Annotated in this window: 57 protein-coding genes and 1 riboswitch (1 of these 58 running past the window's edge); of the genes, 16 read left to right on the top strand and 41 right to left on the bottom strand. The window is 31.9% G+C overall.

What is annotated here, in order from left to right; genetic code table 11:
• Positions 1-418: 418 nt before the first annotated feature.
• From B7R65_RS06260 to B7R65_RS06290, 7 genes are all read right to left on the bottom strand, one after another.
• Positions 419-928, bottom strand: a complete 510-nt coding sequence (locus tag B7R65_RS06260; protein ID WP_088041917.1) for a 2'-5' RNA ligase family protein — start codon at positions 926-928, stop codon at positions 419-421.
• Between the two features lie 157 nt (positions 929-1,085).
• Positions 1,086-1,625, bottom strand: coding sequence for a 2'-5' RNA ligase family protein (locus B7R65_RS06265; protein ID WP_088041918.1), 540 nt, complete (start codon positions 1,623-1,625; stop codon positions 1,086-1,088).
• 145 nt (positions 1,626-1,770) lie between these two features.
• Positions 1,771-2,241 carry an NUDIX hydrolase gene (locus B7R65_RS06270; RefSeq protein ID WP_088041919.1) on the bottom strand — a complete coding sequence of 157 codons (471 nt, stop codon included), beginning with the start codon at positions 2,239-2,241 and terminating at the stop codon, positions 1,771-1,773.
• 193 nt (positions 2,242-2,434) lie between these two features.
• Positions 2,435-2,764: a hypothetical protein gene (locus tag B7R65_RS06275; RefSeq protein WP_088041920.1), complete on the bottom strand. Its 330-nt coding sequence runs from the start codon at positions 2,762-2,764 to the stop codon at positions 2,435-2,437.
• Positions 2,765-2,902: 138 nt separating this feature from the next.
• Positions 2,903-3,376 (bottom strand): hypothetical protein, encoded by a 474-nt coding sequence (locus B7R65_RS06280; protein WP_088041921.1) that lies wholly within the window; start codon positions 3,374-3,376, stop codon positions 2,903-2,905.
• Between the two features lie 247 nt (positions 3,377-3,623).
• Complete coding sequence (locus B7R65_RS06285) at positions 3,624-4,088, bottom strand: hypothetical protein (RefSeq protein WP_088041922.1); 465 nt, start codon at positions 4,086-4,088, stop codon at positions 3,624-3,626.
• A gap of 135 nt (positions 4,089-4,223) precedes the next feature.
• Positions 4,224-4,937 carry a hypothetical protein gene (locus B7R65_RS06290; protein ID WP_088041923.1) on the bottom strand — a complete coding sequence of 238 codons (714 nt, stop codon included), beginning with the start codon at positions 4,935-4,937 and terminating at the stop codon, positions 4,224-4,226.
• A 191-nt stretch (positions 4,938-5,128) separates the two neighbouring features.
• Between B7R65_RS06290 and B7R65_RS06295 the strand changes: the two genes are divergently transcribed.
• Positions 5,129-6,604 carry a spore germination protein gene (locus tag B7R65_RS06295; protein ID WP_088041924.1) on the top strand — a complete coding sequence of 492 codons (1,476 nt, stop codon included), beginning with the start codon at positions 5,129-5,131 and terminating at the stop codon, positions 6,602-6,604.
• A gap of 484 nt (positions 6,605-7,088) precedes the next feature.
• Here B7R65_RS06295 and B7R65_RS06300 read toward each other — a convergent pair whose 3' ends face one another.
• The 3 genes from B7R65_RS06300 to B7R65_RS06310 form a co-directional block, all read right to left on the bottom strand.
• A complete protein-coding gene (locus B7R65_RS06300) occupies positions 7,089-8,486 on the bottom strand; it encodes a DUF1254 domain-containing protein (protein ID WP_179194791.1) in 1,398 nt (465 codons plus the stop codon).
• Between the two features lie 190 nt (positions 8,487-8,676).
• Positions 8,677-9,573 carry a 3-hydroxyacyl-CoA dehydrogenase gene (locus B7R65_RS06305; protein WP_088041926.1) on the bottom strand — a complete coding sequence of 299 codons (897 nt, stop codon included), beginning with the start codon at positions 9,571-9,573 and terminating at the stop codon, positions 8,677-8,679.
• Between the two features lie 133 nt (positions 9,574-9,706).
• Positions 9,707-10,540, bottom strand: coding sequence for an SDR family NAD(P)-dependent oxidoreductase (locus tag B7R65_RS06310; RefSeq protein WP_088041927.1), 834 nt, complete (start codon positions 10,538-10,540; stop codon positions 9,707-9,709).
• Positions 10,541-10,812: 272 nt separating this feature from the next.
• On the opposite strand from B7R65_RS06310, the gene B7R65_RS06315 reads away from it, so the two are divergent.
• Positions 10,813-11,505: a helix-turn-helix domain-containing protein gene (locus B7R65_RS06315; protein ID WP_088041928.1), complete on the top strand. Its 693-nt coding sequence runs from the start codon at positions 10,813-10,815 to the stop codon at positions 11,503-11,505.
• Positions 11,506-11,614: 109 nt separating this feature from the next.
• A complete protein-coding gene (locus tag B7R65_RS06320) occupies positions 11,615-12,535 on the top strand; it encodes an alpha/beta hydrolase (protein WP_088041929.1) in 921 nt (306 codons plus the stop codon).
• A 250-nt stretch (positions 12,536-12,785) separates the two neighbouring features.
• On the opposite strand, the gene B7R65_RS06325 is transcribed toward B7R65_RS06320, so the two are convergent.
• A complete protein-coding gene (locus tag B7R65_RS06325) occupies positions 12,786-14,369 on the bottom strand; it encodes a fatty acid--CoA ligase (protein WP_088041930.1) in 1,584 nt (527 codons plus the stop codon).
• Between the two features lie 334 nt (positions 14,370-14,703).
• On the opposite strand from B7R65_RS06325, the gene B7R65_RS06330 reads away from it, so the two are divergent.
• Positions 14,704-15,543 (top strand): tyrosine-type recombinase/integrase, encoded by an 840-nt coding sequence (locus B7R65_RS06330; RefSeq protein WP_088041931.1) that lies wholly within the window; start codon positions 14,704-14,706, stop codon positions 15,541-15,543.
• 182 nt (positions 15,544-15,725) lie between these two features.
• Here the strand turns inward: B7R65_RS06330 and B7R65_RS06335 are convergent, their stop codons facing one another.
• Positions 15,726-16,025, bottom strand: coding sequence for a hypothetical protein (locus B7R65_RS06335; protein ID WP_218780402.1), 300 nt, complete (start codon positions 16,023-16,025; stop codon positions 15,726-15,728).
• A gap of 480 nt (positions 16,026-16,505) precedes the next feature.
• The gene (locus B7R65_RS06345; RefSeq protein ID WP_088041933.1) at positions 16,506-17,330 is read right to left on the bottom strand and encodes a MerR family transcriptional regulator; all 825 of its coding nucleotides are present in this window, start codon (positions 17,328-17,330) and stop codon (positions 16,506-16,508) included.
• 228 nt (positions 17,331-17,558) lie between these two features.
• Here B7R65_RS06345 and B7R65_RS21890 point away from each other — a divergent pair, with 228 nt between their 5' ends.
• Positions 17,559-17,678, top strand: a complete 120-nt coding sequence (locus tag B7R65_RS21890) for a hypothetical protein (protein WP_306298452.1) — start codon at positions 17,559-17,561, stop codon at positions 17,676-17,678.
• Positions 17,679-18,234: 556 nt separating this feature from the next.
• Here the strand turns inward: B7R65_RS21890 and B7R65_RS06355 are convergent.
• From B7R65_RS06355 to B7R65_RS06380, 6 genes are all read right to left on the bottom strand, one after another.
• On the bottom strand, positions 18,235-18,549 hold the full coding sequence (locus B7R65_RS06355; protein ID WP_088041934.1) for an iron-sulfur cluster biosynthesis family protein: 315 nt from the start codon (positions 18,547-18,549) through the stop codon (positions 18,235-18,237).
• Positions 18,550-18,723: 174 nt separating this feature from the next.
• Complete coding sequence (locus B7R65_RS06360; protein ID WP_088041935.1) at positions 18,724-19,152, bottom strand: universal stress protein; 429 nt, start codon at positions 19,150-19,152, stop codon at positions 18,724-18,726.
• Positions 19,153-19,511: 359 nt separating this feature from the next.
• On the bottom strand, positions 19,512-20,714 hold the full coding sequence (locus tag B7R65_RS06365; protein WP_088041936.1) for an MFS transporter: 1,203 nt from the start codon (positions 20,712-20,714) through the stop codon (positions 19,512-19,514).
• Positions 20,715-21,218: 504 nt separating this feature from the next.
• The gene (locus B7R65_RS06370) at positions 21,219-21,794 is read right to left on the bottom strand and encodes a TetR/AcrR family transcriptional regulator (protein ID WP_088041937.1); all 576 of its coding nucleotides are present in this window, start codon (positions 21,792-21,794) and stop codon (positions 21,219-21,221) included.
• A gap of 571 nt (positions 21,795-22,365) precedes the next feature.
• On the bottom strand, positions 22,366-25,446 hold the full coding sequence (locus B7R65_RS06375) for an AAA family ATPase (protein ID WP_088041938.1): 3,081 nt from the start codon (positions 25,444-25,446) through the stop codon (positions 22,366-22,368).
• Position 25,447: 1 nt separating this feature from the next.
• Positions 25,448-26,602, bottom strand: a complete 1,155-nt coding sequence (locus B7R65_RS06380; protein ID WP_088041939.1) for an exonuclease SbcCD subunit D — start codon at positions 26,600-26,602, stop codon at positions 25,448-25,450.
• Between the two features lie 171 nt (positions 26,603-26,773).
• Here B7R65_RS06380 and B7R65_RS06385 point away from each other — a divergent pair, with 171 nt between their 5' ends.
• Positions 26,774-27,091 (top strand): thioredoxin family protein, encoded by a 318-nt coding sequence (locus B7R65_RS06385; RefSeq protein ID WP_088041940.1) that lies wholly within the window; start codon positions 26,774-26,776, stop codon positions 27,089-27,091.
• A gap of 35 nt (positions 27,092-27,126) precedes the next feature.
• Here the strand turns inward: B7R65_RS06385 and B7R65_RS06390 are convergent, their stop codons facing one another.
• The gene (locus B7R65_RS06390) at positions 27,127-27,750 is read right to left on the bottom strand and encodes a phosphatase PAP2 family protein (protein WP_088041941.1); all 624 of its coding nucleotides are present in this window, start codon (positions 27,748-27,750) and stop codon (positions 27,127-27,129) included.
• A gap of 96 nt (positions 27,751-27,846) precedes the next feature.
• On the bottom strand, positions 27,847-28,023 hold the full coding sequence (locus B7R65_RS06395; RefSeq protein WP_088041942.1) for a YozD family protein: 177 nt from the start codon (positions 28,021-28,023) through the stop codon (positions 27,847-27,849).
• Between the two features lie 162 nt (positions 28,024-28,185).
• Between B7R65_RS06395 and B7R65_RS21255 the strand changes: the two genes are divergently transcribed.
• Complete coding sequence (locus B7R65_RS21255; RefSeq protein WP_218780403.1) at positions 28,186-28,344, top strand: hypothetical protein; 159 nt, start codon at positions 28,186-28,188, stop codon at positions 28,342-28,344.
• Positions 28,345-28,359: 15 nt separating this feature from the next.
• On the opposite strand, the gene B7R65_RS06400 is transcribed toward B7R65_RS21255, so the two are convergent.
• The 4 genes from B7R65_RS06400 to B7R65_RS06415 form a co-directional block, all read right to left on the bottom strand.
• On the bottom strand, positions 28,360-29,028 hold the full coding sequence (locus B7R65_RS06400) for a hypothetical protein (RefSeq protein WP_088041943.1): 669 nt from the start codon (positions 29,026-29,028) through the stop codon (positions 28,360-28,362).
• Between the two features lie 446 nt (positions 29,029-29,474).
• Positions 29,475-29,669, bottom strand: a complete 195-nt coding sequence (locus B7R65_RS06405; protein WP_088041944.1) for a hypothetical protein — start codon at positions 29,667-29,669, stop codon at positions 29,475-29,477.
• A gap of 239 nt (positions 29,670-29,908) precedes the next feature.
• Positions 29,909-31,954, bottom strand: a complete 2,046-nt coding sequence (locus tag B7R65_RS06410) for a hypothetical protein (protein ID WP_088041945.1) — start codon at positions 31,952-31,954, stop codon at positions 29,909-29,911.
• Between the two features lie 229 nt (positions 31,955-32,183).
• Positions 32,184-33,479: an MFS transporter gene (locus B7R65_RS06415; RefSeq protein ID WP_088041946.1), complete on the bottom strand. Its 1,296-nt coding sequence runs from the start codon at positions 33,477-33,479 to the stop codon at positions 32,184-32,186.
• A 311-nt stretch (positions 33,480-33,790) separates the two neighbouring features.
• Here B7R65_RS06415 and B7R65_RS06420 point away from each other — a divergent pair, with 311 nt between their 5' ends.
• From B7R65_RS06420 to B7R65_RS06430, 3 genes are all read left to right on the top strand, one after another.
• Entirely contained in the window at positions 33,791-34,024 is a 234-nt protein-coding gene (locus tag B7R65_RS06420; RefSeq protein WP_088041947.1) for a hypothetical protein, read from the top strand.
• A 411-nt stretch (positions 34,025-34,435) separates the two neighbouring features.
• A complete protein-coding gene (locus B7R65_RS06425) occupies positions 34,436-36,178 on the top strand; it encodes an ABC transporter ATP-binding protein (RefSeq protein ID WP_088041948.1) in 1,743 nt (580 codons plus the stop codon).
• 185 nt (positions 36,179-36,363) lie between these two features.
• Entirely contained in the window at positions 36,364-36,663 is a 300-nt protein-coding gene (locus tag B7R65_RS06430; protein WP_088041949.1) for a hypothetical protein, read from the top strand.
• Positions 36,664-36,822: 159 nt separating this feature from the next.
• Here B7R65_RS06430 and B7R65_RS06435 read toward each other — a convergent pair whose 3' ends face one another.
• The 6 genes from B7R65_RS06435 to ade all read right to left on the bottom strand — a co-directional run bounded on the left by B7R65_RS06435 (position 36,823) and on the right by ade (position 42,204).
• Complete coding sequence (locus B7R65_RS06435; protein WP_088041950.1) at positions 36,823-37,455, bottom strand: Type 1 glutamine amidotransferase-like domain-containing protein; 633 nt, start codon at positions 37,453-37,455, stop codon at positions 36,823-36,825.
• 255 nt (positions 37,456-37,710) lie between these two features.
• Positions 37,711-37,929, bottom strand: a complete 219-nt coding sequence (locus B7R65_RS06440; RefSeq protein WP_088041951.1) for a YozE family protein — start codon at positions 37,927-37,929, stop codon at positions 37,711-37,713.
• A gap of 55 nt (positions 37,930-37,984) precedes the next feature.
• A complete protein-coding gene (locus B7R65_RS06445; RefSeq protein ID WP_088041952.1) occupies positions 37,985-38,284 on the bottom strand; it encodes a YokU family protein in 300 nt (99 codons plus the stop codon).
• Positions 38,274-39,683, bottom strand: coding sequence for a lysine 2,3-aminomutase (gene kamA / locus B7R65_RS06450; protein ID WP_088041953.1), 1,410 nt, complete (start codon positions 39,681-39,683; stop codon positions 38,274-38,276). Before kamA ends, B7R65_RS06445 begins: the two co-directional genes overlap by 11 nt.
• A gap of 197 nt (positions 39,684-39,880) precedes the next feature.
• Positions 39,881-40,015, bottom strand: a complete 135-nt coding sequence (locus B7R65_RS06455) for a YjcZ family sporulation protein (protein ID WP_088041954.1) — start codon at positions 40,013-40,015, stop codon at positions 39,881-39,883.
• A gap of 461 nt (positions 40,016-40,476) precedes the next feature.
• A complete protein-coding gene (gene ade / locus B7R65_RS06460) occupies positions 40,477-42,204 on the bottom strand; it encodes an adenine deaminase (RefSeq protein WP_088041955.1) in 1,728 nt (575 codons plus the stop codon).
• A 29-nt stretch (positions 42,205-42,233) separates the two neighbouring features.
• Positions 42,234-42,334, bottom strand: a riboswitch (purine riboswitch).
• Positions 42,335-42,522: 188 nt separating this feature from the next.
• Between ade and B7R65_RS06465 the strand changes: the two genes are divergently transcribed.
• On the top strand, positions 42,523-43,296 hold the full coding sequence (locus B7R65_RS06465; RefSeq protein ID WP_179194793.1) for a DUF4397 domain-containing protein: 774 nt from the start codon (positions 42,523-42,525) through the stop codon (positions 43,294-43,296).
• A 28-nt stretch (positions 43,297-43,324) separates the two neighbouring features.
• On the opposite strand, the gene B7R65_RS06470 is transcribed toward B7R65_RS06465, so the two are convergent.
• Positions 43,325-44,428: a sensor histidine kinase gene (locus B7R65_RS06470; RefSeq protein WP_088041957.1), complete on the bottom strand. Its 1,104-nt coding sequence runs from the start codon at positions 44,426-44,428 to the stop codon at positions 43,325-43,327.
• A 254-nt stretch (positions 44,429-44,682) separates the two neighbouring features.
• Here B7R65_RS06470 and B7R65_RS06475 point away from each other — a divergent pair, with 254 nt between their 5' ends.
• A complete protein-coding gene (locus tag B7R65_RS06475) occupies positions 44,683-45,072 on the top strand; it encodes a YueI family protein (RefSeq protein ID WP_088041958.1) in 390 nt (129 codons plus the stop codon).
• 55 nt (positions 45,073-45,127) lie between these two features.
• Here B7R65_RS06475 and B7R65_RS06480 read toward each other — a convergent pair whose 3' ends face one another.
• Positions 45,128-46,489 carry a hemolysin family protein gene (locus tag B7R65_RS06480; protein WP_088041959.1) on the bottom strand — a complete coding sequence of 454 codons (1,362 nt, stop codon included), beginning with the start codon at positions 46,487-46,489 and terminating at the stop codon, positions 45,128-45,130.
• 245 nt (positions 46,490-46,734) lie between these two features.
• On the opposite strand from B7R65_RS06480, the gene B7R65_RS06485 reads away from it, so the two are divergent.
• Together B7R65_RS06485 and B7R65_RS06490 are read left to right on the top strand one after the other, a co-directional pair.
• On the top strand, positions 46,735-47,202 hold the full coding sequence (locus B7R65_RS06485; RefSeq protein WP_088041960.1) for a MerR family transcriptional regulator: 468 nt from the start codon (positions 46,735-46,737) through the stop codon (positions 47,200-47,202).
• A gap of 119 nt (positions 47,203-47,321) precedes the next feature.
• Positions 47,322-47,513 (top strand): hypothetical protein, encoded by a 192-nt coding sequence (locus B7R65_RS06490; protein WP_088041961.1) that lies wholly within the window; start codon positions 47,322-47,324, stop codon positions 47,511-47,513.
• A 42-nt stretch (positions 47,514-47,555) separates the two neighbouring features.
• Here B7R65_RS06490 and B7R65_RS06495 read toward each other — a convergent pair whose 3' ends face one another.
• From B7R65_RS06495 to B7R65_RS06510, 4 genes are all read right to left on the bottom strand, one after another.
• On the bottom strand, positions 47,556-48,116 hold the full coding sequence (locus B7R65_RS06495; protein ID WP_088041962.1) for a hypothetical protein: 561 nt from the start codon (positions 48,114-48,116) through the stop codon (positions 47,556-47,558).
• A 118-nt stretch (positions 48,117-48,234) separates the two neighbouring features.
• Positions 48,235-50,112 carry a hypothetical protein gene (locus tag B7R65_RS06500; RefSeq protein ID WP_088041963.1) on the bottom strand — a complete coding sequence of 626 codons (1,878 nt, stop codon included), beginning with the start codon at positions 50,110-50,112 and terminating at the stop codon, positions 48,235-48,237.
• 336 nt (positions 50,113-50,448) lie between these two features.
• The gene (locus B7R65_RS06505) at positions 50,449-52,362 is read right to left on the bottom strand and encodes a hypothetical protein (RefSeq protein ID WP_088041964.1); all 1,914 of its coding nucleotides are present in this window, start codon (positions 52,360-52,362) and stop codon (positions 50,449-50,451) included.
• 152 nt (positions 52,363-52,514) lie between these two features.
• A complete protein-coding gene (locus B7R65_RS06510; protein WP_179194794.1) occupies positions 52,515-53,000 on the bottom strand; it encodes a GNAT family N-acetyltransferase in 486 nt (161 codons plus the stop codon).
• 150 nt (positions 53,001-53,150) lie between these two features.
• Here B7R65_RS06510 and B7R65_RS06515 point away from each other — a divergent pair, with 150 nt between their 5' ends.
• The gene (locus B7R65_RS06515) at positions 53,151-53,633 is read left to right on the top strand and encodes an Hsp20/alpha crystallin family protein (RefSeq protein WP_179194795.1); all 483 of its coding nucleotides are present in this window, start codon (positions 53,151-53,153) and stop codon (positions 53,631-53,633) included.
• Positions 53,634-53,748: 115 nt separating this feature from the next.
• On the opposite strand, the gene B7R65_RS06520 is transcribed toward B7R65_RS06515, so the two are convergent.
• Positions 53,749-54,330, bottom strand: a complete 582-nt coding sequence (locus tag B7R65_RS06520) for an SCO family protein (protein ID WP_088041967.1) — start codon at positions 54,328-54,330, stop codon at positions 53,749-53,751.
• 176 nt (positions 54,331-54,506) lie between these two features.
• Here B7R65_RS06520 and B7R65_RS06525 point away from each other — a divergent pair, with 176 nt between their 5' ends.
• Entirely contained in the window at positions 54,507-55,457 is a 951-nt protein-coding gene (locus B7R65_RS06525) for an MBL fold metallo-hydrolase (RefSeq protein ID WP_088041968.1), read from the top strand.
• 177 nt (positions 55,458-55,634) lie between these two features.
• On the opposite strand, the gene B7R65_RS06530 is transcribed toward B7R65_RS06525, so the two are convergent.
• The 3 genes from B7R65_RS06530 to iadA all read right to left on the bottom strand — a co-directional run.
• The gene (locus tag B7R65_RS06530; protein WP_088041969.1) at positions 55,635-56,477 is read right to left on the bottom strand and encodes a DegV family protein; all 843 of its coding nucleotides are present in this window, start codon (positions 56,475-56,477) and stop codon (positions 55,635-55,637) included.
• 177 nt (positions 56,478-56,654) lie between these two features.
• Positions 56,655-56,837 (bottom strand): twin-arginine translocase TatA/TatE family subunit, encoded by a 183-nt coding sequence (gene tatA / locus B7R65_RS06535; protein ID WP_088042142.1) that lies wholly within the window; start codon positions 56,835-56,837, stop codon positions 56,655-56,657.
• A gap of 496 nt (positions 56,838-57,333) precedes the next feature.
• On the bottom strand, positions 57,334-57,671 hold the 3' end of the coding sequence (gene iadA / locus B7R65_RS06540; protein ID WP_088041970.1) for a beta-aspartyl-peptidase. Its footprint extends 832 nt past the window's final position; only the last 338 of its 1,170 coding nucleotides appear in the window; its start codon lies beyond the right edge, outside the window; it ends in the stop codon at positions 57,334-57,336.

The following is a 57,671-nucleotide window of genomic DNA, read 5'->3' on the forward strand; positions in this document are numbered from 1 at the left end:
AACTAACGCGCCAGTTAGTTCAATAAGAAGTAATTCGATGTTTGTACGAAACCGGGAAAGCCTAAAACTAAACCAAGTAGCTCCATTACTTGTTAGATTTCTTAATTTCCTCAGTTAAAAGATTTAAATTTTCTTCAATCCTATCCAATTGACTCCTGCGTTTCTTATTAGTACGGAAATATGAAACTATAAGGATTATAATAAAAGCGAAAAATCCTAAAATTACAAGTTGATAAATAATGTCCCCTACATTAATTGATGAACTATTCATTAATTTTGTTTCCTCCAATATAAATTACTTTTTACAGTTTATCACATTGTTGTTAATCAAAACTTAAGTAAAGTGAAAAAGGAGCTGAATGATCATCAGCTCCTTTGCAACTTTTCAACTAACGCGCTCGTTAGTTCAATAAGGATTTTACGTTAATTCAATTTTAAATTCGATTTTTGAACTTTCATCTTCCTCGATTATTTCAACCGTTAATTCTGAAATTCTTGTATTAAATATGTAATTAAAATCTTGTGTTTCATCAATAACTTTTTCAAACTGTTCCTTTTTATTTATTCTTCCAACGGTAATATGAGGAATATAACTAACATTCCTATATAGAAAGTCTTTTAATATACCCGTGTATAGCCTATCATGTAATTCAATTAGTACGTCATTTCCTTTTTTGACATTAAGAAATAAATATTGATTATTATTCCCTGTTATTCCTTGTAAGGTAAGTTCAAATGGACTCACGTAAGCTACAGCTTCTTTAATATGTTTCATTAAATCCTCTTTAACTATAGAACTTGTAAATGGGAAAACAAGTGAGATATGTGGCAGGATTAAATCGTGCAAACTATCATATTTCTTTCTAACTTCATTAATTTTTTCTATATTATCAAATTGTGGAATTATACAAATCGATCTATTAATCATTGAAAATGCTCCTTTTCAAGCTCTTATTAATTAATTCCATAAGCATCACTTTAAGTCCTTGTTCAACAAACAGCTATTTACTTCAAAAAAATAGAGCTGCCATAGCAACTCGTGATCTTGAACTAACGCGCCAGTTAGTTCAATAAGTTTCTACAGTTTAACTTTGATACTTTAAAGGAATATCTATGTATTTTATGTATTTATTAGGCTCTATCTCTTGATATACCCTTAAAAAATTCACCATAAATGTTGGATAAGGAATTAATTCATTTTCAGCTTTTTTAGCCATTTCATCTAATTCTTCAACTGTTAATCCATAATTTGATTGTCCTAATGTTAAATGTGGTACAAAGTTTTCAAGCTCTAAATATTTCTTAATTAAATCTTCTGAAGGAGAAATTGCTTGAACAAGTTTATTATGTAAATTGTGTATTTCTGTAGATTCAACACTTAAAAAAAGTACACTTTTACCAAAGAACTTAGGCTTATGTAGTGATACTTCGAAAGGTGGAAAATCTTCACAAACTTTCATAACTTGAATTAACCAATCTTTATCGGATGTTAAACCACCTTGTGCTTTTATTGTTATATGTGGTTCAACTACATTAGTTAGAGCATTATTCCCCCATTGGTGTTGGAATTTGATAGTTCTTTCCATATATTCATCTGGTGCGACTATTCCAATAAAATACTGCATTTATTTCCTCCAAATATACTTATTTATACTAATATTTCTCATTAAATATTAATTTCCCTCTAATTACTTAACTACTAAAATAAAAAAGAGATGCCCCAAGACATCTCCAATTAATATGTAACTAAAGCGCCAGTTAGTTGAATAATTATCTAATAAATGGCTTATTGTTATGTCTTAATAATAAATCTTCAAATTCCGGTTTCTGATTTTCCCAGATATCAGGTAATGAGCTGAGTGGGAAATATTTCAAACTTAATGATTCTTCATTACTAAGATCTATTGCACCATCATAATCTTTGCAAATAAAAGTTATTTTCAATACTGCAGCTTGATCACCATTCGGAAATGTACACTCATGTTCAGTACCTGAATAAATACCCAATAACTCCAAATTACCTAAATTTAATCCAGTTTCTTCAAATGCTTCTCTTCTTACTGTATCAACTACTTTTTCCCCAAGCTCCATGAATCCTCCTGGATATCCCCATTTATTAATATCAGAGCGTAGTTGTAATAGAACACGTTCTTCAGAATCAATAATAAATACTCCAGAAGCAACCATTATTATTTTATTTTTCCCTACAAAACTTCTAATATATTGTATGTAATCACCCATTGTAATCTCCTTTATAACTATTTAAGGTAACTTTACCATAAATAACATATTATTTATTGAATTTTTAAAATTTAACTAAACCGCCAGTTAGCACAAAAAAAAGACTGTCGAAACAGTCAATTACTATTGAACTAACGCGCCAGTTAGTTGAATAAGAAAAATTGTTTAATTAAATTTTTTGCTTGGCAGTATTTTAATTTCTCCACTTAATCTTTCTCAATTCTGCAACTACTGAATTCGCAATCTTTTCAAGGTATTTGTAAAAAATTTCATCTTTTTTAAATTGGCTACATAGGCAGTTACCAAAATCCTCATGATACATCAATTCAAAAAAGTAACCTTCTTTCTCTAATTTGCAATGTCTAGACCAAATTCCATCATAATTTTCTTTTATCCCGAAATTAAGCTGGTTAGTTAAGATAGTCAGCAAAATATCAAAATCTTCCCATTGAAAAAGTTCCTCAAATTCAAAGTAAGTATAAACATTAGCTATGTTAGTATCGTATCTACGGATATTAACCATTGAGCATTTCCCTCACAACCTTATAAACTCTTTCAATATTTTAAAATCGATTTGTTCAACTAAAGCGCCAGTTAGTTCAATAGGATTTTAAATAGGTATAGAACAAAATCAGAAATACTCATTATCTAATTTATATTTTTAGTTAAAATAAGTACTATTTGCGGATTCACTAGTATTTTGTTTTTCAAAGCATGTAAGTACAAAATAACCTGCTGCTATTCCAATTATTGCAATTAGTGTAGATGTTGAATTTCCAAAATACCCTCCCATAATGTATTTGATTAATGGAAATTTCATAGAAATTATTTGTTTTAAATATAAGAACGGGGTAATAACAAAATATAAGGCTGGAATTCCTAGTACAATAAATCTAACCCAATTGAATTTCCAAAGTCCCTGTTTGAGCAAGTTTTTAATATTATAAGGAATCGACAATATTGCTCCAATAATTAAAGGAAATAAAGTTTGAAATTTATAATAATCAAATAAATCATAAGTAATACTACTTTGCTTATATAGATTACTCTGATGCTTTAAACCCACTGAGATTACTACACCTAATATAATCAAATATAATAAATACGCTACTATACTTTTAATTTTATCTTCCACATAAATCCCCCTTGGCCTTTATTAATCTAACTAAAATATTAAACAATTGAACCCATTTTCCCTTTATTCGACTAAAAATATGTTAGGTAATTATATAGTAGTACAAAAAAAAGATTTTTCTTTACTGAATATTGTCTCTTTGAAAATAAATGTTGATATCTTGGAAATTAAAAAGACTGTCTAAAATTAGACAGCCTTTTACTAACTTATACAACTAACGCGCCAGTTAGTTGAATAAGGACTTGTATTAGATATTAATTAGTAAAGTTCCATCTGAGTGAACTGTTACTAATGGTTTATCAGGATCGCTTTCTACAGTAAGAATACTTTCTTTTCCAAGTACGTTTGATATTTTTTTCATAAAATCGAAAACTATATTAGCTTCAGACTCACTATTAACTTCTTTTGGATCAATATCGAACTCAATTTCATTTTCTGAAAAGAAATAGCAATTTATCAAAACACCTTTAATATTAATAGCCATCATAATACTGTGATTCTCTTTTTCTTTAAATAATTTATTAACAGTTGTTTCTTTAAACTCCGATACTTGTCCATCCTTATATAAAACAATATTCCAGTGAGAACTATGGATGAATTCATATAATTTCTGCCACTCGTCTAAATCTACGTTAAACACATAAATATCTCTTAGACTTCCATCTACAAAAAATACCTGATCCATAACTCCGTTGCTAATGTTTCTATCCATATGTACATTCCCCATAAAAGTATATTTTAATATCCTAATGCAACTAACGCGCCAGTTAGTTGCATAAGGTATTTAATTAAGTAGTACACGATTTTTATAAGTTATTATGACGTAAACGATCAGTTTAGTTAAATATTATGATTGTTTTACAAAGACTTTTCCGATGTCCAAGTCCTTATTATTTGCTAATGATTGAATTAAAAAATGTATACCTTCTATACCGCTACTTCCCAAATCAAAATATGTAATATATTTTTTTCTGTATTTCTTTATATACCGCATATAATTAATATATTTATCGCCTGATTTTTCGGATTCAAGATTCCAACTATCGTACGCTCTCTTTAGAGTATCAACTATAAGTTGTTTATCATCGTCACATTCAGTGCTATTTAGACTTACTTCAAGGCATATGTCTGATTCTATATAACCTGAATATTCCACTTCAAAGGGAAACATCTCAGAATCAACAACAATCGTCTTTTTCTTAGATTGCATTTTTATAGATTTAATTGGAAAATCTTCACACCAGCTAAAAGTAATATCTATATCTTCTACATTATCAACCGGGCGAATAATTTTTTGGTCAGAAGTGCACCATTTAACGGTTACTTCTCTACTGAAAGATCTCCAATCAACTGCACTAACTTTTGTATAACCATGTCCCTCTTTAGCAAATTTTGCACTGTTTTCATCGATTAATATGCCCCACAAACAATTTGTAATGGATTCACCTAATAACTTTGTACCGCTTTCAGTAAGTTGTGTAATTAATTTTGATTTAAATGAAGGATGAAAATCATCCACAAATGTAAAATCAAGTTGTAGTTCCTTCTTCTTTCTTCCCATAAAGTTCACTCTTTCTTAGTAAATAAACTAAAACAAATTATACCTTAGTTTCTCATAAAAATACTTTAATTTTTCATTATCGATTATGTAACTAACGCGCCAGTTAGTTGAATAAGAGATATGTCTGAATCGTAAGGACAACTTAGCACATACTAAATATTGGGAATTAATGATTCAGTGACTAGAGGTGAATGAAAATTAAACCAAGTGATGAACTAAACGCTACGATTAGTCTCAATAAGAATATCGAAGTTATTAAAGAAACATTGAATAACACGGCTGACTTGTCTATAAGACCACTTCAAATTGGTGGAGCTCAAAAGTACGAAGGTGTACTTTTATATATTGAAAATCTAGTTGATTCACAGGCTATTCGTGATAATATCATTTCACCTTTACTTCAAATTAGGAATTCAAATGAATTGGATCATCAAAACGTAATGAAAAGTTTAGCCTATCATCATATTCAATCACCTTCAGTAGAAATTAGTCAGTCGATTAAAACGGCTGTAAATGGAATTGTAAGAGGGAAAACGCTCTTAATGGTTGCTGGGTTTGATCAAATTGTCATAGCAGAAACCACTCAATGGCAACAACGATCAGTTGAACAAAGTAGCAGGCAACGTTCACCTGCCGGTCCCATGATTGGACTGTCAGAACAATTAAAAGTGAACATAAATTTAATTCGAAATTTTATTCTTTCGCCAAATTTAGTTGTGGAAATGAAACAAATCGGACGTTTTGCACAGACGGACCTTTCCATCGTCTATTTAAAAGATAAAGTGGATACGATTGCGTTGGAGGAAGTTCGATCACGGATTGATTTATTAGATGTCGAATACGTTTTAGAATCGAGAGTGATAGAAGATGTTTTGGAAGGAAGGAAGAAATCCATTTTCCCTCTTGTTTTCAACACAGAAATGCCTGACATCGCAGCTGCTGCCTTATACGAAGGTAGAATAGCGGTATTAGTAAATGGTACTCCACAAGCTATCATTGTTCCCTCATTATTTGTTCAGTATATGGCAGAACCGAATGAATACTATACCAAAAACGGTAGACTCTCAAATCGATTTATCTTGTTTTTTTGTTACTTTTTGTCAATCCTCTTGCCAGGTATCTATGTTGCGGTTGCTAATTTTCATGAAGATTGGCTTCCTATAAAATTTGCCAAAAAATATTTTACACATTCAGAAACCATTCTCCCTTTTTTTGGGGAAGTGTCACTGTTGCTGCTCATATTATACATAATGAGTTTAATATCCTTTCGAATTCAAACGGATTTAATTATTGTGGCTTCGTTGGTTGGAACTATGGTTATTAGTACGACAGCCGTCGATGCCAATTTAATCCATTCATTAAGTTTGATTATTGTAGGTATTTCATTTCTAACCAATATGTTGTTTGCTACTGGAGGCATGAATAATGCTGCATTCAGTTTGAGATTTTTATTTTTAATCTTCGGTAGTTTTTTTGGTTTAACTGCAATCGGAATCGGAGTCATATTTTTGATTATTTATTTGTCTTTATTGCGTTCAGTCGGTGTGCCATATTTAGCACCAATTATTCCATTTCGACCACAAGAATTCAAAGATGTATTTTATCGAGGTGATTTAAAGAAACTAATTAACAGTCCACACAAATATCCACATGACGATAAAGAATAACAGATTATGTAGTTTAGAAACAACATGGAAAAGGATCTTATAAAAGAATATTTTTTTTACATAATCCTTTTAACATTGATTCTTATGCAACTAACGCATGCGTTAGTTGCATAAGTACCCTTCATTAGATAAAAAAATGTTGTACTAATTAGTAACCATATGAGTACCATGGGAAATTACATAACTGTTCCAATTGCAAATGAGTATATTTTAAACCCAATAATATGGTTAATGCTTCATCATTATTGTCGTATACAGCTACATGGAGTCCTTTGGAAGCAACTTGTTATGCAATCTGATTTTCTAAAACATCACTACCTGCAATAGTTACATTATTATAATTCATAGGAATTCTCCTTTTTTATATACCTAGTCATTACTTATTTATTTTGAAAGACATTTTCCTAAATAACGTTGGTTACGGTCATATCAGAAAAATAAAGAAACAAAAGTATGCGTCGATCCAGCTGGTTCATAAATTACATTAAAACTGTATTTGTACTTTTGGTATCTGATATGCTCCATCAAGTAAAGTTTGTTTAGGCATATACATTCTTAACGATAGAACAAAATGATTTTTTGGTGAAGGAAGCCAATTAGATTCATGCCCTACTGGTACAGCATTTTGGATATATATATCTAATGAACCATCAGCATTGTATTTAAGACCCTTTGTTCGATCGCCAATAGAAAAACGGTTTATCGGGTTGTTAACAAAGAAAAAATCTGATCCGTACATGCTTAACGACCAAAAAGCATTTACTGGTGGCAAATGATTTTTATCAAAATGTATAATATATTTTTGCTCTCCACTAAGAGGATTACCGTTACTATCAATTTGAGTAAATGGATAGATAGCTTCTTTTGGTATATTAGCTCCTAATCCATAGCGTGCAACTACAGCTCTCGTTAAGTAGTTCGTATCGTATGTCCCCACATCGTAATATTCTGTCCAAAAATTATTCGTTTTTCCTACAATAGATAAAGATTTTGCAATAATATCCTGTGCATCTATCAAACCGCGTCCAAGTCCCGCCATTATTGAAGGATCCTGACTTGTTTCGAACCCTTTATTTGGATCGATTCCAATTAATTTAAATTGAGATAACATCGCAGCATCTCTTGCTGGCGCAGGATATAACTTCATTAATTGAGTCATAATTCCAAAGTAACGTACTGGATCATTGTAATCACTCTCTAAAATAGTAGGCAGATTTAGTGAAGGTCTAGACTGTTTTTTATCATATGGTGTTAGTGTATATTTGTTTTGAATAGCATGCACAGTGGATAAATCTTTTTCTCCATCAACTAATGTACGTCCTAGCAGCCAAACCATATTAGTAGGAGTCTTGATCACTTTTGAATTCTTATTTATTTTTCCCTTCCAATTCGGTCCTACAATAACATATTTTCCTGCTTTTGTTCCTGTTGTACGTGTTCCAACATAGTGAAAAGAATTCGTATACATGTCCATAAATTGAAAAGAATAATATCTACCATTCACATTAGGAACGCTTAAAACGATTGGCCCTTTTGAAAGGTCAAGCCATGAACTGGAATAGAGCGTATCATTGTTAGGTTGAACAACGTCTCTAAACGTATCGTCTTTTAAATTTCTAGCATGAACAAAAGTGTTCAGTGGAACATTTTTTGATGTTCTTTGCATCGTTTTTGCCATTTCAAGAAGAGGATAACCATATATATATGCCTGGACTCCAATACTGTAGGCTAAATTCTCAAGATATTGGTTCTGAACTGCTAATACGGAGGTTTCATTTTGTGAAGGGCTAGGTGCCGTATTAGCGAACACACTCCCTGCAAAAATAGCCATTGATGTTAGAAAGCCTATTACGGGTATTAAAAGTTTTTTTTCTTTTTCCATGAAAATAAGACCCCTTTCTGACAACGTTTTCATTTTTATTATTAAGAAAATATAATATTTTTTAACCTACCTTTTTAGATTTTTCGAATAAATCATTTAGGTACGACTTGTACTTTTTCAATATATCAGTATTAGCGAAACTTGGATGATTCAAGGAAGCCAAAGTATTGACTCCTTAGAGTGACCTGTATTAATTTAAAAACTCTGGTTTCATGAATTTTGGGTTGGGATAATTGTAGAAACCTTCTCCTGTTTCTTTTCCAAGTTTTCCTTTATCGATATACTCAGTTTTCAATAACTTAGCTAATTTTTCAGACTCTTGATCACCTAACGCTTCCGCTTTTGTATGTGCAATGTGATAAGCGGTTCTAAGACCTATAATGTCTAAAAAAGCAAAAGGTCCAATGGGGGATCCTGTTGCGATCATCCATGTTTTATCAATCGTTTCTATATCAGCAACTTCATTAGATAAGAGCATCGTAGCAGCTTCTAAAAAAGGAACTAATAAAGTGTTCATAATATAAGCCGGTTGCTCTTTATGTAAAGGTAAAGCAACCATACCAATGGCTTTAGCAAATTCAATTACGTCATTAAACACATTTATATCCGTTCCATTGTGTTTCATGATTTCTGCAACATTGTTCTTCCAAATTTCATTAGCAAAGTGTAGAGCTAGAAATTTTGCTGGTCGTCCTGTCGCTTCAGCAAATTGGCTTGGCAATAAAGTGGAAGTGTTCGTTGCGAAAATTGACTTTTCAGGAGCAACTTTCCCTAACTCTTTGTAAAAATCAGTCTTAATTTGAGCAACTTCAGGAATCGCTTCAATTACTAGGTCTGCTTCTTCAACAGATTTTGATAAATCACAACTGAAGGAAATTCGATTAAAAGCAGTATTAACCTCTTCCGCAGTAGCTCCTAAATCTTCTTGATAACGTGCCTTCAAATTTAAGATTCTATCTTTTGCAGTGTTTAATGATTCTTCATTAATATCATATACAGCTACGTTGAAACCTTTAAAAGCAATTTGATATGCAATCTGACTTCCTAAAACACCACTACCTGCAACAGTAACATTATGATATTTCATAGAAATTCTCCTTTTTTAGTTATTAATTGGGTATGCTTTAAAAACTTTCACTTCAGAGTTTTCAACTCATAGAATCAAAGGTAATTCTTCCGGATTCATGTTTCAGCAGACCTTTTTTATTGTCATATATCAGCTACTTCATTAATGACTTCCCTGCGGTATAAGCTGTCAATGTTTCCTTAATTTTATTTTTGGTAAAAAATCGTTCAATTAGTGGTTGAGCGAAGCTAGGACACATTGCAGCAAGCCAGAATTTCTTAGGTACTACTGTCATTCGTTTTCTTGTAAGAAGAGCATGCTCCATGGCGTCGATGACTACCTCGGGTTCCAACATCCCCCAGACTCCCTTGTTACCATTCCACAATTGTTTACCACCAGGTACGACTTCTATTTCTTTCATCATATCAGTATTGGCGAAGCTAGGATGGATCGTTCCTACATCAACTCCAAAAGGTCGCATTTCTAACCGGAAACAATTCGCCATCGCGAATACGGCTGCCTTAGAAGCAGTGTAGTGAGAATTCAAAGGCGATTGGATAAAGGCAGCCATCGAAGAAACTACCATTGCGTAACCTTTAGACTCTTTAAGACTAGGAGCAGCAGCATGTAGAGTATTAAAGACTCCTATTAGATTAACGTCAATTACTTTTCTAAAATTATTTGGGTCTATATTTTCCAAAGGATCTATCGTACCAATTCCAGCATTTGCTACCACGACATCCAGCTTACCGAAAGCTGAAATAGCCGTATTCACTGCTCCTTTTAAATCTTCAAGAGAAGTTACATCTCCCTCGACGATACGCATTTTGGAACCAAATGGCGTCGCAACCTCTTTCATTAATTCAGGCTCAAGCCCGAAAAGTACTACTTTCATTCCTCTTTTAGCCATCCGTTCCACAAGTCCCGCACCCAATCCTCTTGAAGCACCCGTTACTAAAGCTACACGTCCTTGAACCATCCATTTCATATCTTTATACTCCTTTCGACATTAAAAAACTATTAATTTTCATAAAATTCAAAAAAATAAACCTTACCCAGAATATTATAATAAAGTAAACTATCGGACAATTACCCGAAAGGGTGGTAAACCCCGAGTTAATTCTTTTGGTATAGGATTAATCCTGTGATTATCACTCTAACGGGTAATTGTCCACCTCTATCAAACTATTTAAAATCAGAATTAACTAAATTTTCAATAAATCAAAATTAAGTAATATACTTGAACGGAGGTGATTAAAATTGCAAAATAATTGGGCTTATATATTAGATCTATTTTGTTATCGTCATGGATTTGCGGGACAAATATACGATTCACGAGGGAACGAACTATTTCCATTTATTAATTATTGTGAAGGACATCAGAAGTCAATGGAGTTCTATGGAGACAAAGTAAACCAAGAATTTTGCCTCCCAATTATCGAGCAGTTTAATTCATTAACAGATCCAGTGGTTTTAAGATCGAAAATTATCCTTCGTCCAAATATCATTCTGTATCCGTTTACTGTGGATCATCAGAAATACTTTTTGTTTACAGGCTTTTATTTATGTGAAGGTGAAAAAGAATGGCTGCTTGAGAATACGATGGAAACCCCTTGGAAGTTTTATCTAGGTACATTGAAAATTTTCACACTTTCTGAAGAACAGAATATGATTCATGAAATTGGCAGGTTGGTTCAGTTGTTAACAAATCAAGGAAGCCTAAGTCCAAAAGTTGCAGTTTCCGAGCAGTCTAATGAACCTCTTACAGAACGCGAGAATCAAGTATTAGTGCTAATAGTAAGGGGATTGACCAATAAAGAGATAGCCAAGAACCTGTTTATAAGTGAAAACACAGTGAAGGCCCATGTGCGGAAAATATTGCAAAAGAAAAAAGTGGAAGATCGACGTAAATTGATTATCTTGCATTCCGAAAATGATCCGTCCAATACTTAAAATTTGATTTAAGCGACATTATAGTTGGTTATTAGAAACATTGTATTTTTTATGGATTTGAAACCGTTTACACGATAGTGATCATCTAGTATTGAAAGGAGAAACAAATGTGAGTACAGTAAATAAAACATTTAAATTTAAAGCTATTAACTCCACGTTTCTTAGTGGAGGATTGAAATGCGGAGGAACGCTTTACTTACCCATAGGAATAAATAATCCTGCCATCATTATCATGGCTCATGGGTTTGCTGGTACACGAGATTTCAGATTAGATGCTTTTGCAGAAAGATTTGTAGAAGCTGGTGTAGCCGCTTTCTTTTTTGACTATCGAAATTTTGGGGATAGCGAGGGGGAGCCTCGCCATTGGGTAGATCCAAAGAGACATCAAGAGGATTATTACGAGGCACTGAAACATGTCAAATCTTTGACTGAGATTGATGCTAATCGTATCATTTTATGGGGGAGCTCTCTTTCAGGTGGACATGTTCTAACAATTGCGGGGAAACAACCTTCAATTGCAGCAGTGATTGCACAAGTTCCGCATGTAAGTGGAATTCCCACCATGTTAGCTATGAAAACGAGCGATCTTCTTAAAGCTGTTGGCGCAGCATTGCGTGACATTCTAAGTAACACGTTGTTCAAAAGTCATTATTACAGCCCTGTATTCGGAAAGCCTGGAGAATTTGCGGCTATGAACTCTGAGGGAAGCTGGGAAGGATTTAAGCAATTGGTACCCCCAGGATCCCGATGGGAAAACAAAGTACTGGCTAGGGTATTTCTTAAAATTCCGATGTACAGCCCCTCTCACAGTGTACACAGGATACTAGTACCTTCATTAATCATAGCAGGAAGCAAAGACACTGTAACACCAGCAGCGACTACCAGACGCGTAGCAACTAAAATAAAAGAAGCAGAGTTCCACATGCTTGAATGCACTCATTTTGAGCCCTATACTGGAGATTATTTCGAGAAGAATATTGCCATTCAAATCGAATTTCTTAAGCGCCATGGTTTTTGTCCTCAAATGTAAAGGCTCCTCAGTAGGTGATTAATCAATGAGAAATAAACAATAATGCTTATGCAAATAACGTGCTCGTTAGTTGAACAAGCACTTATCTAATTTATGAATAAACAATGTTTCATTTGATTTAACAGTAATTAATTGGTCTTAATGAAAAAAAGGAGGATAATTCCTCCCTTTCCCTTTAATTCATAGAAATTTTTTATTCATTCCGGAGAATTTGACAAAATTCTGGTAAATTATGAAAAATCACAACAACTTATAAGGTAGTTGAAGAAGATTTTTTCTGGGCAATTTCTTCTTCTATCATTTGCCGAAGGATAAATTTCTGAGTTTTCCCACTAGCATTTCTCGGCATGCTATCAGAGAAAATATAGTTTCTTGGGCGCTTATAGTTTGCTAGTTTGTCACTATTTTTACAGAAAAGGTCCAGTTCCTCACTTGATAGATTAGGGTCTTTAGCCACTACAAAAGCTATGACCAACTCTCCCCATCTGTCATCAGGCTGACCGATGACTGCAACATCAAGGATACCAGGATGACCATATAACACATCTTCGACTTCACGTGGATATACATTTTCACCTCCGCTAATAATCATGTCATCCACTCGGTCCTTTACAAATAGAAAACCTTCTTCATCAAGATAACCGATATCACCAGAATGGTACCACCCTTTATACATTGCTTTTCCTGTTGCCTCTTCTCGATTGAAATATCCGGCCATCATACTTGGGCCTTGGACAATAATCTCACCAGGTTCGTAAGAAGGTAGAATATCTTCCGGATCAGAAGGACCGTCCTCATTTGGTCTCACAATTCGAATTTCATGATTCAAGATAGCTTGCCCAGCCGAACCAGCCTTTCGAATTTGATCTTCTTCAGCTAAAATCGTAATGGCAGGACCCATTTCAGTCATTCCGTAAGCTTGAACTAGATTTACATTAAGTTTCTCCTGACAAGCTTTGACAAGTACAGGAGCCATAGGTGCTGCCCCATACAATCCAAGATTCAAGCTAGAAATGTCGTACTTATCCACATCCTCCTGAAGAAGCATATTCCACATGGTAGGGGCTGCAAAGAATTTTGTAATTTTTTCTTGTTCAATTACCTTCAAAACTTGGGAAGGTTGAAAATGGTGCATGAATACGTTCGAAGCGCCAATATGAACACGTGGCAAGAAAAAACAATGCAACTCAGCACAATGGAACATTGGAGCCACAATCAGCCCTCGATCATGTTGAGAAAGTTTGGTAGACTGAATCAACACCAAGCTTTGTTCCACCATTTCACGATGCCGATGTATAACGCCTTTTGGCCTACCTGTCGTCCCACTTGTATACATAATCGCATATGTATCCGTTTCATCCACTTTTTCTGCTTTGAATTGATCAGAAGCTTGTGCTACTTTCGTTCTATAGTGTTTTGCGAATTCAGGAGCCTCTTGATCTGTATACCAAAAAGATATGTGTTGAAATCGATTTTCAATTCTTGATATGACTGGTTCCAATTTCTCTTCAAATAGAACAACCTTCGGAGAGGCATCTTGTAAAATGAAAGCAACTTCTTCAGACATGAGACGGAAATTGATTGGATTGAAAATTGCCCCTATCTTGGCACAGGCAAAAAAAGCTGTCGCCAATTCCTCCCGATTAAACAAAAACGTTGAGACTCGATCACCTTTTTTCACACCTTCCGACTGTAATGCATTTGCTAGCCGGTTCACTTCCTTATCCCACTCTGCATATGTCATACGAAGCTTACTTCTAGTATCGTAAAAAGCTTCTTTTCCTGGGAACTTTTTAACCGCTAAGTCAAAGATTTTACCTATAGTGATTGTCATCGCCATACCTCCCGATTTAAACTATGAGTCTCACTCAAGCGCTCTCCCTTTTCTGAAACTCACATCACATCTCTCCAATTCACCAACTTATATAAAATTAACTTAATAATTGTTCGAATTTTCAAAATATGATTCATACTAATAATTCTAGTTCGTAAAGCTACATTCCTGTTTAACATTTCTCCGATTTTATAAAAAGATTTTTTTACTATTATCTCAACTAACTTTCCAGGTAGGTGAATAAAACAACAGCAATGGACTGTTCACACGGGCTTTTAATTAAGATTTTCGTCAATAATAATTATAAGAAAGAATTATTGGAGGAATTTTACTAATGTTATTATCTACTACTTGGCAAAGTTACTATAATGATAAATTAATTGAAGGATATTCATTAATTACATTACAAGCTTATCAAATACAATCAAATCTATTAATTCAACATTTTGGTGATATCGCAATTGACAAAATTACTACTGATGGATTGAAACAGTATCTAGCAAAGGTTGGTGAAACCTTAAAACCTGCAAGTCTTGCACATCGTGTGCGTTTTATTAAGTCATTTTTTCGTTGGGCACATGAAGAAGGTAAAATCAAAAAAAATCCTTCCTCAAAACTAAAAGAACCGAAGTTCGGAACTCGAATCCCTAAATTCTTAACTGAAAAAGAAATTGAACACCTTCGCGAAGCATGTCAAACTGCAAAAGAGCATGCAATAATTGAATTTATGTATTCAACAGGATGTAGGATAGGTGAAATTGTATTAATTAATAGAAAAGATATCAATTGGTCTAATAACTCTGTGATTGTACGAGGAAAAGGTGATAAGGAAAGAGAAGTTTACTTCAATTTTCGATCTGAGATTTGGTTAAATAGGTATTTAAATGAGCGACAAGATGAAGATGCCGCACTATTTGTAACAGAAAGAGCCCCTCACAGATTAAGTATCGCTCAAACACGATATATCATAAAAAATTGTTCATTACGTTCAGAGTTTAATAAGGAAATTTCACCACATCAGCTTAGACACAGTTATGCCACTCATTTAATGGATAATGGTGCTCCTCTTGAAGTAATACAAAGTTTATTAGGTCATGAAAAGAGTGAAACAACACGCATTTATGCCAATCTAAGTGGAAAACAACGACATGATCATTATAGTAAATACTTTTAAAAATAGGACCTAAAAAATGTCCTTTTACTTATAAAATATATTATTCAATTATAAAACACGACCCATTTTGTGAAGGATTACACTTAAACTAAACTGCCAGTTAGTCCAATAAAAAAAGCCGCATTAGCGACTTGTGATCTTGTTCAACTAAAGCGCCAGTTAGTTCAATAAGATATAACGTTTCAATTATAAAAATAATGATTGTACCTTCTAAATAAAGCGTTTCTTCTTTTATTACTTGGTTCACTATAATGGTCCATAAATCCATTTCCTAAAGACATACTCATAAAGCCATTACTTACTCCAATGGTGTTTTTTCCTGGTACAAAAGGGTATTCCTCTACTTCCCAGTTTGCATCTTTATTATTTTTCACAACTACTTCTCCAAAATAAATCGCCATTACTTTTTCAAATTCATTTCTAACTATTCCCAGCTTATTGAATTCATTCTTTTCATATAACTCAAAGTACCATTTTTCCAAATTTTTTAAGCTTTCAACTTTATAATCAGCATTAAAAATATCGGATTATTGGGCTAACTAAATCTAATTGTATTAGTAACTCATTTCATTTATTTCTTGTGAAAATAATAAATAATAACAAGCATGAAAAGACTAATAGAGTCGTATAGCCTCCATTTAAATCTATCCTAATATCGTTTAAATACATATATATAATAGGAGGTATTTCAAATAGAATAATAAAACCTAAAAAATACCACTTTAAATTTTCATCTAAATGTTTTCTAAAGTTCAGCTTCATTTAATATTATTCTCCTCTCACACGGATTTGTTTGAGTTGAAAATCTTTTAAATGATATTATTTAAAACGTGTTTTAAATCCCTTTGGATTATAGATTCTAGACAATAGTTCATTTACTTCCTTTGAGTGGAAATAAGTAACTAGTACTCTTTTTGTAAAAAATTTTAGCAACAACTACTTTATCGATTGTGGCTAAATGGTTATTGAATGAACCCTGATCCCAAAATGGGCATCTGACTCTCGGTCACATACCGCAATTTGTTGTTTTCTTGAGTTGATAGATAAACTTCCCTGCTCGGTATTTCCGGGATGATTCGGTAGCCGTTCTCCTCAATCCAGGAACCTAGATCGATGCTAACTGGTGTATATATATCTGGACTGCTCATATGTGTCACTGACGCAACCGCCATTTCCGGCAACACCTTCGTCTGAAAGCGAGCCGTGTCCTGAAGCTTGCGCGGGATTGGGCAAGCTATTTCCAAATCGATACTGTATTCACACTTCGTACAACTATACCACAACACCATATGGGTAACAGGTAGCGGAATTCCATTCCATTTTAAATATTCGTCGATTTCTTCGAATAACCCAGGAATACTTGCTCTATCCGTGGTCTCTTTAAGCGTTGCAACCATTAAGGGCTCGACCTTCTTAACCACAACCTCGTAATGAGAAAGACCGTCACTTTGCCGTTCAATTTGCTCCAGTCTTACCTCAATACGCCTTAAACGCTCCATTTCAGACTGAATCAGCGAGTGCAGCGCCTTCTGCTTAAGTCGAAACATTCTGCGAATTTCCTCAGTAGATACATTATCATTCAGAAGCTGTTTGATTTGTCCAAGTGTAAAACCAAGATCCTTAAACGCCAGAATTCGATGAAGATCAAGTAGCTGTTCGCTCTTGTAGTAACGGTAACCGTTTTGTTGATCGGTATAGGCAGGTTTGAGAAGTTCAAGTTGGTCATAAAATCGTAATGTTTTAGCGGGAACTTGGCTTAACTTTGAAAACTCGCTGATTTTAAACATTTGATTCACTCCTTTCTGTACTAGAATTATAAACCTTCCATATAAGTGGAAAGTCAAGCAAAAAAAACATTGCAAACCGATATCACCTATATTTGCAACAAAAGTGAATTTTTAATCAAACCACATTTTCCGAATTTTAATAAAAAACGGCAACGGGATAATTCATGCCCTCCAAACAGGTGAAATTACGGTGCAGGATTAGATGTATTTGTCAAAGAACCAATTAATATGGATAATCCCCTAGTTTCAATGAAGAATGTTGTTACTTTGCCGCATATCGGCTCTGCCACTTACGAAATTCGCTTTAAAATGGCGATGTTAGCTGCAGCTAATCTCGTATCTGCATAAAAGGAGAAACCCCGGCAAATTTAATTAAAAGGTAAGTATTAATAGCCGCGAGTGACTTTACTAGATTATATTCGCGCTGCTCATAAAAAAAGAAAGGCAACATCACCAATTTTGGGATATTGCCTTTTTACGTTTATTCTAACCAAATTACAACAACAGTTGTTTCTGTCCTATTGTTAATGCCTCAGCCATTTCTTGGTGCACTATTCTCTCCACCTATAGATTCTGCAGTTTCCATTTGAATTATATTTCATTCACCTAAAAAAGTACTCGTTTTACTCATTTGCTTGTCTTTCAATAAAATAATACCAGCAACCAGCAAAGCCTCTCTTTGAAAATGAGTTAAACTGCCGCCGAGTGTAACAACTCATTTTTAACATAGATGAAAAAAACACCCTTCCATTTAGTGTAACTAAAACACTTCAAATATTTCAGTTAACCTTCAGAGAGTGGAACTTACCCTCTCCATTAGGATGCTAAAACACCTTCCTGGTTTTACCTCTTCAATTTTTTTGAACCTTAATATTTTATGACTACCTATGGCGCGTGTTTAATACTAAACATAACTAAGGCCTATTTTATTATTAAATATTTGGTTTTTATTTTTAAAGATAAATGATTCGTTTGAATAATCTATTACTAATTGATTATCATACACTTCTTCAAAGTCATTATTAACTAAAAATTCAATGTTATCTACTGTTAAAATTTTTTCATATGCGTCATTTGGTCTTTTGTTAATAACTTTCATTTCGTAAATATTATTTACTATGTCACAGCTCCCACGATCAAATGACAATTGAATAAATTGATTCTCATTCATTTTATTGCACAATACTTCCTTTGCAGAATCAGTTATTTGAAAATCCACTTATAAACCCTCCTTACAGTAAGGATATTGTTCTAACAACAAACCATAATAACACTAATAATATCCATACGATTTAGCTTGATTAATTAATTCACCATTTAAAAACTCTATAATAAAACCTGGTTACTTCTTGTACTTTTTCTCTTAGTACTTGGGGTAACGATCACCTCTTATTTACTTTACAATCATTACAGCACAATTCGCATGCTGGACCACTTTATGGCTTACACTTCCCAAGAGCAGTTCTGAAAAGAGGCTAAGTCCCCTGCTACCCATTACGATAAGATCGTAATCTCCCTCTTTTGCCTTCTTGCATATCATTTCTGCAGGATCTCCAATATGGTATTCGCTATCATATTGTATAGATGACCCTGAAAGGACTTGTGCGGATTCATCTAAAATCCTCCTAACTTCCTCTACTTGCAATTGTTCAATATCAATATCCACTCCGAAAGCAACTGTATTGATATTGTTACTAGGAATGATATGAAGAAGCGTTATACGGGCATTTATCCCCATGTTTTGCGCCAACCTTTTTGCCGATTTCAATGCATGTTTAGAGTGTTCGGATCCGTCAACTGGAACCAAAAATCGTTCATACATATTGTCACTCCCCTTATTATAAAATCTTATTTTTAAGATAAAACCTATGACGGTGATTATCTTTTTTATTAATCAGATCAGATCCTCCGCTTTGATGACAAAACTTGACGGCGATCGTTAATAACATATTTTAATTTGATGCTTTTTAATAGAATCCCTCAAAGATTTTCCATTGTATGCGCAACTTTTTAATTGATCGCGAAATCATAGGGGAGATTCTCCTATCTATAAAACCATATTTGCAGTTGCTTTAATCGTAACTAATAGCTGAAGACCCAACTTGAGAACGTTCATTCTCAAATATCCAAATAAAAATTAATGGTTTGTTTGCATTCCCCCTCTCCGTTCATTATTACATATCATCTTGAAGCTCCTTTATTTGGAACTGTTGTACTATATCTCTCACGTTTAAATCGAACTGAATATAACAAGACATAAACGACAATCAAGGAAGAAAACAGATTTAGCACGATAAGAGAAATGTTTAAATTGAAAATTTGAGTAAGTGCTCCAACAAAAACAGGAGGCACAATAAACCCTATATACGCACACATCCAGAAAGCCGAAATCACACGTGGTTTCGCTTCAGGTACAGGCAGTTGCCCTGCAAAAAATAGTGCATTTTGGAAAGTCCATCCACCACCAAGTGCTTGTATGAATATACTGATCCATAATAATGGTAAACTTGCTATAAAACCAGATGTAACAATCAACCAAGAACCAATAACTAAAAGCAAGATCCCCCATCTAATACGTGTAACAGGTTGAGAAGGTCTAGGAATAAACTGTGCGAATGCACCACCACCTAATAGAATTAAAAAGATCAAACCAGAAATAAATAAATTAGATGTGTGAATAACATTTTTCACGAAAGTAGGAATTAGAGCAAGTGCTGTTCCTTGGATCGTAAATACTGTAAAAATAGCAAGTCCAGACATCGACCAAAAGTGAGAACGTATTTTTTTTGGAACGCCAAGTGATATCTTATGTTTTGCAAGCTTTTGTTCTTTCGTAACTACATCCTTTGGTAGAGATCCTAGTATGACATTCGAGATAATTAATAATCCTATTAAGATCCAAAATGGTAATCTAAGTGGTTGAATAGGCAAATATTGTAACATGAAAGCCGCTATTGCTGGTCCAAGTCCAAAGCCAACAAGTACAGTAACTCCTGAATATTTAATAGCTTTACCAATTTTTTTGGGTTCTGATTGTCTAATTAGAAAAGCCACAGACGTACCAGTAAACGAACCATACGCAATTCCCTCTAAACTTCTTCCAACATATATCATCCACGCTTCTGTACTACCAATCATGAGCAAAGTTGAAACTATTGAAATCAAAATACTAATGCTAAGAACTTTTTTCAGTCCCCAAGCACTTCCTTTTGCCCCCACAACAAGTAGAGTCGGTAACAGGAATGCAGCATAGATAGCAAACAAAATCGTAATTTGCAAACTGTTTAATTGATAATATTCGCTATACAGAGGAAATAATGGAGTTACAAAAGTTGCTCCACAAGACATCAATAATATAACTAATAACATTCTTTTCACATTCATTTTCCTTTCTAATTCTTAATTTTAATTCTTATCTTTTATAACCTTATTAACAATTTTCTTACTCTATAGCCTTTCGTCACTCTTTTGAGAATGTTCATTCTTAAAAATACAAACCTCCACAACTCCGCGATTAACAAAGGATATACTCAGGTTTCGGGAATATCACGATTTGTTAAAGTTCGCAGTTATTTAAATTCATTAATATAAATTTTTCAGGCTGAATTCATGCTCCAATAATTGTATTTTAATTAACCCTTGTTTTCGAAACTCAATACATAAAAGCTATTTATATTAGCTTCCGATACTTTTAATTGTTTATTGGCTATTCATCAATGCAATTATTAACTTCCTTCGACGTTTATATTTATAACATATTGTGAACGAACGGTAAAGAATTATTTTTTACCGTTCGTTCTCGAATTATTATTAAAATAAATAGCAACAAAAAAAGTTAATGTCTTTAGATAACTATTTTTCATTCACTATAAAATTAGAAATCCGGTCCTAATCTAATACAGAGAGTGTCGTATCAATAATATTTTTAAGTTTATTTTTATCCTTAGTTGTTTTGACTAATACTCGTAAACCTACATAAGAATTATGAATAAACTGAGATAGTTTTTCTATATCATGGTGTTTAGGAATTTCTCCTGAATCGTGTCCACGTAATAGTAATTCAAGTATAATTTTTTCTGTTTTAGAAAAATTTTGTTCAATTTTTTCTGCTACTTCTTGATCATGTAAAGTCAACTCAACTGCACTATTAATTGTCAAACAACCAACCGATTTTTCGTTATCTTGGTAAATGGTCATTTCTAATATACTTCTAATAGCATCTTTCACAGTTGATGAATTCTTAACTTGTATATCCATTTTTTTCTTCATTTTGTGATCATAATGTTCCAATGCTTTAATAAATAGTGTATGTTTGTCACCAAATGTATCATATAAACTTCTTCGGTGAATCCCCATATGAGAAACAAGGTCTTGCAATGAGGTTTTTTCGTAACCTTGATACCTAAATAGTTCAGTTGCTTTTTGTAAAACTTCTTTTTCATCATATTCCTTATGTCTTGCCACGCTAGTACCTCCTTTTGAAAGATTATAGCATACTTAAAAATAAACATTGTATAATCAGTAATACACTTTTTAAAAGGAGTTTGACAGATAAAGGATTCTAAATTCAAAATTGCGGTTTAATAAGTGTTCGTTACTTATGTTAAACGATTAAGTATTTTCTATATTAAAAGGCGTCAAATTACTAACTCACTTCTTTAACGGAATTTATTATCTTTATTTCTATCTATCCATTTTTACCATTTATTTGAAGTGTTAACACTTCAAATAAATGGTAAAATAAATTACTCCCTTTCGTTAAAATTTGTCCGATATTAGAAAAACACGGATGAATTTAGGTTTTACAAATATAAAAGCACGGTCCAGTTTGTGAATATTTTCACTTAAACTAATCGGCCATTTAGTTTAAGTGAAAACATTCACAATAGTTATATTCATTTCACCATATAGTTGAAGAAGTTTACTAAACAATACATAACTAAAAGGGACAAATTCAATGAAAGAATTTGTCCCTCCATAATTTTTACCTTCCAAATGATAAAGAATTGATTACCAAATGTTTTCGAAGATCACACTATTTAATCAATATCGAAATCTCTGAAAAACCATGATTTGTTTTATGCACTTCGATTACAGCTGGCATTGCATCTTTTACATCTTGAACGTGGGATATTACTCCAATTAGGCGACCTGATTTTTGTAGTTGGATGAGTGTGTCAATTGCTTTCGATAATAACTCTTCATCTAATGAACCGAATCCTTCATCGATAAATAATGTATCGATTGAGACACCACCTTGATGTGCTTGAATAATATCTGCCATGCCAAGGGCTAAGCAAAGTGAGGCGTTAAACTGTTCTCCACCAGATAGCGTTTTAACATCACGTGCTAAACCTGTATACGAATCGTAAACTTCTAAACCTAACCCACTTTGTTTTCTACCTTTTTCAACTGTCTCTTTTCTCTGCAGTTGGAATTGGCCATTTGATAAATGGTCCAAGCGAATGTTGGCAGATTCAATTATTTGCTCAAAATAATCTAATAAAACATAACGCTCAAATGATATCATTTTATCATTATCGCCTTTCGTAACTTTATATAGATCATTTAAACCGGCTAATAATTTTTCTTTTTTAACAAACTCTTCTTGATATATTTGTAGTTCATCATTTAATTGGATCAGTCGTTTATTTAATTCTTGTAAGCGAATGATCTCATTTAGGCTATTATCAACTCGTAGATTGATTTCCTGTAGTTTAACTTTAATTTCTTCTTCATCAATTAGTTCAGTAGAAGTGACTTGATTCTGAAGTAGTTCCTTTTCCGTGTTTAGTCTTTGATTGTTTTCTTCAAATAAAGTTATTTCATTACGTAATTGTTCGATCGATGGAATAAATTCTTTTGCTTGAATAAAATCATTTTCAACATAAAATTGATTTTCCTTTAATTTATCTTCATATTGAACTTTCGCTTTTTCGATTTCACCAGATAATCTTGTTAAATCCTGTTCTAGATGTGCACATGTTGTTTCTTTTATTGTTTTTTGTTCTGAAAGAGCTTTATGATATTCTTCAATTTTTACAATTTCAGCTCGAAGACTTTTACTGTTTCTTTCACAATCATTCATTTCTACTTGCCATTGTTCATACGTCCTAATTGATTCAGGTAGCTTCGATTCAATTTGAACAATTTTAAGTTTTAACTCGTTTAAGTCATTTGTACAATCAGTAACTTCTTTAATTTTTCCAGTTAATTTATTCGTTAATTCCGTTACTAACTGTTCCTTATTTTTTATCGATTGTTGAATTCTTTCTAAAGTCTCTTTCTTCTCAGTAAGTAACTTAAGATTTGATTCTATTTGTTTAAAATCATTTCCTAAATCAATTAGTCCCTCTTTTGAAAAATCAAATTGTCCGTATTCCTCAATAAAAGACTGCTCATTTTGTTGATTTGTACTTTCTAAGCTTTTTAACTCACCTAATTTAGTTGCGAGTTGATTTTGAAGTAGTGTAACTTCTTCTTTAAGCTTTATTGCATCTTCTTCATTTACTGATCCAATAAATTTTGCAAGAGTAGGATGATGAGTACTTCCACATACTGGACACTCTTGATTTTCATTTAAATCTTTTGCTAAGTAAGCTGCTTTCTGTTGCACCATTTCATGTTCAATTTTTGACAGCTTTGTTTGTAATCTTTCAATGTTTACATGATTTGATTGATAATCATTTCGTTTCTGATCAAACTCATTTTTTCCTAACACAATTCGTTTGGCGAAAGTTCCTTTTTGATGAACCTGTTGTTTTAATAAAGTTGTTTCCGCCCATTGTTCATAAGTTCCTTCATACTGTGCTAAATCATTTTTAAGTTGATTGTATTCTTCATTCACTTGTTTTAAATCAGATTGTAAACTTTTTTCCTCATTTGTCACTCGATTAAATTGTTCATTTTTTAAAACAAGCTGAGCTTCATTCGATCGAAAACTTTCAATACTTTCTTTTAATGCCAATAAATTAGTATAATGATTCTCTAAATTTAGTAATATTTTCTTTTTATCAGGTAAGGCAGCAACTTCAAGTGAAATAGTATTAAGTTCTTGAAGAATCTTTTGTAAGTTTTCAGTTTCTATCGCTAATTTTTCATTAGTCAGTTTATAGTTGTTTTTTAGTTTATCAACTTCTGTTTTAAAAGGTAAAACTTTTTCAGCTCGACTTGCAAACTGTAACTTTATTTTCTTCTCTTCCGTTAAAACTTCTTGATCTTTTAAGAGTGCTAATAATTCATTAATTTCTTGCAATCTCTTAATATTTTTATTATGTGTTTCAGCTGTAAACAGTTTTTGTTTTTGGGTTTCTAATAGTTCTTTTAGATTCAATTCACTTTCTTCAAGCTGCTTCAATTCTTGATTTACATTTGTAATCTTTTCATTCAATAAATCTTTAACTATATGAAGATTGATTTGCGCGTCCTCAGTGATGTTAATTCCTTTTTCTTGTAAAAGTCCTTCGACAGCTTCTAATTTAATGACTATTTTTTGTTTTAGATTTCGAAAACTATTCTCCATATTAGATCTGGCAATACCAATTTTATCTTTTACTTTGTCATATAATTCGGTTTTAAAAATTTTACGTAATATTTCTTCTTTTTCTTTCGTATCCGATACTAATAGTTTTCTAAACTCACCTTGTGGCAAAAGCACGATTTGTTTAAATTGGTCTGCATTAATACCTAATAGTTCTTCGACTTTTTTATTTACAATCGTTGTTTTATTAAACTCCTGGCAATAAGGTACTTTTTCTTCATTTTCGATTTTATAAAACTCAATCTTATCTCCAGTTATCCCTTTATTTTGCTTCTTTTGGTGTCCCTTTTGTCTGAAAATATTGTATTGCTTCCCCTTTAGTTCAAAAGTTAACTCAACACTCGTATAGATTTCATCGTCCGCAAAGTGGCTTCGCAATAATGATTGATCATTTCTATTTTCACCACTTGCTTCACCATATAAAGCAAAACAAATCCCATCAAATATAGTTGTTTTACCCGCTCCAGTTGGACCAGTAATCGCAAATAATCCTTTTTCATTTAATGCATTAAAATCAACATTTACTCTGTCCTTATAAGGTCCAAATGCATGCATTATAACTTGTAATGGTCTCATTTTAATCCTCCTTTACAAATGTTTCTAAAAGTAATTCTTTCATGAATTCTTCATCGTCTCTACTTAACTCTTCATTCGTCATTTCTTTATAAAATGATTGAAATAACTCAAGTTGGTTCTTGGACTGTTTTTCAACTGACTTACGATTTATTTCTGAATCGATTAGTTGTGTTTTACGTTTTCGACTAACATGCATTGCATTCGGATAAACGGTTCTAATTTGCTCCATTGGTTGTACGACCATATGTTCATCAGTTAATTTTACAAATACATAGTCTTCATTTACCGGTTGATTTCTTATTTCTTCAATGGTTCCTTCAATTGAGCGCAAGTCACGCTTTGGATGAAAATCACGTTTCACAACAGTTATTTCATTTTCATTTTTTAACTCAACAATAAAGCATCCTTTTTTGTGATTTTCCTCTGAAAGGGAGTACTTCAATGGAGAACCAGAATAACGAATCGATTGATTTCCAACATAATGTGCTCTGTGTAAGTGACCTAGTGCTGTATAGTTAAATTCATGAAAATTATGATGCGACACATATTCTGCACCACCGATTGATAAGGTGCGTTCCCCCTCTGTTTCTTCATCAGAAGGTTCCCCATTATTAGTTACAAATGCATGTCCAACAAATACGTTGCGAGCGTTCGTATCTAACTCTTCGTCCCTAATTTTATTAATTATTGCTCTCATCGCATCGTCATGTGAATGAATATCCTCATTTTTCAATATATATTTCACAATACTTGGCTCTGCATAAGGTATTAAATAGAAATGCACTTCACCATGTTCATCTTCAAAAATGACTTTTTTAAATGGAGATTGAAATTTCCCTGCGATATACAAACCTTCTTTTTCCATAAACGAGCTTCCAAACTCAATACGTTCTGCACTATCATGATTCCCGGCAATTGCAAGGATAGGCGTTTTCAAATCGATAGCTATGCGTTTGAATACATCATTTAATAGTTCAATTGCTTCAGTTGGAGAAATACTTTTATCGTATAAATCACCAGCAATAACAACAGCATCTGGCTTTTCTTCCTTAATGATATTAATAAATTCTTCCATTATATAACTTTGATCATCAGTCATATGTACACCATGTACTATTTTACCAAGGTGCCAATCTGCAGTATGAATGAACTTCATCAATTACACCTCATTATTTTCATCTTTTTATACGTACTATTTTACATCAATATACGAACGTTTGTATGCTTTTAACCAAATAAATTCTAAAAATGTTTAATAGCGGTTAAATTATTTGAAATACTAGTTATTATAATTCAAAATAGAGCTATAACATAGTAGGAGGCCATTATGGAGAAAATTGTAGATGTAAAAAAATATGAAGAAGTAACAAATAGTGAGAAAGCAACAGTTGTAAAATTTTATGCAACTTGGTGCCCTGATTGTTCACGTTTAGATGCGTTCATCGGGGAAGTAATTGAAGAACACCCATCGTTCACTTGGTATACAATGGATCGCGATGAATTTCCAGAAATCGCTAGTGAGCAGCAAGTAATGGGCATTCCAAGCTTACTTGTTTTCAAAAATGGTGAGAAAATAGGTCATTTACACAGTGCAAATGCTAAAACACCAGAACAAGTAGAAGAATTTTTAACGCAATATGAATAAATAACAAAAGGATGGTGTATAAACACCATCCTTTTTTATATTTGTCTTTTTTCATGTAAAAAGATAAACGTATTCTTACAAATACTATACCAAGCATACCCTACGAACCATCCTGCAATAATATCTGACAGGTGATGGACATGTAAATAAACTCTGCTAAACGAAATCAATAATATAATGAGGATCGCAGTGATCTCAAGAATTCTTTTCTGTTTTATCAACCGAACATCCAAAACAATGAGGATAAAACATACTGTTAAAAAGAAACAAGTAGCCATCACAGCGTGACCACTTGGAAAACTAAATCCATGCTCAACATAATACATAGAAGTTGGACGTGGTCTCTCATAAATCCCCTTCAGTACATTAACAACCACTCTCGCTGTCAATAATGTAATAATTAAGGAGATGCCTGTCCAAGCTTTCTTTCGAAAAATTGAATAAATTAAAATGATGACAGCAATCGTTAAATACATTTTAGAAGACCCAAAATCCCTCAGAAATAAACAAAAAGAATCTAACGCATCGGTTCGAATCATTTCAAAAAATTTAAAAGATGAATGATCAATGTGCCTAACAGTTTGACTATCATAGAGTAATCCTAAAATAAAAAACAAAAATATAGATGTAAAAATTGTTATCCAGTTATTTTTTTTCATACATTCCTCCGACTAAAAAATGATCGATTAGAAGCTGCCTATCTATTTAAAAGACAAAGTGAAAAACGACGAGATTTCCCGTCGCCACTTTCATGACTATTCGTCATCATCATCAATTTCATCAATCATACATTTTTCAAGTAAGTATTCAAAAGTAATATCGGCTAATTCTTCAATTTCTTCTTCCTCTGGTACATAACCACGCTGAATGAGCTGTTGATAGAAAAATTCCGCAATTTCTTCCGTATCAATAACTACCTCAATTTCCTTCACTAGCATCACCCCTTACTAGTTAATATGTGAAAAATGAGAAAATATGAAAAAAACCTTTCCAAGCACCAAAATTAATAATATGTAACCTTTAGCATATTACACAAATGACAAGCATATATTCAATTAAAACATGTTAAAGGAGATCGGGTACTCATGATAAAAATGGACAAGCATTCAAATTTAAATGTAAAAATGAAAGAAATTATGTTTAATGAAGAGTTTTTTGAAGCAACGGTTGAAAAATTTACTTCTATTATCTTTTTCATTTTATTAGGGATAGGCATACCTTTTATGATTCATTTAATTCTACAATTACTGTAGAATCTCCTCTGTCTCTCAATTCGTTTTCTTCTCAGAAAATTTATTTAAATTTTTTAGCACTAGATCCATCACAATTTTGTATTCTTCGTCCTGAAAAATCGAATAAAGCACTGCATAATCATTATATATATCTAATAATCCATCTATAATTTCCTGCTTCGTTGTTTTATTACGATTCTTGTTAAAATCGTTCATTGACCTTAATTTCTCTAAATCTAATTTTGTGATTCCGTTTTTATCATTTCTAAGTTTCTTCAAGATGGCATTTGCCGTTTGTGCTGTTGCGATTAATGTAAGGTCCGTTTCATCGGCTTCTAACCATTCTCCATCTGTAATTCTGGCTAATTCATAAATCGTATCTTCCCAAGCGTCATTTTTATAACGCCACACCTCTGTACGATATCCTACAATTCGAAAAATTTCTTTTTCATATCCATTCACTTGAACTAAATCTCCAAAAGAAAATGAATAATTAACCTCTATCCATTCCTTCTCAAGTTTTTTCCCATCATATTCATTGAGAAGCTGTAAAGTATTCTCCACATAAAGTCCGTCATGATTATTCACTTCATAAACAAATACGCCGTCCATCAGTTTAATATTTGTTATTTTACCGACAGTTCCATATAACGTTATCACGACAATATCATCTACGTTATATTTGGGTTGTTTTTTCTTTGTCATCCTCTTATCCTCCTTCTTCATTCGTCGTGACTTCATACGTTTTTACTGTATACTATGCAACCAAAATAGAATTGTCTGTCATTTTAAACGTAAATAAAAAAAGGGAATAGCCTATTTTGTATGAATAAGAGAGAACGTTTAGATTTGAAATAAATTCATACTTAGTAGATTCATATCCATGATAATTGTTTGTATTCTATTGTAAGAAAATACCGATATCCGAAATGAGTGATCGAAAATGCATTTTAGCTAGTCTGCAATTTATTCAGATTGCTTGATTACAATTTCAAAATAAAAAAAGAAATCGAGCCTATAGAATTTCTTCTAAGACTCGATTTTTTTTTTCAATTCTAGTCCACAATTAATTAAAGAATTAGTTCATTGTTGTTTAATCTAATCCATGTAGATAAATTGCTTTTCCATTTATTAAACTAAACACGCACTGTTCAATAAACATTCGCAGAAGAAATTATTGCAATGCTCCACATTATTAATGTAAAAGAGATTGTTAGCCAAAAAGTATTTTTTGATGTTTTTTCATCATTTTTTATTTTTTTCATGATTGCTACAAGATTTACACAAAAAATAATACAAAGAAATGGTATAAAAAGCCATCCAATATATAGAAATGGAATAATCATTAAATTTCACCTTCTAAAAAATATACTTTTATTTCACAAAGTTATATTTCAACGTAAATAATACATTTCCTTTTTTAATAGGTTTTATAATTTACTTCTTGAGCAATCCTGCCTATAAACAGAATCAAAGTGGATAAAAAAAAGCTGTCTAATCTGCATTCATAAATCTTCAAAATAAAATGCACCCCAATTGGAGTGCATTGAAGAACTTTAACTATTTAGATGAATTATTTATAAACTCAGTACTGAATAAACTTAAATGACGTCTTGTTTCCGTTTCGATCTGTTGCACTATAGAAAAGTTCATTATAAGGGCTAAAATATACTTTCGATATTCGGATATTTCCATATCGATCAGAGGCTATCTTTTTCATTCGGTTAGTACCACTAAATATTTCCACCATCGTATACGGCTCAGTTTTCCCAATCATTGTTTCGCCAATCTGAGTCCACTTTACAGTCGGTGGAGTAATATCTTTAACAACTTTAATTGATTTTACTTTACTTGGAAGATATCCTGTTTTCGTAAAAGATATTTTGAGAGTTGTCCCGGCTTTATCAATCGATACTTTCCCAATATTTAAAATGAAATTTCCGTACTTGTCCGCTTTTCCAACAAATGTTTTAGTTTTAGATTTTACGTTAACTGTTGCAAATGGTACTGTATGTCCTTTTACAAGCGGACTAGAATCTGTAATTGGATCTATTTTCACATTACTAATGAGTGGTTTCCATCCATTTGATTTAGTTAGATTATTTTTGTTAACTTCGTACGAAATTAATTCTTGTAGATTCGAGTTCCCTTCTTCTATTCTGTATTTGGCATGAGCTAGTACCTCGAATTTCTTAGCAAAAGGCTTATTTAACTTTAAATAGTAGAAACCCTTTTCATTGGATTTCATGGTTTTGATTAGTTTATTTTCTGTACCTGGCTCTGTTAAAGAAATTGTTACAACTGAATTAGGACGTGTTTTTCCATATACCTCTTTACTATTCAATGGTAAATCCCCTAGTTCAATTGGAAATTTTACCCCATCATTAGTAGGTTTAATTGGAGAAAAAGCTTTCATTCCTTTAAAAGTTGATATCAATGTTGCATTACCAGCCTCATTAGGTATTAATTGTTTTGATCGATTAAAAGTGTATTTACCATAAGGATCATCATATGCTACCGAGAAAGTAACATCTTTTAAAGGTATGTTAACAACTGTAGCATCTTGCTTAACACCCTCGACCTTTAGGTTAATTGGATTCTTGTTTTCGACATTAACAATTGAAGGATTAATTCTAATCAATGAAAAATCTGAGAAAAATCCCTCTGTAGAGAAAAAATTACTTGAACCTGAATCATCTAGTTGTAAAATTGTTCGATCTTCATTCATTTCCAGCTTATGTATGTTTGATATTTCTTCAATAATCTTAAAGTTGGGGAAATTAATTACAGATAAACTTTCTTCTTGTTCAGACTTATGAACTTGAACAAAAATATGCTTATTCGTTTTATCGAAATATACTTTATTGATTTGATTGTTTGAAACATATTTTTTCAATTCTAAATTTGAAACATCTTTAAATGAATGCACTGTGTCTAAAACTTGTATCTTTTGATCCTTTGTAAGAACGATTAGCCATTTGCCATTCTGAGAAAGTTCCAGTGATTTAATATGCTTAAGTGCTGAAAATGATTGCTTAATTTTACCAGTATCTAAATTTATTTTGTAACCTTTTCCATTTCCAAATGCAAGTATACTATTACTAGATGGCTGAAAAATCATACTTTCTATACTACTAATATTAAATGGTAGTTTAATAGTTATACTGTATGGTTTTACATTTTCTGTAACTTTCCAAGAAACAATATATTTATTTTTCTTATTTTCACTATAAACAGCACTATAATACTTATTTCCCGCTACTGCAGAAGTAAAGAGATTTCCTGGAAAGTGCTCTTTAAACACATAGTGTTGAAAGTAAAAATAGTCAAATGGTGAGAAAAAACTAGATCGTTCAGTTGTAGATAACTTCGGATAATTAAATAATGGATTAGATTTAATATCAATTGATTTATTCGTATTTAAGTTTTGAATAGAATTATGGTCTTTCCCGTTAAAAATAACGTAGTTTAAATGTAACTGATTACTTGTGTTCATTGATGAGCTAAGTAACCCTGGATGATTTGATAGATTAGATTCTGCGTGCACAACCGAAACCGCTTTCATATTACTTGTAATTCCATTAACTAGAAAAAAAACTAAGAAATAAATGACAAACTTTCTGATTTTCATGGTGATCTCCCCTTTGTTGAATTAACTAAATTATTAATATTTGATTAGAAATATTTCCCAACAAGTCATTCTACCATATTAATAATTTAATAGTTTTGAATAGAATAAAATTTTGATTGGTAAAATATTACAAAACGCTTTTTCTGCAAAAAAGAGGTTCTTCAAATGAAGAACCTCTTTCCTATTATTTAAATGATACCATCTGTCCTAGGTTTTAAAGTTGTTATTTTTAAACATCCAATCCCCGTTGACTTTCTTTACTACCTCCACGAGACCATATCACGACTGGTATTAGGAGCAAAGATAATATCCCACCAGATAATGCTAATGTTGCATAACTTGTATTTGCTACAATCATGCCAGACATTGCTCCACCTGAAGCTCCAGCTAATGCTATAAAAACATCCATTGAGCCTTGTGTTTTGGCGCGTGATGAGGAATCTGTTGAATCAACAATTTGAGCTGTTCCACTGATCAAACCAAAATTCCATCCTAACCCAAGTAAAGAAAGCGCTATGACTAGTAGAACCATAGAATCACTTGGTGCTAAAGCTGCTAACACACCGGCAAATAGCAATGTACCTCCTGCGGCAATGGACATGGCTGTTCGTCCAATCTTATCAACAAGGATTCCAGTAACTAAAGAAGGAAGGTACATCGAACCAATATGAAACCCAATCACAATACCTACTTCATTTAGTCCATGTCCATGGTGCTTCATGTGAACAGGTGTCATTGTCATTATGGCAACCATTACAATTTGAGTCAGAACCATAATTGTACCACCGACAATAATACCTCTTTTATTTTTTAAATAGTCAACCGTTTCCAATTTACCTTCATGCTCATGTTCTTGCTTATATGATTCAATCATTCTTGCAATCATAAGTGGATCTGGACGAAGCATGATGTTGATTACTAGACCGGCTAATATAAATGCAACTGCTGACAAGATGAAAGGACCAGCAAGGGCTGGAACACCTATCGAAAGAGCAAAATGGCCCATTACGCCTACTAAGTTTGGCCCTGCAACTGCTCCGAACGTAGTTGAAACCATTGCGATACTAATTGCTGTCGCTCGTTGCTTCTTATTTGCCAAATCTGTCCCTGCATATCGAGCTTGTAAATTGGTCGCAGTACCTACACCGTAAATCAAAAGGGATAAAAATAAAAGAACAATACTATTCGTGATTGTTGCAATTACAACACTGATTGCACCTATCCCCCCTGTTATAAAACCTGCAGTTAGCCCCATACGTCGCCCAAACCTTTGAGAAAGTCTGCCGACGATGAAAGCACCACATGCAGAGCCTAATGTAAATAATGCAGCAGGCAATCCTGTAAATGAGTCTGTTCCAAGCATTTGTTGGGCAATAAGTGCTCCGACAGTGACCCCTGCAGCTAGACCCGCTCCACCAAAAATTTGTGAAATACTCACAATCAACAATGTTCGTTTATATAACATTTTCTGTTTTTCTTGTGAATCTATGTAACTTTTCTTCAATTCGTTCGCTTTCATTGCCATGTAACACCTTCTTATTAAAATTGATTTCTTAAATTTAAACACCAAGCTCTCACTGATTTTCCCTAATCGTAACATAAAATATAGACTGTTTACTTTTTTTGTTTGAAGTTATTTTTAAAATTTTTTTAAAAGTAACAAATGAATCAAACAGTATATAAAAAATATAATTCTCGTAGTCTATTGAAATCCCTAAAAAAGTTTCTCACATTTTTTAATTATATGAATAAGGAACTCTTTACTAACTATGTACAGTAGAAAATAAAAGGGATTATTCACTAATCTGTATAAGTAGTATTTAAGGAGATGATCAAATGAAAAAGACAATAGGCGCAATTTATGTACTTGTTTCATTAATTATGTTTTTTACAATTCCCATTATCGATGCGTTATGTACGGCAATTTCTATAGCAAATTCTATTGGGGCTGGAAATTTTGTGAATTTTGAAGGACTTTTACTATGGGTACCCATCATTACGTTTGTGATTGGATTGACTCTACTATTTGGAAAAGAGACAAACGCCTGGTTTAATCCTTCTGATAAGTGAAAACGGAGTATTTTTATTTTTAGAGCTGTAATCACTTCTTTATTTCGAGTTTGTCCTCTAGAAATAAAGATACATCCTAATTGAAAGATGCTTTACTCAACAAATAAATAAAACTAGTTATTCCTCATGAAAAGGTGTGAATTTTGCTTGTTAAAGTTAAGCTTCCAATTCGACTCGAAGAATATAAAGTTTAAATTCAACTAATCAATTAAATCGAATACAAGAAATATAAAGTTCTCACTTAACGAAAAATGTATAAAATGGAAGTAATAAAAAATAAGGAGGCAATAAAAATGAGAAAACAAACGAATCCAATAGTAATATCATATAAGGGTGTAGCTCTTTATTAGAGTATAAACGTTATATTCCCTTATATGTGTTTAGTTAATTAACACAAAAAAGGGGTAATTTATGAAAATTTCAATTAAAAAATTTTTTTCTTATTATAAACCGTATTTAAGATTGTATCTTACTGTATTGGCATGTGCTTTTATCGTCTCTGGGTTAACTTTGGTGTTTCCATTGCTCGTTCGGTATATTACGAAAGTTGTCCTTGAAGGTGACTTGTCAACTGCGCTAAGTAAAGTGTATTGGCTAGGTGGGATCATGCTAATTCTAGTTGCGATTCAGAATTTAGCGAACTACTTCGTGGACTATAAAGGTCATGAAGTAGGTGCATGTATGGAAAGTGATATGCGAAGCGAATTGTTCGCCCATATGCAAAAGTTGTCATTTAGCTTTTACGATAAAGAAAAAACAGGTCAGCTCATGTCTCGAATTACGAATGACTTGCTTTTACTTTCCGAGCTATATCATCACGGTCCAGAGGACTATATCAAATATCTCGTTCGATTTATTGGAGCATTTTTCATATTGTTTTTTATAAACGCACCATTAACGATAGCTGTTTTTTGTTTTTTACCTTTCCTAGGTGTTTTTGCCTTGTTTTTTAATAAAATTTTGAACAAGGCAATAAGAAGAAACAAGGAACGGATTGGGGAAGTAAACGCGCAAGTAGAGGATAGCCTATCAGGAATTAGGGAAGTAAAATCGTTTGCTAACGAGTTTGTCGAGATTGAACATTTTAATCGTGAAAATAATCGTTTCCTCGAAAGCCGCAAGAAAACATATAAGGCCGAAGCATACTTTTATAATGGTGTTGAAATATTTCTACAATTGATTACAATCACGGTTATTATCTTTGGAAGTGCCAGTATAGTCAACAATACGTTAGATTTAGCGGACTTAATAACTTTTTTACTGTATATTAGCTTTATGATTGAGCCAATTCAACGACTTACTCATATGAGCACGCAGTTTCAAGAAGGAATCACTGGATTCCAGCGATTCATGGAAATTATGAATCTTAAACATGCAATCGAAAATAAACCGGATGCCTTAATACTTTCAGATGTACAAGGAGAACTTAAGTTTCAGCATGTTTCCTTCCGTTACGAGGAGCATTTAGAACATGTATTGTTTAATGTTTCACTTCATATTCATCCAGGGGAATACATCGCTTTAGTAGGTCCTTCAGGTGCGGGAAAAACAACATTATGCTCACTCATCCCTCGCTTTTATGATGTGATAGATGGAAACTTATTACTAGACGGAATCAACGTTTGTGATATCGATTTGGAGTCATTAAGAAAAAATATAGGTTTTGTACAGCAAGATGTTTACCTATTTTCAGGTACAGTGCTCGAAAATATCCGTTACGGTAAGCCATCAGCTAATGAAGAAGAAATTATCACTGCAGCAAAGAATGCCAATGCACATGAATTTATTATGAGTTTGCCAAATGGATACCATTCCGAGATTGGTCAACGTGGTGTCAAACTCTCTGGTGGTCAAAAACAGCGACTTAGTATCGCGCGCGTGTTCCTAAAAAATCCACCAGTTCTCATATTAGATGAGGCAACAAGCGCCCTAGATAATGAGAGCGAAAGCATTGTAAAGGATTCACTCGAAACTTTAGCTAAAGGCAGAACAACGATCGTGATAGCACATCGCCTTTCAACTATTCGCAATGCCGAACGGATTATCGTTTTAACAGAAAAAGGTATTGTAGAGCAAGGAACACACGATCAATTACTTTCAAGTGGAGGAGTTTATGGTCAACTCTATTCAAAACAATTTGAATTACAATTATAATTTTTAAATAAAATTCGGCTCTCCCTTTTTTAAAGGAGTGGCCGATTTTTTTATTGGACCTCAATAAAAAGAATAAAAGAAAATTAACTTTCAATTAAAAATTTTTAATTTTCAATATTTTTATTTTTTGTTTTTGTATACTGTACCTACTAATCTTTAAATTTAATATTACGGAGGACATTAACTTGCCAAACAAATTAGATGAATTAAACGAAAGAAATACATTAAACCATAAAGACGTTGTAAAATACGTTAAACATGTATTCGATGAGCTAGACATGAAAGCGAAAAAGTTTCGTGATGAATGTGCAATTAATGCAGCAGCTCATGTTAAACCTGATTTAGAAAAAGAAAAAGAGTTTTATAATAATATTCATAATATAAAAAAGTTACTTATTGAAGTATTAGAACGCACAACTGAGGATTTTGAACATGTTGGGGATAAAAACTGGATTAAAAACTTTAAGGATGGCGTTGATCAATAATTAAATAAATCAATACAAAGAGCGGTTTCTAAACCGTTCTTTTTTTATGAAATGCTCAGTTAAAGTGAAATCTTGAACATTAAAATAAATAATTACACAAAACTAAAACGACCTCAACTTATTCATTTTAACTTACAAGTGAAGGTCGTGCCGATTATACTAGATTCTTTTATTCGTTAAACTAATTGTTGTTGTTTCATTATCTTTTAATCTTAGTATCTTATTTTGATATTTCGCCTCAAAATTTTGTAGCCTTTCTTCAATACTTTCCTCACTTCCATCAGAAAATAAGTCATTTCGATCGTAATGCGGGAAGATATTTCTATTTATTAATTGCAGTGCTGTATAATCCGTCATATTAACTGTGTTGATATCTGAGGTAAAAAGATGAGCAAGTTGAATGTTATCGCCTAAAATCATTGAACCTGCACTTACACCTACAATTAAAACTTCTTCTCTTGTCATCTCTTTTAAAATTTCATTTGCACCACTTTTTCTTACGTGATGAAGAAGATAAAAAGGATTTCCACCAGCAATATATACTACATCATATTGTTTTAATCGTGTTGGTTCTTCAAACTCAATATCCATGAATTCCACTTGTTTAAATCCCATTTCCTGAAAATCATTTTTCGCTTTTTGAATATATTTATTCTTATTTTTTTGTTGCACTGAAGCTGTAGTGATAATCGTTACTTTCATGCCAGTTCTGTTTTCAGGAAGTAACTTTATAAATTGATTTTTTATTTCTTCAGTTAGAAAACCGCATGAAGTTAGAAATAATTTAGCCATTCGTTTCCCCTACCCCAACAAACATTTCAATTTTATTTGGTCAATTAAACATGCGAATTAGTTAATCTACTTTCTTATAGTAAATCAAACTGGTCCGCTAAAATATATCTTTCTATTCGCCAATGTGACATAAATTCCCTGCATGGATTTAAAAAGAAACCATCTCGCGAATTTTTCAACTTAGAACAACACTATTTTAAAAGATCTTTTAGAAATGAGACTTAAATAAAAAAAAGATACAACAAAAGTTGTATCTTACACATCTTCTTCATACAAATTCCATGCTTTATCGAATATGCTCATTGGCATATGGAATGTTCCATCCAATTCTAAATATGAACTTATCTCATCATATTCTTCTGATTGTTTCGGAAAAGAGTGATCATTAAAAAGATGATCTGCAAATAATCCAATATCAGTTGGCACTTTATAGTTTCGATGTTTCATCATATAGTGGTAAAATGACTTTTTCATGATACTCCCTCTACCTTACAATAAATTTATTTCATTAGTTATTAACTTAAAAATACTAGTTAAATGATGAGAAGTCAAAATAATTTCTCTTTAATAATCTTGGTTGCTTCATTAATTCTTCGAATGAAACAGAGACTGGAAGCAATTCAGTCGAAATCAGAAATAATTGATCTTCAATGGTTTTCACTAAATCTTCACGTTGATACGAAAATTTACAATGGTCACAATAATATGACGGCACATTTGTTATTGTAATTGCACGTGAGCCATCTGGTAATTCCCAATGTACTACAGCTTTTGTTTCTTGTAAATTAAGTTCCTCACACCAATCACATTTTAATGAATTATTCGTCATTCTTCTCACTTCCATCCATTTTTTGAATTTGAGCTTTGTATTTTTTCTCTTTTAATTCATCCCTTTTTTCTCGTTTATTCTTTAATGAGATATGAGTTGGGTCCTCTTGATATTGCTCTCTTTTCTTCATTCGTTCTAAATCAGAAGGAATTAGGCTTTGAATTTTATCAGTCATTATACTAGCAATTCCAACTTTTGCAGCTTTCTCTAGATAGTCAGGATAAACAAGAGAAAAATAATCTTCCGCTGTATCTTCAGTATACGCTTCAGGTTCTGGATAAGAAGTAATAACGCCTTCAAAATTTCTTAAAACGGTTTTTTTACTACTTTGAGACACAATGTAGTTTGGCTGAAGTGAGATTTTACCTCCTCCACCTGGTGCATCAACAACAAAAGTAGGAACTGCATAACCAGACGTATGCCCTCTTAATCCTTCAATAATTTCTAACCCTTTTGCAACTGGTGCTCTAAAATGCCCGATGCCTTCAGATAAATCACATTGATAAATATAATAAGGTCTTACTCTTATTTTGACTAAATCATGAACAAGCTTCTTCATGATCGGAACACTATCGTTTATTCCAGTTAAAATAACAGATTGATTACCTACAGGAACACCCGCATTTACTAACATTTCACATGCTTTTTTAGCTTCTTCAGTAATCTCAATACTTGTATTAAAGTGAGTATTTAACCAAACAGGATGATATTTTTTTAGAATTTCACATAAATTATCGGTAATTCTTTGTGGGAATACGACAGGAGCTCTCGTGCCAATTCTTATAATTTCAACATGATCAATTGCTCTTAAATTTTTTAAAATATATTCTAAAATATTATCATTTATCAATAATCCGTCTCCGCCTGAAATTAACACATCTCTAACTTCCTCATTTTGACGAATATATGAAATCGCATCATCTAATTGTTTTTTGGGAACTCCCATTCCAATTTGACCTGAGAAGCGACGTCTTGTACAGTAGCGACAATACATTGAACATTGATTTGTTACTAAAAACAGTACACGATCTGGATAGCGATGAGTTAACCCAGATACAGGACTATCATCATCTTCGCCTAATGGATCTTCAGCATCGTATTTTGTTTTATTTAATTCTTTACTTATTGGTACAGATTGCATGCGAATTGGGCATCGGGGGTCTGTAGGATGCATTAAGGAAGCGTAATAAGGTGTTATATTTAATGGAATTGTTTTAGTAGAAATTTTTACTCCTTCTTCTTCATCCTTTGTTAATTCAATTACTTGTTTTAAATCGTCTAATGTTCTAACTGTATTTGTTAATTGCCATAACCAATCATTCCATTGCTCATCTGTTACATCTTTCCATAAGGGGATATCTTTCCAATGCCTTTGTGGTTTATAAAGCTGATTTTTCATTCATGGTCCTCCTTATTCAATCGGACTGCCAAAGTGTACATTTAAATAGTTTTCTAGTTATATACCTACTACTTTATATGCATTTAGCAAATAGAAGGTGAAAATGCAAAAAAAAATAAAAGGCTTATCTCAATTAAGCACAATGAAACCGACTAACGGTTTGTTAGTCGGTTTCTGTGGCTGACGCTCAATGTTTTTTAAACTCTTACAAAAGTAGCACCGATAATAATTAAAAGAATAAATAATACAACGATTAACGCAAATCCACCGCCGCATCCACCGCATCCCCAGCCACCATAGCCTCCGCCATAATAAGGTGAGTAACCTTTCATGAGTGTTGCCTCCTTCACATAGGTAATATGTTATTACACTATTTAAGTTATGAAATGATTAAACTATATGTGAATAGGCTCAAGCCTAATTTTAGGTTTATTAATTAGATATGTGTTCTGCTTATTAAAAATGTAGTGAGTCATCAATCATTAATTTTTTTGCAATCAACTAACAAAAAAAAAAAAGACCCCAAAAGGAGTCTATACGTATAATTTGTATATATGATGTCTTCTTTGTAAACATAGTTCTAATTAGGATGGGTATTTGTCGATTCCCACTACAGGATGCTCCCTTTCCGTGGCTCGGGCGCTGAGCCTCCTCGTCGCAAATGCGCCTGCTGGTGTGATCTGTACTGCTACTCCCACAGGAGTCTCGCACCTTTCGATTCAATCATTTTCTATATTTATTGAATTCATTAAAGAAACCTTTTTAAAAGCAACAATCTTTTAAAAAAGAGCATTTATTTTTCATCTATGAACACGGGAATAAATTGAAATGAGCATACATTAAATAAACCCTTAGTTGTGATTTTAATACTAGGGATAACTGGAAGCGCAAGAAATGATAATGTTAAAAATGCATTGAACGAGTTGTCAGGTCTAATTTTTAAGAGTTCCTTCTCTACTAGTTTCAGACTTGCTTCTACTTCTTCAGAAAATTGATTACTTATTAACCCCCCAATTGGAAGTGACAGCTTAGTAAGCACTTTCCCATTCGAAACGACTACAATACCACCATTCATTTCTTCGATTGTTTTAATGGCAAGCATCATATCTTCATCATTCATTCCAGCAACAATTAATTGATGTGAATCGTGGGCAATCGTTGTTGCAATCGCACCCTCTTTTAAATTTAATCCTTTTACAATCGCTAATCCCAATTCTTTTTCTGCGTGATATCGATCAATTACTGCAATTTTACATAAATTTTCTTTTTCATCTGCAAAAAACTGATTATCGATTAATTGTATTTTTTCAACGATATGGTTCGTTACAATACTTTTCGGTTTTATCTCGATAATATTTGCAAAAGACTGCCCATCCGATTTTAATATTAGATCTTCCTGTTTAAGTTCACCAAGGCTAATTGAAGTTGTAATCAGTTTAGTTTGTTCTCGTTTAATTGATAATTCGTTAAGTTTTTTTCCTTGAACAACAAAATCATTTTTACACCACACGTCTGTTATTTCTACTTTTTCCAAGTCATTTATGAATACAAAATTCGCTTCATAACCTGGTGCGATTGCACCTTTTTGTTTTAATCCATAACATTGTGCTGGATTTAAAGTTGCCATCGAATAAGCAGTTAACGGAGATACCCCAAAAGCAATTGTTTCACGAATGCAGTAATCAATAGATCCTTCACTAATTAAGTCATCTAAATGTTTATCATCCGTGCAGTACATCAATCTATGTGCATTACCTTCATTTACAGCGGGTAACAAGTCCTTTAAATTTCTTGCTGCAGAACCCTCTCTTAAAGCTACATACATCCCTGCTCTAAGTCGATCAATAACTTCTTCCACGTTTGTACACTCATGATCCGTTAAAATTCCTGCATATGAATAGGCGTTGATTTCATTTTTAGATAATCCAGCTAAATGACCATCGATTGGCTTTTGAAATTTATGTGCTAATTCGATTTTATCGATCATTTGCTTTTCCATATTCATAACAGCTGGATAGTCCATTACTTCTGCTAAACCGAGCACTCTAGGATGACTTATAAAAGGCTCTAAATGCTCTGCATATAAAACAGCTCCGCCACGTTCAAGTGATGTTGCAGGAACACATGAAGGAAGCATTACTCTAACATCTAAAGGTATTTCATTAGATGCATCTAGCATAAATTGAATTCCTTCTACGCCCAATACATTGGCGATTTCATGTGGATCAGTGATAACAGTCGTTACACCATGTGGGAGTATTGTTCTAGCGTATTCACTTGGAGTTACCATTGACGATTCAATATGAACATGTGAGTCGATAAATCCTGGTGAAATATACTTACCTTGTGCATCTATGACATGATTTGCCTCATAGTCACCGATTCCAACAATCATTCCATTTGTTATCGCAATAGAATCTTCTATAATTTCTTTCGTAAATACATTTAGTATTTTCCCATTTTTAATAAGGAAATCTGCCTTTTCAGCTTTAGTAGATGCTTTCATTTCGTGTAAGTTCATTTTTACTCCTCCTAATAATAGGAGAGATGATGTTTTGTCATATCTCTCGTAGTCAAACTATACGGCAGTTTGGTAGAAACTCTTGGACCGCTATTTCCAAAATTATACGAGCTATTAAGAAACACTTTTCAATAAAAGTGTAAGAACTTAATTTGCTTATATTTAATTGTCTTAAAAATCTATATTAAAAGTATTCTATTAAATTATGACTATAAAAATCAATTATTATTTTAGAAAACTTAAAAAATAAAATAATTCATAATTTTCTTTTTAGTGAATAGGATTTCTATTGGAAAGGTCTATTTAGGAGGTAATCGTTTGAATCTTACAACTCAAAGAGATAATTCAATCTTTCAACGTTCTTTTACTGATCAATTTGTCTTCAAAACTAAGCAAAGTACAAGAACTAATATATTCGTTCAATATTATTATAGGCATTATGATTCGATTCAAAAGTTCAAAACAAATAATTTACAGCCTTCACAAGTTTTTAAAATTGAACATCAAAAAAATTTATCTTATATAAGGCTTTTACATGCATCTCCAGGAGCACCTCTTCTTGAAGTTTACATCGATGGCATTAAGTCTTTTACAAAGTTACCTTTTAAAAGTACTACTCTCTACATTCCTATTTCTTCAGGAACGCATCGTATTGATCTGTTCACTTCGGGTGAAACTCCAAAACAAGTTTTATCTAAGTCAATAGATGTTGACTCAAATCATTTCTATACAATTGCAGCGAATGGTGAATTAAATGATCTTTCGTTATTATCGCTTATTGATAATACATTTTTAACGTATGGAGAGACTAAAATTCGTTTTATCAATTTAGCTAAAAATAATCCAAATCTTGATTTAGCAGTTAAACAAGGCGAGGGAGATGTCGTATTTTCTAATCTTAAATATAACGATTTTTCAGAGTATCTTACATTAACACCTATGACTGTAAACTTAGAAATTCGTTTATCAGGTACAAAAACGATTCTATTCCCCTTATACAAATCGAAATTTGGAGAGAACAAACTTTATAATATTTTTGCTGTTGACTTATTATATAGTGATTCAAAAATTGACGTGTTTAAAGTCAATTAAAAAAACTCGGAAATTCATCCGAGTTTTTTTATGTTCGTTTTGGAAGTGTAATATAAAATGAAGTCCATTGATCATCTGAAAGACATTTTATTTCACCTTCATGTTTTTCAATAATTTGTTTGCATACGAATAAACCAATACCAGTGCCGTGATTTTTAGTCGTAACGAATGGTTCAAAAATTGTCCGAATACTCTCTTCGTTAATTTTCGGTCCATTATTTCGAATTTGAATAACCACATTCTCACCTAAATCGGCTACTTGATATTGAATAATTTTTTGGCCTTCATTTTCTGCAAGCGCATCAATTGAATTCATAAATATGTTTAATAAAACTTGACGTAATTCATTTCGAAAGCCAGGTATGTATATGTTTTGAGATAATCCTTCTTGTAAAATTACGTTCGAATTTACAATACTTGGATATAGAAACTCCGTAATATCTTTAAATAAATCATTAATTAAAAAATACTCAACAACTTGATCTTGATCCTTTTTTGATACATGTAGAAATTGATCAATTCTAAAGTTTAATTGATGTAATTCATGATCAATAATATCTAAATATTTTAACTGAGGATGATCTAATCTAAGAAGTTTGACAAATCCAATGATTGATGTGAGAGGATTTCTAAATTCGTGAACAAAACTTGCTGACATTTGCCCTAGTATGGTCAGTCTCTCTTTATGAGTCTCATCAATAAATTGTTTCTTTTCTTGAATATCTTGATTAATTATGTATGAATATCGTTTTACAGTATAATAAATAAACTGGTCAAAAACATAGTTGATTTTATCAATTAAAGGTTGAAGTACAGTAATACTTTCACCAAAAGCAGCTAAATGTTTAAATAACTCACTTCTTCCAATATTCGAATTGTATACAAATTCCCCTATATTTACGCTTGCTTGAGCACGCTCCTCAGCAATTTTATTCGATAATTCTCTTACTTCATCTTCATTAATTTTATTTTCTACGAATAATAATGTAAATTCGATCAATTTTGTTCCATTAATGATAATTTCTGATTTAAATGGATCATTTTCGCCAATTAATGCTTGAGAAACCCAATTCTTAACTAATGTTGGCATATTTTCTTGAATGAAAGCACTATATTTACTTTCTATAGACATATCAATAAGGAACACCCCCTGATTAAACTTACTTAATTTAAATAGTAACAAATTTTTAAATATTCGTTAAGTAATATTAACAAAAACTGTTTAAATTGTTATTAATCTCCTATAAATTTAATTCTACTTGAATAATTGGAATTGGTCTATACAGTAACTTTGAACTAAAAGTATACAAAAATGTCAATAATGTGATGTAGAGAATACGATAAGATTAGATACAATTAAATTAAAAATTGAAAGTAGGTTTTTCGATGGCTGGAAATAATGTTGAAGATTATTTAATTAAAGGTATCTATGGGGAAAAGCAAATAAAAATAGAAGAACGCAATATTTATTTAGGGACAATACGTGAAAGAATTGAAATTGCATTAACAACTAGTCAAGTAATGGCAAATGCAATTTATCAACATATTGAACCTGCATTAAAAATAAAAAATGTTACTTTATTACTAAATGGTACTCTTCCTTATTCTGCAATTTCAAAATATATTCAATTAGCCAAAAAAAATAATATTCAATTTTCACTTGTAAATAATTTACCACATCCTACTCCAATCGGGCTTGTTGTGACGCATAAAAATGCTGTTGATAAAAGTGAAATCTTCATTAAAGACGCACTTTATAATTCAACGAAGTTTTAACATTTCGGTATGTGAAATTTTATTGAATCGTATAAAAACAGCGCAACATTGTAATTCACAATTCTGTTGCGCTATTTTCTATTTGCTCTTGCTCTGTTTTTGTAGACGGATCTCTTATTAATTCGATGGATTTTATATAATGGCCATCAATTTTCAACACCTTAAACGTATAATTACTTATCTTTGTTGAATCTCCTTCTTGAACATCAAAATTTTCAGTTAAAATCCAACCACCAATCGTATCAACATCCGTATCATCAATATCTAAACTGAATACATCGTTTACTTCACTAATTAATACTTTCCCTGCAATTACATACTTGTTTTCGCTTACTTTATAAATATCTTCTTTTTCATCCACATCAAACTCGTCTCGAATTTCTCCAACAATTTCTTCTAATATATCTTCAACCGTAACTAGTCCTGATGTTCCTCCATATTCATCAACTAATATAGACATATGGATATGCTCGCGTTGCATCTTTACTAATAGATCATGGACTGATATTGATTCAATCACTTGAATTATCGGGCGGATATATTGCTCAAGTGTTTTTACTTCCGATTCCCCTTTATGTAGGACAAAATCTGTAAAAACATCTTTAAAATTTATGAGACCAATTACATGATCTTTATCCCCATCAACAACTGGAAAACGTGTATATTTTTCTGTACTCATAAATTGGATATTTTCAGCAAACGGAACACTAATGTCAATTGCGACCATTTCTGTTCTAGGAACCATTATTTCTTTTGCAACTCGCATATTAAAATCAAAGATGTTATTTACATATTTAAATTCAGATTGATTTATTTCGCCGCTTTTATAGCTCTCAGATAGCAAAATTCGTAATTCTTCTTCTGAATGAGCCACTTCATGTTCTGATGCTGGAGGTATACCAAATATCTTTAAAACAAGCCTAGCTGAATTATTAAATAACCATATGAATGGATACGTAATTTTATAAAATAGAATTAATGCCGGTGAAAAAAGCATCGTAATTTCTTCTGCCTTTTGAATTGCAACGGTTTTTGGTGCTAACTCCCCGACAACTACATGAATAAAGGTAATCACTCCAAATGCAATTAAAAATGAAATTGTACCATTAACTGCAGTTGGTAAATTAAACTTTCCAATTATGGGATGGACCAACTTATCAACTGTCGGTTCTCCTAACCAACCTAAACCTAAACTTGTTACGGTAATACCTAATTGACATGCAGACAAATATTCATCTAAGTGCGTAATCACTTTCTTAACAGCTCGAGCCTTTTTATTTCCTTCACCAATCAACTGATCAATTCGAGAACTACGGATTTTTACAATTGCAAATTCCGACGCTACAAAAAATGCTGTGAAAGCAATTAATACAACAACTAATAGTAATTTAGTACCTATTCCTAACAACTGTTTCATCCCTCCATTTGGAAGTAGAAAGCCTCTTCTCTAATTGTTTTCTAACTCAGGCTTATCTTAGTATATTCAGTTACAGAACTTGTTATCAAATTTTTTTTATGCAACTTTGAATTCGACTAAATAATGTATATCGAACAGAATATAAGAAGTTTTGACGAGTCAGCACTAGTTTTGTCAATCATGAAGGAAATCAATTTTCATTAGAAGAATGATATGTATATAAACCATTTAGAGGAGGAATGACAATGTTAACGACCTCTCAAGTAGCAGAGCAGCTACAATTAACAAATAAAAAGGTTTTATATTATTCAAAAAAAGAGAATTTTACTTTAGAGAAATCATCAACTGGCTCTTATTTATTTACGGAAGAACAAATAAATCAAATTAAAAAGGCGCATGAAAGTACGCTTCAAACTAATGATTCAAATCAATTAGATCGCGAGTATATTCTTCAGATAGAACAATTAATAAAAAATGTTACGAATCTCGAAGCTAAGATGGAAACGAAAGCAAATGAAGTTGTATCTGTTCAGGTGCTTGAACATCGTAGAGAAATTGAAGATTTAAAAAAATTCGTTGTCAAACTTGAAGATGAAATTATTCTTTTAAATGAAACTGTAAAATCTTTAAAATCCGAATTGGATGATCAAAAAAAGATCGTTGCGTTTAAACCGAAAAAACGCTTTGCAATTTTATCAATATTTGGAGTTTAATTAAGTAAGACATATAAACATTGACTAAAAAACGTAGATGGTTTTCATCTACGTTTTTTTACATACTTAATGGATTGTTGGTGAAAATAAATTCGAATGATAAAAAAGGAGGAATTGCCATGCAAAAAAATGCACGACAATATACAGAAGATGCAAATACTGCCATCAAACATGCTGTTGAAAATCTTCAATCTGCCCTTGATACTGTTGAAAAACCACATAATCATGAACTCATTGAACAAGCATTACAGGCTTGTCAAAATGCCTATAATCAAACAAATAGTACAGCAAATGTACTTAGACAAGAATAATATCGATAACTCAGGTAGAAATAACCTGAGTTTTTGATTTTTTTATTTTTTGTCGTAATACATTAAAATTTCTTTAAATTCCTCAGAATACTTTAATAGCTTAGTAGCATGTTGAATGTCTAATAAAAATGGCACAGCAATAATGTCATCACTAATTTCAAAATATTCATCGATTGGCAGAATTTTAAACCCTACACTTCGAGCAAACATATACAATCTTTTATTTATTGTACCAATATACCAATCGACATTATTATTACTCGCATGGTCATAGCATGCTAAAAGTATCTGTTTAAAGAAACCCTTCCCTCGATTTTCTCGATTTATTAATAGCTTACTAATTTCATAGATTTCTTCATTTTGAATATATTTAATGTATTTATTCTCTGAAAAATTATAATAATATTCATTTTTATTTTCTGGTCCAACTTGATATTTATCGAATTCAATCGTTCCGATCAGCTTTTTTTCGGAATCACATATACCATATCGAGTTACTTGATTATCTCTTTTTAAGAAAGGCATTTCGTTTTCTTCACAAAAATCTCCCCAAAGTTCGTCAAATAAAAAGTTCTCTTCTTTTGTATGAATAATACGAAACACATTAACCCCATCCTTGTATTTAAATGTCATATTAACATTTAGATAAATTCTCGTTTTTAATATTTTAACAAAATATTCTAATATTTGTAAACGCATACATTTATTTTTTTGTACTTATTTACGAAATATTTACGATTGTCCGGTTAATTATCTCAATTAATTCTTTTTCACCAATTAGCTCATAATTATCCTCACCTTTTTTCTTTGGATAAAACTGAATATATGTTCCACATCCAGCTTCTAGAACTTTTCGATGAACATTACTACCTGGATATAAGCAGATTACTTCCTGGATTGGCTTTCTAGCATAGTTAAGCTTCCCATTAACTCGTTCAACATACTTTAAGCCCCAATACTTATACATTTGCTCCATAGCCTTTGTATTGCCAACAGGTTGATAAATGTTAAACATCGGACTATATTTGATTTCAAAGATAATTGAGCCCGCAAATTCATTATTCGATTTCCGAAAAAAGTCTAACCGAATATCAGGTTTTTTCGATTCTTCACCACTAAAAAAATTCGTTCCTTTTAATAATGAAACCTGTGGACTACCTTCAATAATTTCATTAAATACTAAATTGATTATCCAATTCTTATTTTCAAGCTTTACAAATGCACCATCCATCAATTCATCATCTTTTACATGCATTAATATTTGTTCAGCTAAAGGATCCTCTATATTTTCATATCCTTGCTTCAAAAACAAGTTACATAACGAGAAATAAACAAAATACTCATATAATAAAAATGTTGGTTTATAGACTGGTAATAGCATCTGCTTTTTGCCATATTCTTTTACCTTTTTATCAAATAGACTTAATGAATGAACAAAATTCAAAAATACTTTTGATGGACTAGTAGGATATCTTGTAGTCAGTGAATCTGTAGCAGCACGAAAAATACCTAAAGTATATTCCCTAAAATATACTTCATATAGATTATCAAGTGAAGTAGTAATTCTCTTTTTTTCAATTACACTTTTTTGCAATTTCTCTAATTCTATTTCTTTTAGTAGTTTAGACTGACGATATTTCGCTTTTTCTCGATCAGTGATTGAACCATTCCCTACTACATTCTGCATCATTTTTTCGATATCTTGCACTTGATAATCTATTTGATCCATTTTCTTTTTATCCTTCATTAGTTCATACTTTACAAAAGTTAATAGAGTTTCAATTGTCAGGATAAACTTCCTAACTTTATTTTTGGCATATTTAATTTCTTCTAAATAGTTTTCTTCTTGAACGACAGGCTGCATTGTTAAATTCGTAGCATTTGAAATTGCTGGATGGATTAAATTCCACCTCAATGTTGTAAAATCAAGCTTCGTGACTTTTCTTTGTAATTCGTAAACCTTCTTTTGTTTTCGTTTAAGCTTACTTTTGAACTGTTGAATGGCAACTAGCAATCTTTCCTCATTTGCTTCTATAAAACGAATGATAGGCCAGAAATACATTGTTCCATTTTGAGTTAATGTAGCAGATGACTTTTTAAAGAATTGTGAATCGTTCATAATACCATTTATTTGTTGATTTAAATTTGAATGCATCCATTCTAACTGATCATATTCTAAATTTTTCGGTAGTATTTTTACCATTCCATAAAAGCGTTGTTCTTGATAAATAATACAAAACTCATAGAAACCACATCTCCACGGATAGGCATTCTCCGTTTTCCCATGTTCATAGATTAATATTTTCTTCGTTTCAGTTGTAAATATATATTGCTGGTCATCTAAGTTCTCTTGTTGAAAATGATATAAATTATTCCAAACAAATGTAACTTTCCCATCAAAATCTCCATCAATTTGAAAAAAGAAACGTTTTAATTCTTGGATTTCATACGTAAATAAATAAGCATCTTTTGCATGTCTTGTTAAAATATCTAATGAAATCTTCTCTTCCTTCCCACGCGTCCCGATTCGAATTGAAAGAACAAATGGAAGTATGAAACCTTCATCACAAATTTCAGTTGTGTACTGATTAATTGACATAATATTTTCTCCTCATAAAAATCAACTAAACGCTGAATTATAAGTTAATAAATATTTAACATTTTGAGCAATGTAAAACTATTTTTTTATTTCACGTTAAATTTATGCTATTTTCCTAATTCTTGTTGGAATTATACTTCTAGATTTATAGATTTCCACGTCAGGATGCTAGTTTTCGGTGGAACTTCGTTTCCTAAGTCGAATAGCTGGAGGGGTGTTACTACCCCTCTCTGCTATTAAATAAGTCTGTACATTTTGCTCCAATAATCATCTTCTTTATACCGACTGCTTTAACAAATCCTTTTTAATAAACAACTTTCTTTTAGAAAAGAGCTTTTAATTAACATATCCATCAATTTCTAATTGCTTTCTTTTCTTTTTTAATTCACTTATCGAATTATCAAAATCTGATATACTTTTTCCGAGCTTCGACTGCATTAACAAGATCAATAAACCTTCTTGGTCATTATTTTCACCGGTTCCAATCAATTCCTCTAAATTAGCTAGTAATCCTCTAACTTTTGTTAAAACCCGCTGTTTGACAAATAAATCAATCGCTTCTTTTCGTTCAAATTGATTGTGTGTAGGTAGAATAGGAATATTTGCTAAGTAATTAGAGAGATCCTTTATCATACGTGGAGAAATTATTCTCTCACTTAGCGATTCTTCAACTATATTATTTAGTTCATCAAAAAACTTCAGTTCTTCAACTGTTAGCTCAGTTGACCTTTCAGATTGTACCGTCCAATCATTAAAGGACTCGGCATTAATATAGATTTGTGGAACATTTTCATAAATATTTTCATTGCTCATTCTTTCAGAGTAGTTTACAAATGAAGTAGATTTTAACGAAATAATATTTACACGATCAAGTAATCTTAACGAAAACTCACTTGAAGTTTCATCAAAATTTACTGTTCCAACAAATATGATATTATTCCCTATCTTCACTTTTGGTTTATAGTATTGATTAATGACAACATTATGATCATGGAATAGTGTAATAAATCTTTTATCTGAAGGCATCTCCAAAATAGATAAAAATTTACTAAACCAATGCTCAATTTGTGAAAGATTCATTTCATCAAAGATAACCATATACATTCGATGAGGAAATTGTTCTGCTTCGATTAATAGTTTCGTAATACCTGTTTCTGAATCAATATAAATGCCTGTTGAAGGATTTAAATAGCCTAATAAATCATAATGTTCCCTATAGGAAGGAGTAATAGGAACAAATAATAATTCCTTTCCAAATTCCAAGCCGAGTGTTTCACCATAGATTCGAGCTAATTGTGATTTACCTGTACCACTTACTCCTCCTAATATTGTTAATGCTTGGAATTTACAGCAAATATGAAAATTAATTAAGTCTTTTCTTTCATATAAAAGCCCTTGTTGAAGACAATTCTGATAAAATCTTTCAATAAATGCATTTTCATTCGTATCGATACTCCACTCATCCGGAAACGGCTGTTTCTCAGTAAAATCTTGAGTATAGATCAGTTCTTTACTTTCCTTTTTGAATGTTTTATTCAATTCTTCCCAATATTTTTGGGGAATAAAATAGATTAAATGATTGGAATGAATAAATGAGTTTAATTCTTCATTATTATATTCTAGGTAAGTTACTTGATTTTGTTTTTCTAAATAACTAATATCATTCATCATAGATTTAAGAAATAAATTTCCATAAAGTCTATTATCATAAAATACAAACTCTGGTTGATCAAAATCATTATAGTATTTTGGTAAATGAATAGGTAAAGAGCCTTTAATTAAACGATTTTCAACTTCCTCACGTTTACCCTCGCCGCGAAGCTCGATGACTGGAATTAATTGATATGTCGTATCTCTTTTTCCATCAAAGAAATCTACTAAATCAGCTGTAATTATTTCATTTGCGTATTCAAGACGAAATAATACTAGTTTTGTATCAAATATCTTTTTTAACCCTTCGATAATATCATCTTTTTTCTTGTGCTTAATTAGTGGTTTTATTTTACTTTCATTATTCTTATTTGCAGTTGTTCCTACAAATAGTACTTCTTGAGTTGAAAAACTCGCTTTAATCTTTTGTGGTATTGGCGATAAACATTCGATATAAAATCTAATATGATCATCGTCCTCATAGTACAATAAGCTTTGCTTTTCTTGGTCGACTATTCTTTCTGTTACGATCTTTCCTAGGAATAAAAAATTATGAATTTTTTTCGATAATTTCTGGGTCAATGCGCGTTTTAATTTCAAAGTCATTTCCCCCACTTTCCGACATTCCTCATACATTTTACGTTTCTTATTCGATATTTATGATTATTCGCATCTATTTCACCTTGATTACTTAAGCCTATATCAAAAAAAAATGCTCAGAACTAAGTACTCTGGGCATTTTTACTATTTTTTTATAACATAATTTGATAATAAACAATATCAAGCCATTGATTAAATTTTTGGCCTGTTTTATAAAAATGACCAACTTTTTCAAATGACAGTTTTTCATGTAACCTTTCACTCACTTCATTACCACTTGTTATACATGAAATAATGGTATGATGACCTAGTTCTTTTGCAACCTTAATCATCTCAACCATCAATGCTTTTGCAAGCCCTTTACGGCGATGTTCGGGATGAATATAGACAGATAATTCAACAGTATGCTTATAAGCATCTTTTTCTTTGAACTGTGTTAAAGAGCAATATCCAGTTACAACTCCGTTTTCTTTGGAAACAATTACAGGATATAAATCTGAGTGCTTATCGAACCATTGTAACATTTCATCCAATGTTTTTGTCTTTGTATCAAATGTTGCTGTAGTATTAAGGATCGCATCATTATAAATTGTTACGATTTCTTTTACATCTTCTTGAGTTGCGATTGAAATATTCATATGTAATCCCCTTTTCATCTTTTTCACTTTCTTCTATTTTACAATGTTTTACAAATAAATTTCTATCAAAATGATTTATGAGAAGAAACATGCACAGTATTTTTAGTAATCTCATATACTGCGATAGTCAGAATGTAAGGAGGTATGAAGATGAGTGAAAAAGATAAAAACACTCAAGATGAAAAGCAATCATCATCTATCGATTTTCAACATTATATTAAAAAGGTTGATGAATTAATTGATCAATCACCAATCCGAAATATATTTGATGAAATCGATAAATTCTTTCACAAGCATGGCGTATTTTCCTCAATCGGTATTGACATGATTGAAAATGGTGACGAATTGGTCATTCAAGCAAGTTTACCTGGGGTAAGTAAAGAACAAATTTATATGGATATTGAAGGATCAATTTTAACAATTGGTTTAAAGAATGATACAACACAAGAAATACAAAATGACCAAATGGATTATTCTTATAAAAAATATTCGTATAGTCAATCTCAGCGAATTGTAAAACTACCTTTCCCAATCAATGCAACAACAGCATCTGCGATTTATGAAAACGGAATGCTAGTCATCAAAGGTACAAAACTTCCGGAATACCAAAAACAAATCTTTTTAGATAAATAAATAAAAAGAGCACCTTTCTTTGATCGGTGCTCTTTCTATTTGACTCTTTTTTTATAATTTTTTGTTATTTAGAATTCAGTTGATTCCTCAATTGAATGCTTGGTGTTTTTTATTTTTATTTTGTTAGCTTTTCAATATCCGATAAAATTTCATCAAACTGAACGTTACTTACACCGCTATAATCTTTTACAATTTTTCCTTTTTGATCAATTAAATAGAATTTTGTCCCATGGATAACTTGAGAATTATTTTCTGGTTTTTTTACAATTGTCTTAAAGTTTTCAGATACAAATTTTTCAATTGTATTTTGTGAATAACCAGTTAAAAAATGCCAATTATTTAAATCTGCATCAAATTTATTAGCGTAAGTTTTTAATAAATTTGGCGTATCAACTTCTGGATCAATACTAAAGGAAACAAAATCAACATTTAATTTTTTCTCCGCTGCTTTACGTTGAAGTTTTGAGAAGTTTGCAGTCATTGGCGGACAAACAGTTTCACAACTAGTAAAGATAAAGTCTGTTAACCACACTTTTCCTTTTAAATCATTCGAACCAAATGTTTTACCTTCTTGATCTTTATATGTAAATTTTTCTAAATCCCAATTTAACGGATCTTGAATTTTATTTCCACAACCACTTAAAATTGCTAAACATAAAAACAATACAATTGGCATGGAAAAAGCATACTTCTTCATATCATATCCCCCTAAGTTGCTTAGTACCTGTATATTGTACCAAATGCAAATGGTCCTTTCTAATAATTTGAGTTAAATAACATAATAATTTAAAAGTTATCAAATGATTTATTTACAAATTACATGTAAACTTATACATATCTAAACAAATTGTCTTCTCGAAAGGGTTGATTTTTATGGCGAAAAAACGATATGAAAACTATGATTCTCCAAGTTATAGGAATTCTTTAAAAGATTTTATAAAATGGAGAATTGAAAGAAGTAAAAAACAAAAAGATTACAGTGAACTTCCTCAAAGTGAGAATAAACTTGTTAATTATTTAGAAAAAAATAGAAATGATACATCAGTAACTTGGATCGGTCACTCGAGTTTCTTACTTCAACTGAATGGCATCAATATACTTACAGATCCTGTATATTCGAATCAAATGGGTTTTACTAAAAGATTGTCTAAACCAGGATTAAAAATAACTGAGCTACCTTCAATTGATCTCATTTGTATTTCGCATGGTCATTATGATCATTTAGACTTTAAAACAATTCGTCATTTTCCAAAATCAACCTTATGCTTGGTACCTATTGGACTGAAACAAAAATTTGCAACGAGAGGCTATTTAAATGTCATCGAAATGAATTGGTGGGAAACTAAAAATTTATTTGGTCTTGATATTACGTTTGTACCCGCTCAACATTGGACGAAAAGAACATTATTTGATACAAACAAATCGCATTGGGGTGGGTTTATATACGAAACACCAGATGAATGTTTATATTATGCAGGTGATAGTGCTTATTTCTCTGGATTTAAAGAAATTGGGAAACGTTTCGAGATTGATATTGCTTTACTACCAATTGGTGCGTATGAGCCAGAATGGTTTATGAAACATGATCATATGTCTCCTGAGGAAGCAGTCAAAGTATTTCTAGAATTAAAAGCAAAACTATTTATTCCCATGCACTATGGCACATTTAGATTAGCAGATGATACACCAAAAGAAGCATTAGATCGCTTAGTAAATGAATGGCAAAAACTCCTAATTCCCGTGGAAAAACTTAAAATTGCTCGATTAGGAGAAACGATTTTACCATCTCATATTCAAAAGATTAAAGAAAAAGTGTATTTATAGTAAATTGAAATTAATATGGAGTCTACTATACTTTAATTTTCGAATGTAAAATTCAATCAGTATTAATCAGATTTAATCACATAAAAAGCTCAGAGTTTTTTCTCTGAGCTTTTTTATATAACTTATACCAACATACCGTATTTTATTTGAAGAAAAAAATAGAGTGAATATGTTTTTTTACTCGGCATAAAAGACAAAACCAATTGCACCTTTTCCAGTGTGTGTGCTAATAACTGGAGTCGTATAATACGTCTGATCTATTGAAATTGTGGTTAATTTTTGAATAGAATCTTTTAATGCTTCTGCAACTTCAGGTGCATCAGCATGAGCAATTCCAACACCTTTAATGGTTTTACCATTTGTATCTTGTTCAAAATATTTTGTTAAAGTTTTAACTACTTGTGAATGATTACGGACTTTTCCAACAGGTGAATATACGCCACCTTCTAATGATGCAATAGGTTTAATACTTAACAAAGAACCAATAAATGCTTTACCTTTACCTATACGGCCACCTTTAACTAAATTATCAAGCGTATCCACCATAATATATAAGTGAGTGTTATCTTTAATTTGTTTAACTCGATCAACTATTTGAGCTACTGTTGAACCGTCTTTTACCATTTTAGCAGCCTCAATCACTTGAAATGCCATTGCTCGCGTAATAAATTCGGAATCAATAACTGTTACGTCTCCGTCTACCATATTAGCAGCTGCACATGCTGTAGAATATGTACCACTTAAACCACTTGATAAATGGAATGAAATAACACTACTACCATCAGCAGTTAACTTTTCAAATGTCTCAACAAATGTTCCTACAGCTGGCTGCGATGTTTTGGGTAATTCGTTTGAATGTTGCATTTCATCTATAAATTCTTTTGAAGTAATATTAATTCCGTCTAAATACGTTTCACCATTTATTTGAATTGATAAAGGAATTATCGTTATATTTAAATTTTCAATATCTTTTAATAACAAATCAGCAGTAGAATCAGTTACAATCTTTATGTTTGCCATTTAATTCACATCTCTCTTTTCAATAATTCTAGAGGCTTTCAAGGCCGTTTTTTTTTAACAAAGTTAATTAATTATATCACTTTTAGATAGACTTAACATTAATTATTAAATTCTCATTAAATTTTATTAATGATCTACAAAATAAAAAACTCGGTTAAAAACCGAGTTTTTTATCTATTATTTCTTTTTTTCATCTTTATCTTCTAAAAGGTCATTCGTTAATCCTTGAGTAGAACGCTTAAATTCTTTTAGTGTTTCACCAAAAGCTTTACCGATTTCCGGTAATTTTTTTGGACCAAATATAATTAAAGCTAAGATTAGAATTAAAATTAAACCTGGAAAGCCTATGTTAGCCATTATTTTCCCCCAACTTCCATCCACAATTATAAGTAATCAATATTCTTACTTTCCTTATATAGTAATATTGTCAAAAATATCACCATTCGTCAAATAATATTAAGGAAAATTAATAAAAATAATAACTAAACTAAATCTAGTTAACATAACAATATTATTTTTAAGTGAATTAATCAATAAAAGTACTATGTCGATTTTAATAGTATGGGGTACTTTAATAGAAACTATACTAATGAGGTGCTTGTAAAAATATGTGCTCTCTTCATTAGGCTGTTTTCGTAAACTTTGTTGCTAATAACAAGTAATTCGCAGATTTCAACTCAATGATGCTCCTATGACCTCCTCAGTTCGCCTGCAGGGTCTCATCTGTCTCGCTACTCCCACAAGAGTCTCGCACCATCCGCTCGAATCATTTTCCATATTACAGTTTACTTTAAGAGCATTTTAATAAAGAAAGAAACAATCATTTATAAAACAGCCTTTCATTAATAGAGTTAGTTTACTCAAAAGTACCCTTTACTAATGTTTTCCCTAGTTGATACATGATTTTCCCTTTAGATATTACAGATTCTATTTCAAGTGTTTTTTTATTTAAAAATACTAGGTCTGCATCATAACCATTCTTTATTTGACCTTTATTTTGTAGTTTTAATATTTTTGCCGGATTACTTGTTATTACTTTTATTGCTTCATCGATCGCAATTCCTTCATTAAGAATCGCATCCTTAACTTCAGCATATAAACTACTTACTCTTCCGACCTTCATTCCTCTTAACTCACCATTCTCATCGAAATCTGGTAAGCTCCCCTGACCATCCGATGTGAACGTAATCTGTT

Origin of the sequence: Bacillus sp. EAC (assembly GCF_002156875.1) — a bacterium.
Classification (GTDB): Bacteria; Bacillota; Bacilli; order Bacillales; family Bacillaceae_G; genus Gottfriedia.

Bases quoted from the DNA above. Each gene is read 5' to 3' on its own strand.
- B7R65_RS06260 (WP_088041917.1), bottom strand. From the start codon at position 928: ATGATTAATAGATCGATTTGTATAATTCCACAATTTGATAATATAGAA.
- B7R65_RS06265 (WP_088041918.1), bottom strand. From the start codon at position 1,625: ATGCAGTATTTTATTGGAATAGTCGCACCAGATGAATATATGGAAAGA.
- B7R65_RS06270 (WP_088041919.1), bottom strand. From the start codon at position 2,241: ATGGGTGATTACATACAATATATTAGAAGTTTTGTAGGGAAAAATAAA.
- B7R65_RS06275 (WP_088041920.1), bottom strand. From the start codon at position 2,764: ATGGTTAATATCCGTAGATACGATACTAACATAGCTAATGTTTATACT.
- B7R65_RS06285 (WP_088041922.1), bottom strand. From the start codon at position 4,088: ATGGATAGAAACATTAGCAACGGAGTTATGGATCAGGTATTTTTTGTA.
- B7R65_RS06290 (WP_088041923.1), bottom strand. From the start codon at position 4,937: ATGGGAAGAAAGAAGAAGGAACTACAACTTGATTTTACATTTGTGGAT.
- B7R65_RS06295 (WP_088041924.1), top strand. From the start codon at position 5,129: ATGAAAATTAAACCAAGTGATGAACTAAACGCTACGATTAGTCTCAAT.
- B7R65_RS06300 (WP_179194791.1), bottom strand. From the start codon at position 8,486: ATGGAAAAAGAAAAAAAACTTTTAATACCCGTAATAGGCTTTCTAACA.
- B7R65_RS06305 (WP_088041926.1), bottom strand. From the start codon at position 9,573: ATGAAATATCATAATGTTACTGTTGCAGGTAGTGGTGTTTTAGGAAGT.
- B7R65_RS06310 (WP_088041927.1), bottom strand. From the start codon at position 10,540: ATGAAATGGATGGTTCAAGGACGTGTAGCTTTAGTAACGGGTGCTTCA.
- B7R65_RS06325 (WP_088041930.1), bottom strand. From the start codon at position 14,369: ATGACAATCACTATAGGTAAAATCTTTGACTTAGCGGTTAAAAAGTTC.
- B7R65_RS06330 (WP_088041931.1), top strand. From the start codon at position 14,704: ATGTTATTATCTACTACTTGGCAAAGTTACTATAATGATAAATTAATT.
- B7R65_RS06345 (WP_088041933.1), bottom strand. From the start codon at position 17,330: ATGTTTAAAATCAGCGAGTTTTCAAAGTTAAGCCAAGTTCCCGCTAAA.
- B7R65_RS21890 (WP_306298452.1), top strand. From the start codon at position 17,559: ATGGATAATCCCCTAGTTTCAATGAAGAATGTTGTTACTTTGCCGCAT.
- B7R65_RS06360 (WP_088041935.1), bottom strand. From the start codon at position 19,152: ATGTATGAACGATTTTTGGTTCCAGTTGACGGATCCGAACACTCTAAA.
- B7R65_RS06365 (WP_088041936.1), bottom strand. From the start codon at position 20,714: ATGAATGTGAAAAGAATGTTATTAGTTATATTATTGATGTCTTGTGGA.
- B7R65_RS06375 (WP_088041938.1), bottom strand. From the start codon at position 25,446: ATGAGACCATTACAAGTTATAATGCATGCATTTGGACCTTATAAGGAC.
- B7R65_RS06380 (WP_088041939.1), bottom strand. From the start codon at position 26,602: ATGAAGTTCATTCATACTGCAGATTGGCACCTTGGTAAAATAGTACAT.
- B7R65_RS06385 (WP_088041940.1), top strand. From the start codon at position 26,774: ATGGAGAAAATTGTAGATGTAAAAAAATATGAAGAAGTAACAAATAGT.
- B7R65_RS06390 (WP_088041941.1), bottom strand. From the start codon at position 27,750: ATGAAAAAAAATAACTGGATAACAATTTTTACATCTATATTTTTGTTT.
- B7R65_RS21255 (WP_218780403.1), top strand. From the start codon at position 28,186: ATGGACAAGCATTCAAATTTAAATGTAAAAATGAAAGAAATTATGTTT.
- B7R65_RS06400 (WP_088041943.1), bottom strand. From the start codon at position 29,028: ATGACAAAGAAAAAACAACCCAAATATAACGTAGATGATATTGTCGTG.
- B7R65_RS06405 (WP_088041944.1), bottom strand. From the start codon at position 29,669: ATGATTATTCCATTTCTATATATTGGATGGCTTTTTATACCATTTCTT.
- B7R65_RS06410 (WP_088041945.1), bottom strand. From the start codon at position 31,954: ATGAAAATCAGAAAGTTTGTCATTTATTTCTTAGTTTTTTTTCTAGTT.
- B7R65_RS06415 (WP_088041946.1), bottom strand. From the start codon at position 33,479: ATGGCAATGAAAGCGAACGAATTGAAGAAAAGTTACATAGATTCACAA.
- B7R65_RS06420 (WP_088041947.1), top strand. From the start codon at position 33,791: ATGAAAAAGACAATAGGCGCAATTTATGTACTTGTTTCATTAATTATG.
- B7R65_RS06425 (WP_088041948.1), top strand. From the start codon at position 34,436: ATGAAAATTTCAATTAAAAAATTTTTTTCTTATTATAAACCGTATTTA.
- B7R65_RS06435 (WP_088041950.1), bottom strand. From the start codon at position 37,455: ATGGCTAAATTATTTCTAACTTCATGCGGTTTTCTAACTGAAGAAATA.
- B7R65_RS06440 (WP_088041951.1), bottom strand. From the start codon at position 37,929: ATGAAAAAGTCATTTTACCACTATATGATGAAACATCGAAACTATAAA.
- B7R65_RS06445 (WP_088041952.1), bottom strand. From the start codon at position 38,284: ATGACGAATAATTCATTAAAATGTGATTGGTGTGAGGAACTTAATTTA.
- kamA (WP_088041953.1), bottom strand. From the start codon at position 39,683: ATGAAAAATCAGCTTTATAAACCACAAAGGCATTGGAAAGATATCCCC.
- B7R65_RS06455 (WP_088041954.1), bottom strand. From the start codon at position 40,015: ATGAAAGGTTACTCACCTTATTATGGCGGAGGCTATGGTGGCTGGGGA.
- ade (WP_088041955.1), bottom strand. From the start codon at position 42,204: ATGAACTTACACGAAATGAAAGCATCTACTAAAGCTGAAAAGGCAGAT.
- B7R65_RS06470 (WP_088041957.1), bottom strand. From the start codon at position 44,428: ATGTCTATAGAAAGTAAATATAGTGCTTTCATTCAAGAAAATATGCCA.
- B7R65_RS06475 (WP_088041958.1), top strand. From the start codon at position 44,683: ATGGCTGGAAATAATGTTGAAGATTATTTAATTAAAGGTATCTATGGG.
- B7R65_RS06480 (WP_088041959.1), bottom strand. From the start codon at position 46,489: ATGAAACAGTTGTTAGGAATAGGTACTAAATTACTATTAGTTGTTGTA.
- B7R65_RS06485 (WP_088041960.1), top strand. From the start codon at position 46,735: ATGTTAACGACCTCTCAAGTAGCAGAGCAGCTACAATTAACAAATAAA.
- B7R65_RS06490 (WP_088041961.1), top strand. From the start codon at position 47,322: ATGCAAAAAAATGCACGACAATATACAGAAGATGCAAATACTGCCATC.
- B7R65_RS06500 (WP_088041963.1), bottom strand. From the start codon at position 50,112: ATGTCAATTAATCAGTACACAACTGAAATTTGTGATGAAGGTTTCATA.
- B7R65_RS06510 (WP_179194794.1), bottom strand. From the start codon at position 53,000: ATGAATATTTCAATCGCAACTCAAGAAGATGTAAAAGAAATCGTAACA.
- B7R65_RS06515 (WP_179194795.1), top strand. From the start codon at position 53,151: ATGAGTGAAAAAGATAAAAACACTCAAGATGAAAAGCAATCATCATCT.
- B7R65_RS06520 (WP_088041967.1), bottom strand. From the start codon at position 54,330: ATGAAGAAGTATGCTTTTTCCATGCCAATTGTATTGTTTTTATGTTTA.
- B7R65_RS06525 (WP_088041968.1), top strand. From the start codon at position 54,507: ATGGCGAAAAAACGATATGAAAACTATGATTCTCCAAGTTATAGGAAT.
- B7R65_RS06530 (WP_088041969.1), bottom strand. From the start codon at position 56,477: ATGGCAAACATAAAGATTGTAACTGATTCTACTGCTGATTTGTTATTA.